This is a genomic window from Paenibacillus soyae (assembly GCF_024623455.1).
GTDB classification, from domain to species: Bacteria; Bacillota; Bacilli; order Paenibacillales; family Paenibacillaceae; genus Pristimantibacillus; species Pristimantibacillus soyae.
In genome coordinates this window covers 114,206-171,876 of record NZ_JANIPJ010000003.1, presented here as the reverse complement: position 1 = coordinate 171,876, position 57,671 = coordinate 114,206, and the positions used below count along the sequence as shown (strand labels likewise).

Here is a 57,671-nt window from a genome sequence, read left to right as displayed (position 1 = left end):
AGTGAAACGGAGGATCGAAGAGCACGCGATCAAGGACGGCGTCCTCTTCATGCGGTGGCTGCCTTGGCCGGATGTCGAGGTGAGAACCTGGCTTGCGGCGGGATTGCCTTGGCATGTCCGGGTACACCGGATCGAGTCGAAGCGCAGGCTGGACGCGGCGGACGGGGGATTCGCGGCGGGGATCGACCGCGCATGGCAGACGGAGCACCAGGATGGACGGGCGGCCGCGGTCACCGAGACGGGGATTAGCGGAGTCGTCTCGCTGCACGGATGGAGCGGAAGCAAGCTCGTTCTGCCTAACGCGAATACGAATCTGCTTCATCCGCGAACGATTCTGCCTACCTTGACGGCAAGCCTGGCGCCCGGCGTGACCTGGCTTGTCAGCGCGGTATACGGCGAGCCCGCCGCGCGAAGCTTGGCGGATGGCGGCTGGAGCTCGCCTCCCCGCGCGGAATGGCGGGACGGCGAGCTCATCGTGCGGGACGGCGGGGTTGTGCTGTTGCAGCTGCAAGCCGATAGCCGCTAGCTTAGCTCTATTGCATTGAAGCTGTCTCTGTCCGGCGAGCCGAAAGGGCGCTGTAACGGACAGCTTGAACAAAAGGAAGGTACAGCCCTCAAGATGATGGAGGAGGCTGTACCTCTTTTCGTTTATAGCGGATGAGTGGTTATCGTAACGGAACTGGATGACCCTATTTCGCGCAAACAAGCGTTTTTTTGTTCGTAAGGGAACTGAGCGCCGTTATTGGCCGGTTTTCGCGAAGAATCCATACCAAAAGCAAGGAATAAAGGCGCACAGTTCCGCTAGCCCTCCCAAAAGCCTCATTTTCCGATGAATAACGTCTCTCCGTTCCGTTAAGGCGCCAAGCACGATGTTCACTCTAGCGGAGCTCCTCCGTATCACTCTCTATTTTCCGACCGTTCGCGCTCCCCCCTCCAAGAAAGTCAAAATAACGGCATAGCCAATCAAAATAGCGTTAAAGAATCGGAGTGGTTGTTCCCTATAATACAGGTATGACAACGACAAGAGGTGAGGAAGAGATGCAAACAACGAAGACGGCGACGGGGGCCGTGCCGGCTGCAAGGCCGAAGCGCAGAGGCAGCCGCCTGCAGACGAAAGAGACGATCGCGGGCTTCCTGTTTATCGGTCCGATGCTGATCGGGGTTACCATATTAACGCTGATTCCGATTATCGCGACCTTCTTATTGTCGCTCGCCGAATGGAATTTCGTGGCGGGCATTCAAGATATTAAATTTATTGGCTTCGACAACTTCGAGGCGTTGTTCCAGGACGACAAGTTTCTGAAGTCGATGCGCAACAATGCGTTGTTCCTGCTGGCCGTCCCGATCTACTTGGCCATCTCTATGTTTCTTGCGATCGTGATCGACAAGCATGTCTATATGAAGAGCTTTTTCAAAGTCGCTTACTTCATGCCTTATATCTCCAGTATCGTCGCGGTGGCGATCGTATGGCAGGTGCTGTTCCACCCTTCGGCCGGCCCGGTGAACCAGGCGCTGATGTCGCTCGGCATCGATAATCCGCCGAAATGGATCGCCGATCCGAAGTTCGCGCTTCCGTCGCTCATGATGATCGCGGTCTGGACCGCCATCGGCTTCAATATGATCGTCTATATCGCCGGCTTGCAGTCGATTCCGAAGGACCTGTATGAAGCGGCGGAGATTGACGGCGCGGGTACTTGGGTCAAATTCAAAAGCATCACGTTCCCGCAGCTGTCGTCCACGACCTTCTTCCTGCTTGTTACCGGCATTATCTCGACCTTCAAGGTGTTCGACCTGATCGCCGTCCTGACCAAAGGCGGGCCGCTCAACTCCACGACGATGATCGTATGGAATTTGTACGAAACGGCTTTCGTGAACCTGAAGATTGGTCCAGCCTCCTCTATGGCGGTCGTCTTGTTCTTCTGCGTGCTCGCGATTACGCTGCTGCAGTGGGTCGGACAGAAAAAATGGGTGAACTACTAGAAAGGAGAGTCGAACGTGACCACGACTACACGAACCGCGAAAGTGCGCAAAGGCATTCTGACGGCCATCATGTTCGCCATAAGCGTCTTATTCCTTATGCCTTTCCTCTGGATGCTGTCGGCATCGTTCAAGATCGAAGCGGAGGTATTCGCTTATCCGATCAAGTGGATTCCGTCGCAATGGCATGTCATCGAGAACTACAAGGAAGTATGGGTGGGCAAGTTCCCGTTCTACAAATATTATTGGAACACCGTCAAGGTAACCGTGCTAACGACCGTCATCTCTTGCGCCGTATCCGCGCTGGCTGCCTACGGCTTCTCCAAAATCCAGTTCGCGGCGAGCAAATATTTGTTCCTGATTGTACTCGCCACGTACATGATTCCGCAGCAAGCGATTCTGGTGCCGCAGTTCATTCTGTACCGGCAGATTCAATTGTTCGACAGTCATCTCGGATTGATCCTGCTGGGCAGCTTCAGCGTACTCGGAACGTTCATGTTGCGACAGTTCTTCATGGGCATTCACAATGAGTTTATCGAATCCGCGAAAATCGACGGAGCAGGCCACTGGCGCATTTTCTGGAAAATCGCGTTCCCGCTCGTTCGGCCGGCCATTGCGACTTATGCGATTCTTCGCTTCATCTGGACTTGGAACGATTACCAGAACCCGCTCATCTTCCTGCGCACCGACGCGCTCTACACGATCCAGCTCGCGATGCAGAAGTTCACGACGATTAACGGCGAGTTCTACTCGCTAATGATGGCGGCGGCCGTATCCGCGATTCTGCCTCTGCTCATCGTGTTCATCATCGGCCAGAAGAGCGTTATCGAGGGGATCGCGCTTGGCGGGGTGAAGGGATAACGGGTGACAAGTGGTGATAGAACCGGATCGATGTAATTCGAGGATGGGCGACCTCCAGGTTTGCGGAGCAAACCAGCTTCGTAAGCAAAGGTAGGTATCGCCAATGGAATTAGTTATGTGGTGATAGAACCAGATCGAAGTAATTCGAAGAGGAGCGACCGCGCTTCAAAGGTAGGTTCTATCGCCAATGAAATTCCGAATATCTGATATTTGCAGATATTCAAGGAATTTCATGTGGTAAAAATAATCGCATTTGTGGTCAATATTGTGGTATAGAGTGGCTGTACGCGGTTGCTACAATGAGATCAAGAAAGCGGATACAACGGAAAAGAGCGATGGATCCGGGTTTCTATTGTATAGTAGAAATACAATCAGGGAGGGTTACAGATGTTTAAAGGGAAAAAAGCGTTTTTCGTACTCGCTTTGTCCGCGGTTATGGCGCTGACGGGCTGCGCAGGAAACAACGGGGGAAATAACGGAGGTACCAACAGCGGCAACGGCGGTTCGTCCGCCGCGCCGAGCGAGTCGCCAAAAGCGGGGGACGAGCAGGTTACGATCCAGCTTCACACGTTCGGCAACGAAGCCACGTACAACTGGACCAAAACAATCGCCGCTTTCGAAGAAGCCAATCCGAACATCAAGGTTAACGTCAACGTGCTCAGCGAGAAGGGCGATACGCAGGAAGCGCTGCAGAAGCTTGATCTGGCGGCATCCTCCAACGAAGCGATGGACGTGCTCATGTTCTCCGACCCGGCTTCCTATGCGCAGCGCGTAGGTCTCGGCATGGTAGCTCCGCTGGATGAATTCATTACGGCTGACGGCTATAAAGTAAGCGAAGACTACAAAGTCGACACCACATTGAACGGCAAAGTGTACGCGCTGCCGGGCAAATTCAACCCTTGGTACGTGCTGCTCAACAAAACGAAGCTCGCGGAAGCCGGTCTTGAAGTGCCGACGGACTGGACATGGGACGACTTCACGACCTATGCCAAAACGCTGACAACGGGCGAAGGCGCATCCAAAACGTACGGCACGTATTTCCACGGCCCGCAGAACGGCGGCTGGATGGAATTCATGAAGCTGGCGCTGGCGAACCAGGCGGACAACACGGAATTCCTGAAGGAAGACGGCACGATGAACTTCGACAACCCGTTGTTCCGCAAGACGCTCGAGCTGCGCGTTCAGATGGAGAAAACGGACCAGTCCGCGACTCCTTACACCGACATGCTGTCCCAGAAGCTGCATTACCGTAACCAGTTCTTCAACCAAGCAGTCGGCATGATCATGATAGGTAGCTGGATGAATACGGAGCTGGGCGGCACGGATCAATTCCCGCTGAACTTCGAAGTCGCGGTAGCGCCGATTCCGAAAAACAACGCATCCGACGAAGGCGGCTACACGATGGTGACAACGGATTACGTGGCCGTCGCCGAGAGCTCCAAGAACAAAGAAGCGGCTTACAAGTTCGTCCGCTGGTACACGACGGATGGCCAAATCGCGCAAGGCAAAAACATCCCGGCATGGAACGGCGTCGACCAATCGCAAATGGCAAGCATCATCGACATCATCCTAGGCGGCACCAAAAATCCGGAGAAGGTAGACAAAGCGTCGCTGATCAACACATTGTCGAACGCGAAATCGTCCAAAATCATTCCTCCGGTGACGTATCAATCGGAAGTATACAAAGTGATCAACGAAGAGTACGAGAAGCTGATCTACGACCAGCAAGATATCGATCAGACCATCGCAGCTCTGAACGACCGTGTCCAAAAAATTATTGATGCCAATAAATAATGGGCTATACTTGTAGTAACAAAAGAAGGGGTGCAGCGTAACATCTGCGCCTCTTTTTTTTCCAACTTCGTCCACGGAGGAATTTCGCATGCCCAACCCGCCAAAGCCATGGCTCTGGTCCAGATCGTTCCGCTTCCGCTTGATGGTGACGGCGGTCGTCTGCATTTTGGTGCCCGCGTTCATCACGCTGGCCCTCTATAACATGCTGACCAAAGACGCGGTCAAAGAAGAAGCGATCGAGCAGTCCCGCCAGAAGCTTCAGCTCGTGGACGGCTACGTGACGAACGTGTTCGATTATATGCTCTATATCGCGAACAGCTTGCAGAACGATTCTTCGATATCCGTCGTCCTGAAGGAAATCGCGGCCGGGAAGACGTACGAGGGTCCGAACGCGGATTACGAAAGATTCCTGGACTATACCAAAATCACGAGCAAAATCGACAATATGACGATTCACGGCGATAGAGCCTACGTAACGATCCTGCTGACGGACGGCACGAGATATACGAACTATCCGCTCTCCGAATTCGATCCGCTGGGCTTGCAGGAGGAGCCGTGGTTCCCCGAGATGAATTCGCTGAGAAACATGCAATCGCTCTGGATCGGCACGTCCCCTACCGTTTATCCGTTCGAGGCGTCGATCAGCCCTTATCAAATGACGATGGGACGCACGCTGCGGGCTGGCGTCAAACCGTACGGGTACGTGTTCGTCACTATCATGGAGAAGCAGGTAAGCGGCATATTCGAGCGGTTGTCCGGCGGTCAGGAGACGCTGCTGCTGGACAGCGGCGGCTTCATTATCTCGCACACGGACAAGGAGAAGATCGGCGATAGCTTCCCCTACCAAGCTTCATCATCAGGCGGGGCGACCCGATCGGAGATCGTCAACGTCGGAGACGAGAGCTTCATCCTGACGTCGCAGAGGCAGACGCTGACCGGCTGGGAGCTCGTGTCGCTGACGCCGTACAAGCAAGCGGTGTTCAAGCTGAACTCGATTTTTAACCGCGTCGCGGTGCTGCAGCTTGTGTCGTTCGTCGTGTTTTTCCTCCTGTTCTTATATTTGCTGGGCAACTTCACGAAGCCTCTTGTGAGGCTGGGCAAGATGGCGGAGACCGTGCAGCGGGGCAATCTCGAGGTCCGTTCGAACATACGGGGAAGCGACGAGATCGGTTATCTCGGCCAGTCGTTCGACCAGATGCTCGACCGGGTCAAGACGATGATCGCGGAAATTACGATTACGCAGTCGAGGAAGCGCAAGGCGGAGCTTGCGATGCTGCAAGCGCAGATCAATCCGCATTTTCTGTTCAATGTGCTCAACTCCATCCGCATGAAGGTGATGCGGGGCGGCGATCTGGACAGCTCGGAGATGATCGCGTCGCTCTCCAAGCTGCTTCGCATGACGATCACGCAGAGCAACGATACGATACCGCTGCACGAGGAGCTGTCGATCGTATCCGATTACGTGAAGCTGATGAACATGCGGCAGAGGGAGAAAGCGGAGCTTGTCCTGTCTCCGGAGCCGGACACGCTGATGGTGCTCGTTCCCCGGTTCTTCCTGCAGCCGATTATCGAGAACGCGCTTATTCACGGGCTCAGCCAGCGAGCGGGAACGATCACGATCGCGACGCTGGCCACAGCGCAGGAGATCCAGATTCGGATCGAAGACGACGGCAAAGGCATGGATAGCGAAAGCTTGTCCCGGCTGCGAGAGAAGCTGGATCAAGAGGGAGAGCGTCCGGTGGCGGGCCCGGATCACAGCGGCCGGTTGTCCGGCATCGGACTGGCGAACGTATGCGACCGGATGAGAATGACGTACGGCGATTCCTTCCATATCGAAGTCCTAAGCGAGAAGGATGCAGGCACGAGAATGACAATCAAGATTCCTAAGCTGAAAGCGGGTGAGCCGAATGTATAAAGTGATGCTCGTAGACGACGATTATCCCGTGCTGGAGCTGATCGATTACGCGATGGACTGGGAGCGTCTGGGCCTTCAGGTGATCGGCATGCACGAGAACGGGGCAAGGGCGCTGGAAGCGGCGGCTTCGGAGATGCCGGACATTCTCATAACCGATATCGGGATGCCGCAGATGGACGGGCTGGAATTGGTCGCGAAGTTAAAAGAGCTGAAGCCCAACCTGCGCGCGGCGATTCTGTCCTGCCACAGCGAATTCGAATACGCCAGGCAGGCGATGAAGCTGCAGGTGCAGGATTATTTGCTCAAGGATACGCTGGATCCGTCGCAGATCCGGACGCTGCTGACGCAGTTTATCGCGAGCCTCGAGGAAGAACGGGAGCAGCAGTCGAAGCAGCTGCGCATGGAGCGTCTGGTCGACAGGAATCGCTCTCTAATGAAGGAGAAGTTCATTCGGACGACGCTCCAGCAACCCCTTCTCGACAAGGAGAAGTGGAGGACGGAGCTCGAAGGGTTCGGACTGTCGCTTCGCGGCGGCGAGACGATCATTCCCGTCATCGGGCTGATCGACGATTTCCGCGCGGCGAAGCTTCGCTTCCAATCCGACGAGGTGCTGCGTTTCGCGGTGGACAACGTCATGGAGGAGACGCTTCAGCAGTCCGGGATGTCGGCGGTTCACTTCCAATACAGCGCCCAGGAGACCGTCATTCTAGCCGCATTCCAAGGCGGGCTTAAAGTGAACGGCTTTGACGAGACGCGGATTCTGCTTCGGAGCTTGCAGGAAGCCGTCCGGTCGCTGAAGCTGACGATGTCGTTCCTCATCGGGGATAGCTGCTCGGAGCCGGAGGAGATCAAGGCTTCCTTGCTCCACGTTCAGCAGGACAAGATCGCGAGGTTCTACCGAACGAACGGCGACGTGCGGCGCTCGACCGGCAAGCCGCCGGGCGCATACGATTTGTACCGCGATTTCCATAAATCAAGCGAGAAGCTCAGAGATTTGATCGTAGGCAAAAAAGTAGCGGAGCTAAGCGCCGCCGTAGACGGCTGGCTGGGCGACATCGAGAAGTGCCAGCCCGATCCGCCGGCGGTCAAGGATTGGGTGCTGCGCATGCTGCTCGATACGCGCCTCAAGCTGCAATCCGTGCTCGATTACCGGTCGGCCGGCAATGCGGACGTTCTCCCGAACGAAGCGCTCGAGCTGGATACGATGGCGGAGCTGAAGGAATGGATGATCGGCCATTGCCTTTCCATTATCGCGACGGATCTGTACGGCGGAGCGTCCAGCAAACGGTCGGAAATCGCCGAAGCCTGCCATTTCGTCACGCAGCATCTCGACCGGAAAATTACGCTGGAGGAAGTGGCGGAGCAGCTGTTCATGAATCCGAGTTATTTTAGCCGCCTCTTCAAGAAGGAAACAGGGGAGACGTTCATCGAATATGTTACGAGAATGAAGATGAACCGGGCGAAGGAGCTGCTCGAGAGCAGCGCGATGCCGGTGGGGAAAATCTGCGAGCTTCTCGGCTATGACAACCAGAGCTATTTCATCAAGCTGTTCAAGACGTTCGCGGGCGTCACGCCGGTCGAGTTCCGCGGTCAGCTTCGCAAAGGATAGGGGAGTGGAGATGAGAGGGGGAGAAGGAATGCTGGAGGGAACTTTGACGGCAATGCCGGACCGCGTTCGCGGCTTCGGTCTGCTCTTGGGTGAGCTTGGGGCGGATGATTGGGCGGCGCGACTGCTGGGGGATGCGTCCTTGTCGGGTTTGATTGGCGAGATCGAAGCGGAAGCCGAGAGGCTGCTGGACGAGCCGGAGCCCGAGCTCACCGACGACCTGTTCCGGTTGTTCGCCGAGACCGGGGATCGGCTGGCTTACGAGAATGTTTATTTTGCCAAAAGAAAAAGGTTGAACGCGTTTGCGATCATGGCCTGGCTGAAGCCGGAGAAGACGTCCTATCGGGAAGCGCTTCGCCTTACGGCATTGTCGATCTGCGACGAATATACGTGGTGCCTGCCGGCCCATTACGGCGAGAAACGAGGACCGTACGGCAATATCGACCTGTTCGCGGCAGAGACGGGGTTCACGCTTAGCGAAATGTCGGCCTTGCTGGGCGATAAGCTGGATGCGGAGCTGCGGGAGAGAATCGCGTTCGAGACGGAGCGCCGCTTGTTCGCGCCTTTCCTGGAACAGGGGCCGTACCCGTGGGAGAAGCTCGAGAACAACTGGTCCTCCGTATGCGCGGGCTCGGTCGGAGCCGCGGCTTTGTACGCGATCGAGGATACGGAGAGATTGGCCCGCGTGCTGGAGCGTACGCAAGCCGCCATGGACTGCTTCCTCGCGGGCTACGGCGATGACGGCGCGTGCGTGGAAGGCTACTCGTACTGGCAATATGGCTTCGGCTATTACGTCTATTACGCGGATCTTCTGAAGCGGGCGACGGGGGGAGCGATCGACGGCTTCGCGATTCCGAAGGTCAAGGAAATCGCTTTGTTCCAGCAGCGCTGCTTCTCGTGCGGCGACACGGTCATCAACTTCTCGGATTCCCCTCAGCGCTGCGGCATCTTCATGGGGCTGACGATGCGGCTGCGGGACGAGTATCCGGAGGTTGCGGTGCCGCATGCTTCTCTTCGGGAGCCGTACGCCGCTGATCACTGCGGCAGATGGGCGCCGGCGATCCGGAATTTGATCTGGGCGTCGGCTGAACGAGCTGCTGTTGCGAAAGGGGCAGGGGAGACTGGAGCTGCCGAAGCATCGGACAAGATTGAAGAGGCTGACGCGGCGGGCGAGTGGCCGACCGAAGCTCATTATATGGCGGACGCCGGATGGTTCATGTCCCGCTACGCGGCGGAGGACGGCTCGGTGTATGGCTTCGCGGCGAAGGGCGGCCATAACGGCGAATCGCATAACCATAACGATTGCGGGCATTTCCTGCTTCACGCGGACGGCGAGGTGTATTTGGCGGACATTGGGAGGGGGCTGTACACGAAGGAATATTTCGGACCGGACCGGTATTCGTTCTGGTGCAACGGCTCGCAAGGCCACTCGCTGCCGATCGTCGGAGGCGCGCTGCAGGCGGAGGGCGCGGAGCGTAAGGCCATCGTGACGGAGGCAAGCGTGTCGGATCGCGAGGACCGGTTCGCTCTCGAACTGAGCGGAGCCTATCCCGAGGCGGCGGGCTTGCTCGGCTTGGAACGGAGCTTCGCGTGGAGGAAGGAAGGAACGCCGGCTTTGACGCTGGTCGACAGCTTCGCTTTCGCAGTGAATGAGGCCGAGCCGGTTGGGGGTTCGGGGGAGCAGATCATAGAGAGGTTCATTACCTTCATGGAGCCGAAGCTCGTGAAGGAAGGAATCCTGTCGCTGACCGGAAGCCGCCGTGTGCACATTGAATATGACGCCGCGGCTTGGCGGCCCGTCGTTACCTCGCGAAGCGACCTGGATCATTTCGCGGAGGAAAGATATTGGTACACGCTTGATTTTCACCAGTTGGATGGGGGAGTCGAGGGAGGGCGCGCGACTGCGAGGTTTGCGTTTGTTTTCCAAGAAGAGGCTGCTAAACGATAGAATCCGCGGGAAGAGAAGGGGGAGGGCATGTTGGAAGCAAAAGCAACGGTAGAGACTGTAGGAATGATGGGGTTGTCGGCCAGGGCCTATTGGCTGAAGAAGCTGGAGCAGGTGGCGGAGCCCGTGCTGTCGGCGCTTGCGGAAGGCAGGCTGCGGGCGGATATGCCGGTTGAGTCGAAGCCGGGTATGGAGGCCGACCGGGCGAAGTTTACGCATCTGGAGGCGCTCGGCAGACTGCTGAGCGGGATCGCGCCTTGGCTGGAGCTGAGCGATGGCGCGGCGTCCGAAGAGGAACAGGAGCTTCGCGCGCGTTATGCGGAATGGTCTCGCGCGGCTATTGATGCCGGGACGAATCCGGCTTCGCCAGACTATATGAACTTCTCCGAGGGCGGGCAGCCGATCGTGGACGCGGCGTTCCTCGCGCATGCGCTGCTTCGCGCTCCTGTTGAGCTATGGGAGAAGCTGGAGGAGCGGGTGCAGCGGCAAGTCGTCGCCTGTCTCAAAGCGACCAGAACAAGGCGGCCGCATGTCTCGAACTGGCTGCTGTTCTCGGCGATGATCGAGGCGGCGCTGCATCAGGCGGGCGAAGCCGACTGGGACCGGATGCGCGTCGACTATGCCGTCAGGCAGCACGAGCAGTGGTACAAAGGCGACGGCGCTTATGGCGACGGACCGGAGTTCCACTGGGATTACTACAACAGCTTCGTCATCCAGCCGATGCTGGTCGACGTGCTGGAGGCGCTGCATGCCGAGGATCGCGAATGGGACGGTCTGCGCGATAACGTATTGAAGCGGGCCCGCCGATACGCGGGCGTACTGGAGCGGTTCGTCGCGCCGGACGGCAGCTTCCCGCCGATCGGGCGCTCGCTCGCTTACCGCTGCGGAGCGTTCCAAAGCCTTGCGCAAAGCGCGCTGCGCGACGAGCTGCCGGAAGGAGTTGCGCCGGAGCAAGTGCGCTGCGCCCTGACCGCCGTCATCCAGCGAACGCTTGACGCGCCGGGGACGTTCGACGCGCAAGGCTGGCTGACGATCGGCCTCGCCGGCCATCAGCCTGGCGCGGGCGAAGGCTATATCTCGACCGGCAGCTTGTATCTCTGCGCTGCCGCCTTCCTGCCGCTGGGCCTCCCGGCGTCGCACCGCTTCTGGAGCGGTCCGGATACGCCTTGGACGGCCGCCTCGGCATGGGGTGGGGCGCCTATGGAGCTGGACGGCGCTTTGAAGTAAGGGATGCTGCAATCGTACATCAATTTACGTCCGTATCGGCCCATTTGCTAGCAATTGATGCAAATGTGCATCAATTTTCTTCATAGAAGCCTATATGGCCGAAATTCCGCGAAAAATGATGTACTTTTGCAGCAATTGGGACAGCCGCTCATCCCGTTTGCGAAAATGATGCACATTTGCAGGACTTTATAGGGGAGCTTAAGCTTTAGCGTTGACGACGCGGCATGGCGTGGACTCGTTAAGCATGGCGCTGCGCTCGAGCGGGCTTTGGCCGTGCGGTTCAGTTCGTCAGGTGCCCATGTTCTGAGTTCGCGGCGAAAATAGCGGCGAAAGCACCTCTATTTTTCACCGGAAACCTAGGATTTCTATAAATAGCGGCATATGTACCTCTATTTCCTTTGCATTCGCTCGGATGGCGCGATTACGCGAGAAATAAGGGTACTATCGCCGCTATTTTTATTTGCAGGTTAGTAACAGCCGGATTAGAGGTACTATTGCCGCTATTTAGTGTCTTGGAGGATGGAGAGGCGGGCTTTACGCGCTGCGTTAATTACGGGGAATAGGAGGATGGAGCGTGCCGCTTCCCCTGGTCTCTCCGGCGAGATGTAAATTTGCTGCAAAAATAAGTTCAAGCACTTGAAATCCAAACGGAGATTGAGTATGATAAAAATGGTTGTTAGCACTAATCGCTTACGAGTGCTAACGAAATATCACAAGAAGCGACAAATTTAGAAGGAGGCTATTTTCAATGATCAAACCTTTGGGTGAACGCGTATTGATCGAACCAATCGCGAAGGAAGAAACAACTGCGAGCGGCATCGTGCTGCCGGATACGGCAAAGGAAAAGCCGCAAGAAGGCAAAGTAGTAGCTGTCGGCAGCGGTACGCTGAAGGACGGCGTTCGCGTAGCATTGGAAGTAAAAGAAGGCGACCGCGTTCTGTTCTCCAAATATGCGGGTACCGAAGTCAAATACGAAGGCAAAGAGTATTTGATTATGAAGGAAAGCGACATCCACGCGATTCTTGGCTAAGAATAGCGACCACATACTTACTTAATATTAAATTTTTGGGAGGTAATTACACATGGCGAAAGAGATTAAATTTAGCGAAGAAGCACGCCGTTCGATGCTTCGCGGCGTCGACGCTCTTGCAAACGCGGTAAAGGTAACGCTTGGACCAAAAGGACGCAACGTCGTTCTGGAGAAAAAATTCGGAAGCCCGCTCATCACGAACGATGGCGTTTCCATCGCCAAGGAAATCGAGCTGGAAGACGCGTTCGAGAACATGGGCGCTCAGCTGGTTAAAGAAGTAGCGACAAAAACGAACGACGTAGCGGGCGACGGTACAACTACCGCGACTGTTCTGGCTCAAGCGATGATTCGCGAAGGTCTGAAAAACGTTACGGCCGGCGCTAACCCTATGGTTATCCGCAAAGGCATCGAGAAAGCCGTTAAAGCTGCTGTTGAAGAGCTGAAAGCGATCTCCAAGCCAATCGAAGGCAAACAATCCATCGCGCAAGTCGCTTCCATCTCCTCCGCTGACGAGGAAGTAGGCGAGCTGATCGCGGAAGCTATGGAGAAAGTCGGCAACGACGGCGTTATTACAGTTGAAGAGTCCAAAGGCTTCAACACGGAGCTGGAAGTGGTTGAAGGCATGCAATTCGACCGTGGCTACATCTCCCCGTACATGATTACGGACACAGACAAGATGGAAGCGGTTCTCGACAACCCTTACATCCTGATCACCGATAAGAAGATCTCCAACATCCAAGAGATCCTGCCTGTCCTGGAGAAAGTGGTACAATCCGGCAAGCAGCTCCTAATCATCGCGGAAGACGTGGAAGGCGAAGCGCAAGCGACTCTGGTCGTGAACAAGCTGCGCGGCACGTTCACTTGCGTTGCGGTTAAGGCTCCTGGCTTCGGCGACCGCCGCAAAGCGATGCTGCAAGATATCGCTGCCCTGACCGGCGGCCAAGTGGTAACGGAAGAGCTCGGCCTTGAGCTGAAATCGACGACTGTGGACCAACTGGGCTCCGCTCGCCAAATCCGTATTACCAAAGAAAACACGATCATCGTCGACGGCGCTGGCAACAAAGCCGACATCGATGCTCGCGTGAACCAAATCCGCGCTCAGCTGGAAGAAACAACTTCCGACTTCGACCGCGAGAAGCTGCAAGAGCGTCTGGCTAAGCTGTCCGGCGGCGTTGCGGTTATCAAAGTCGGCGCAGCGACTGAGACTGAACTGAAAGAGCGCAAGCTCCGCATCGAGGACGCGCTGAACTCCACTCGCGCAGCAGTGGAAGAAGGCATCGTATCCGGCGGCGGTACGGCTCTGGTTAACGTATACAAAGCGGTTGCGGCCGTTAATGCTTCCGGCGACGAAGCGACTGGCGTGAACATCGTACTTCGCGCTCTGGAAGAGCCAATCCGCACGATCGCGGCTAACGCGGGCCAAGAGGGCTCCGTTATCGTCGAGCGTCTGAAAAACGAAAAAATCGGCGTAGGCTACAACGCGGCTTCCGGCGAGTGGGTGAACATGTTCGAAGCGGGTATCGTTGACCCTGCGAAAGTAACGCGTTCTGCTCTGCAGAACGCTGCATCCGTAGCGGCTATGTTCCTGACAACCGAAGCGGTTGTTGCCGACAAGCCTGAGCCGAAGGGCGCAGGCGCCGGCATGCCTGACATGGGCGGCATGGGCGGTATGGGCGGCATGATGTAATTCAATTCCTAATCGAAGCAATTCGAGGAGGAACGACCGCGCCTAAGCGGTAAATTGGATCGCCGATTGGGCAGAAACCGCCCAATGCGGTAATATCTAACGAACAAAAGAGGCTTCGCATCCGTTCAATGAACTTTTGCGAAGCCTCTTTTTTGCGTTTTGGGTAGTAAAGTTTAATGAAGCATCATCCGCCTCTTGCCTACATATATATTTTAGGCCGCTGGACACTTACTTGAGGAGAATGAGGTGGCTCATGAACGAGAGAGAAGTGAAGGACGGGACGGTTTATGTGGTGCTGGGCTGGATTTTTTTCGGCTTATCTTTCCTTTTTATCCCGATATTATTTGGTGCCGGAGCCTTTATCATGGGATTTCTGGTGTACAAAAAAAGGAGTCAAACCCATGGCGTCGTGCTGATGGTGATGTCTGTCGTAGGCGTGGTATTGGGCATGCTGATCGGCTTTATCGTAGGAGCGACAATGCTCGCATAGATGGTTACAGGGAAGCGGCTCTTTCGGGGGTCCGCTTTTTTTTATGAAAATCGTTTAATCAATGGGCTGACGTGGTTATATAGGAAGAGAAAGGAAATCCGCCGCAAAGTTAAAAATTCCTGCTTGAATATCGAACGGGTGTTTGGTGTATAATAAGAACATACATTCGTGTTCGAGGTGATGGTCATGGAGCATTGGATCGGGAAGGTCTTGCAGCTCATTTACATCGATCGGCATCGTCAGGTGACGATTCGCGATGTACGGGTCATGTCTGTTAGAGGAGCCCGGATGAAGGGATATTGCTACTCCTCGCAGGCCATTCGGATTTTTAAGCTGGAGAACATTATAGATGCGGAGGTGGTTCGGCGTGCTGTCTGATCGTTCGCGCAAAATATTAAGAGTACTGTGGAACCTGTACCGTCATGAAGCGGTTCGGCTGAATTATGGACGGCTGGGGCGCATGATCGGCTTGAACGAGAAGCAGATCAACGCCGCGCTGAGCGAGCTGGAGGAGAAGCGGTGCATTGCCAGGAAGGAAGGCCACTTGCAGGTGCTCCGGCCATGGGATGAGCGGGAGTCGCGACGCCCGGCCGTATCGTCTGCTTCCTGGTCCAAGGCGTTGTGAGCTGTGCAGGCCCCGCGCCGCTCCCTGTGGAGCGGAGGCGAGGCCTCTTTATCGTTCATGGCCGCAACCGTCTATGCATTCATGTAACTATCGCGGAATTTCATATAAATTAACGTTTGAATATATAAAATCATATAGTTGATACAAGGATTTATAGGACTATAGTTAGTAATTCGACAAATTAAGACAATCTAGTATGCGAATATATTTGCGCAGAAACGCGAAATGGCACATATTTCTTTACATTCTATCGAATAAAATTGTATAATATTTCATGTTCTGTGGAGATGGTGGGGGATTCTGCTAGAGTAATAGCCGGAAGGCAGCTAGAGATAGACTTCATAGCCCTGGATTCATAACTTTCGGGAGGGAAACTTATAATGAAAGTCATTAAGATGAGAAAGTCGGTTTTTATCGGCACGATCGTAAGCGCATGCTTGATATTCGGAGCGGTGGGAGCGGGCGCCGCTACCGGCTTGCAGAAGATTACCGCGAATCTGAACCACAATATTAAGTTCAAGATCGACGGGGACAGCTGGACGCCGAAGAACGATAAAGGCCAGAAAATGCCGCCGATTACATACCAAGGCTCTACCTACCTGCCGGCGAGAGCGGTCGCGGAAGCAACTGGTATGTACGTTGGTTGGGATGATGCGACAGATACCGTTATCATTAATACGGACGGCAGCGCTCCAGTCCAAGAGGAAGAAGAAGAAACGGAAGCACCGGTATCTTCGGCAGGCATCATGAAGCTGACAGGCACGGAGGCGCAGATGGAGGACAAGCTGCGCGCGGAAGCCCAGAAGATCATCAAGATCTATGCCGATGCCCTGCTGACAGAGGACACGTCCAAGTTCGATGCTTATATTGACAGCTATACGGCCGAGAAACGCGACAACTCTCCGATCAGCCTGGGACGCCAGTATTACAAGGACGACTTCTCGGAAATGCTGGCCGGCACCATCGAGGCGAACACGGCCGCGGATACCAAGGAATACGCGAACACGCTGAAGGGCGTAACGTTGTCCGAGATCGAAACGAGCTACATCTCGGATAAATCCGAGTTCGGCCAATATTTCGAATTCGTGTATTATCCGGAAGGCTGGGACGCGTTCAGCAGCGTCTACGTGAAATTCGAGTTTTCCGCGGAATACTATGACAGCTCCACTTATCTCCTGGAGGAAGTAAGCGTGAATTAATCTTTCACGCGCACTCCTCATCCGAGGTCTCGCAACCTTTCGTAATGGAAGGGAGCGAGGCCTCTTTTTTTGTGCAATAACATTACAAATAGTAATTCCTTATAAACCCAAATTAATAATAAATAATTTGTAAGTTATTAGGTACAAAAAGACTAGGAAATAGAGCCTACGGAATCATCCATCCCCCACTTTTAGGTGCGAAAGTCCTGCATTTCAATCATTTACTCCCCATTTCTGCAGTTACTTTCTTTATTTTCACTACTTTTTTTATAAAAGTTTACTGGTAAAATGAAGATTTTATGAACATTGAAATATGGAAATTGTTGAAGTACTATAATAATAGAATATGTATTATCATGTAAAAAGAATTCGTATTTGGTTGCAATGAGACTAAATCATTATTAAGGTGGGCATATGGGTACACTTCTTGTCTCTGGCAATCTCTTTGAGGTGATCGCGCGGTACGATACCAAGAGATCTGCCATTCATAACTCGTCGCCGCTAATGTTGACCGATCTGCTAGACTACATAGATTCATCGCCGCCGACCTTCGGCGCTCTGCTCATCATGGATGAAGCGTTGTCGAACGATCATTACGAGAACGTCAGCCAATTGGAGCGCGTGCTCCGAAAGCTGGAACAAATCTCGAACGGCTCCGGCTTCCCGATCCTCATCCTGACGAGAGACCCGCAGTGGAAGAGGGAGTTGTCCCGCCTTCTGGCGGCGCACAGCAGCTTGCAGCTTGAAATTCATCCTTACATCCGACCTCCGATGACACGCATCCTAGAACTTCTCCAGAAGCATAGCGGCGGCAGCCGATCAGCGGCCTTATCCTGGTTCCGATCATCCGGACGCCCTGAGACCGAGGTCCCCCCGGACGCGAAGAAGAATGAGCCTTCCCAGACATCCGAGAAAAAACCATCATTTTTCGACCGTCTAAAGCCGAAGCCGAAGCAGGAAGCCGGCAGAGCCGCATCCAGCACGCTGGACAAAGATTTCGAGCGAGTCAGCCGCGGCATGAGCCGGGTAATCGCGATAACCGGACATCGGGGCAGCGGCGTGACCAGCACGCTCGTGAACGTGGCAAGCGTGGCGAACAAGCGCGGCTTGTCGACCATCATCGTCGATCTCGACATCGACTTTCGGACGACGAACCTCTATTTCAACCGGTTCCACGAGCAGAGCCAGAGAGACGAAGCGATGAGCGCGTCGCTCATTCGCACGCTGGCGAGACCGCAGGACCATATGATGACGTGCTGTCATATCAAGGACGAATTGTGGCTGACGGCGCTCGGGCTGTCGTTCCATGACAGGCTGCTGTTCGAGCAATACGTGAACGCGGGCAAGCTCATCTCGCTGCTGTCGGTGCTGAGGAGCCGATTCAATCTCATTCTTCTGGACATGCCATTCGAAGTGCTGGGCAAATTCCAGGAGGCGCTCATTCATATCGATACGGTAGGGCTCTGCGTGAACAACAACATCTATTCCGTCATCACGACGCTGCGCAATATGGAAGCGGACCTGAGCAGGGAATCCATCGCTTACCTGAACGCCAAATCGAAGGCGATCGTCACCAAGTACAATGACCGCTCGCGGTTCCAGAACGAGCTGTTCACGCCGGAAGCCGTCAGCAAAGTCATGACCTCGGGCCTGCTGGACGCGTTCATGTACGAGGTGAAGACCGCGGGCTACGTGCCTTACGCGCAAGAGTTCGACGCGCAGATCGAATCCGACTTGCCAATCGTATTCTCCAGCCGGGATCATGAGCAAGCCTATGGAAGCATTCTTCTGAGATTAATGGAGGCGACGAAATAAATGGATTTAAGCACCTTGAAGAACACGAAGCCGAACCGCAATTTATTCAAAAAAATACTGGCGTTCGTTTTTGCGCTTCTCGTCATCGCCAGCTCCTATCTCTATCTGGACAACGCGAGCCGCAAAGCCGAAAACGTCATACAGGTTATCCGCGTGAAAGCGGATGACGGAATCCCCGCGTACGCGCCGCTGACGAAGAAAAACGTGGATACCTACAATCTGATCGAGAAGGAATTCGACGAGGGCATGGTGCGGGCCGAGGATCTGGACGATGTGCTGGATAAGCTCACGACCTACTATTTGCGCAAGGACAGCATCATCTACAAGGATCAGCTAACGGACGAGAAGCCGCTCAAGAACGAATGGCTGTACGAGGTCGCCGACGAGAACGAAGTGCTGACCCTGCCGTACAACTTCCTCGAGGTGGGCGGGGACATTCTCGTGCCGGGCGACCGAGTGCGGATCCGGGTGTCTTATGACAACGAGAAGAGCGTAGGCGCGTCCTCGGGCAACCCCAACATGTCGGGAGGCGGCACCGTTACCGTCCGGGAGACGGAGGTGCTCTTCGACAGCATCGTCGTGAAGGATATGCTCAACTCCAATAGCCGCTCCATCTACGAGGTATACAAGGAAGTACAGAAGCTGGACGATCAGAAGCGGCAGGAAGTGATGAAGAGCGAGGAGTTCATTAACAGCATCAAGCCGAAGGCGCTCATGCTCGAGGGAAGCAGCGAGCAGATCAACAACTTCGCGAAGTATCAAGGCTTCGAGAACCAATCGTTCCTCATCACCATTCTAAGCCGGAAGAACAGCTCGATCATTCTGGATCAGCTGCCGACGCTCGAGAAAGAGGTGGAATCGTGGATCGACAATCCGGAAGAGTAGTAGAAGGCATTTTATCCAAAATTTCATCCAAGGATCTCGTCGGCGCGGAGCTGCTCGAGAGCAAGCTGATCTATAACCTTATCGGCTTCATCTCCGCCTGCGACGGAACCGATAACGCGGTGCTCATCAGCAATCTCGGCTATCTGCTGTCCCAGAAGGGGCTGAACACGTGCATCGTGGACCTGAAGGTGTTCTACCCGAATCTCTACCATTACGTCGACTGCCATGCGCCGAAGAAAGCATCGGGGCTGATCAAGCTGCTGAAGAGCGACAAGGTCGACGTGCGGGAAGAAATACAAGCGACCAAATACGAGCGGTTGTACCTGCTGTCGCCGAGCCCGCAGGATTTGATGGAGGAATATTTCGACTTCGAATTCGAGCATCTGGAGAGAGTTCTCGCGACGCTGAAGCAGATGTTCGATATCGTGCTTATCGATATTCCGAACAATCCGCCGCTCGAATTCTGCCTGGGCGCCATGAAGGCTTGCCATATCGGCTTCTTCACGGCGACCGAGCGGACGGAAGCGGTCATCCATATGGTGAAGCTGCTCGATTTCGCGAATTCGGTCGGCATCAGCACCGCCAAGTTCACGAACGTCATCATGATGAATTTGCAGAATATCGATTTCGACTTCGACGTCTACAAGGAAATGGGCCTTAACATCATCACCGCGCTGCCTTACGTGAAGGACGGCGTGGCGCGGGCGAACAAAGGCAAGCTGTACGTCAAGGACAATCCGTTATTTAACCGCCAATTCATGAAGGAAATCCAGCGGCTCGCCGCGCAGCTGGCCGAGCAGTAGGAAGGAGCGAACGAGCGGTGCTTACAAGAGGCAAAATCAGCGACATGCAGCAGCGCGTCTATCTCCAGTCGCAAACGCCGGAGGGCGCGGCTGACGAGCAGGACCAGAAGAGCAAATATACGACGATCAACTTCGAAGAGGCGCTGGAGCTGTGCCAGAAATACATCACGAAGGTGACCACGCACGCGTTCCGGAGAGAGAACGACCCCGTACGCAAGCGGGAGATGACGAAAGCTTACATTAACGAGTTCGTCGACTCCCAGCAGCCGATCGTTGAGGGCTATCATGATCTCGCCCAGCTGAAGAGCGCCTTGACGGACGAGATTACCCATTACGGTCCGATCACGAGAGCGATGGAGGATCCGTCGATCGACGAGATCCGCGCGAACGGACCGGATCAGATCTTCGTCGAAAGCGGCGGCCGGTCAATCAAGTGGGAGCAGTCGTTCAGCGACCGCGAGCATATGGAGCGGATCATCTCGAAGCTGATCGGCGTCTCGAAGGTAAGGCTGACGCCCAAGATTCCGATGGTCAACGCGAGAACGATCGAGGGCTACCGGGTGAACGCGACCCATGCGGGCATCTCGCCTTACGACAATCCGGCCTTCGTTATCCGGAAGTTCCACAAGAAGAGCATTTCGCCGAAGGTGCTGATCGAGAACGAATCGTTCTCCGTCAATATGTACCGGCTGCTCTCGCTTATCCCGAAGTCCGACCTGTCTTGGATTACGGTCGGTCCGACGGGCAGCGGCAAGACGACCCTGAACGAAATTCTGGTCAAGGAGATCAATCCGCTGTCCCGGATCATCACGATCGAGAATCCGTCGGAGATGCGGCTGCAGCAGCGGGAGGGCGGAAGCGTCCACGGCAAAATATTGAACGACGTCCTCCAATACGAATCCGTCCCGGAGGACGACGATTCCAGTCCCGCCACGATGGAGAATTTGCTCATCAACGCGATGAGGCAGTCGCCGCACTGGATCGGACCGGGCGAGCTGCGGACGCCGGGCGAATTCGCGACGGCGCTTCGGGCGGCGCAGACGGGCCATTATTTCTTCTCGACGCTGCATGCCGAGGGAGACAAGGAAGCGATCTACCGGTTCCTGACCGCGTACCTTATGATTTCGAGCGAGCCGGCGGAGCTTGCGCTTCGCAACATTTGCAGCGCGGTTAAGTTCGTTATCTATCAAGAGAAGCTCGCGGACGGCACGCGGAAGGTGACGGCGATCTCCGAGGTTATGGGTTCGAAGGGGCTGGAGCCGATCATTAATCCCATCTATCGATTCGACTGCGAGGACGTGCTCGAGGAGACCGTGGACGGGAAGAAACGGATCCAGATCGTCGGGAAGCACCGCCGCGTCGGCAAGCTGTCCGACAACATTCAGCAGGCGATGCTGAAGGCCGGCATTAAGCGGAGCCGGTTCGCGTTCTTCGCGAGCGACCCGCAGGAGGATGAAACCGAGGTGTACGAAGCCGATGAATACGACTTTAGTTATTAGTCTGCTGCTTGGCGCCGCCGCCTTCATTGTTGTGAACGTCATGTTCAATATCCGTTTCTTCGGAGGCTCCGCCCGGTTCATCCTGGACATTGCCGACACGCTGGCCGAGCATCTCGGCCGGTACAATACGAAGCGGTACGTAGACCGGATCAAGCGCGAGCGGATCGTCATCCAGAAGGAGAACATCTACGCGAAGTACAATCGGCTGGTCGAAGGGCTCATCCTCGACTTCAACATGCCCTTCACGCTGGAGAGCTTCACTTCGCTGCTCTGCATCCTGTTTGCGGTCATAACGCTGATCATCGTCGTGCTGCTGAAGAGCGTCTCGCTGTCCGTCGTCATTACGATCTCGATCTTCGTCTTCATGCTCACCTTCTTCGTCATGCAGTCCCGGTCGATCAAGGCGGAGAAACTCGAGAGCATCATGGACGCGGAGGACATCATCTGTCCGCTCGCCCGCGAAGGCGTGCTCGTCGCGATCAAGAAGGTGATGGAGAGCGACGAATATATTAGTCCGAACATCCGGCCGTACTTCCAGCAGTTCATCGACAACTGCGAGAGCAACGGATATTCGTTCAAGCAAGCTATTATGCTGTTGAACCGCCAGCTCGGTCCGAAGTTCGACAACTTCGCGAAGAAGGCGATCGTGTTCGAATACAACGAACGCAAGGGGATGGCGGACATCTTCCTCGACATTGTCGACGAGAACGCGGTGCTTCGCGAGCTGAACAACAAGAAGGACCGGATCTTCCGCAAAATGAACCGGGATTTCCTGCTGAAGACGGCCATCATCCTCTTGTTTTTCCTGTATGCTCTGACGGTGGAGGACTTCCGGGCGTTCATGCTGCATACGAATGCAGGGAAGGTCATTAATACGTCGCTGATCAGCATCATCTGCTTAAGCTTCGCGAGGACGCAGGTGCTGCAGGGCAACCTCGGGACGGGAGGCGCGTCCAAATGATATTCCTATCGAAGCTGGTGGCGATGGCCGCTATCCTGTATATCGTGAAGGTGCTGCTGCTCCCTCTGATCAAGCCGGTAAGCCGGAATCAGAAGAAGCGGGCAAGGATGTTCCTGAAGGAGCGCAAGAAGGAAGCATCGCGGCAGAAGTATCGGGTGTGGAAGCAGGGAATGGCGACTAAATACGGCAAATACCTGCTTGGCACGGGAGAGCGGGCGAGGCTGAAGAAGATGCTCGACCGGCTGGATATGACGACGAAGCCGGAGGAGATCCGGGTAGAGCAGGTGCTGTACGCGGGCGCCGCGGTGCTGCTGACGCTGCTCATGCTGCAGGCGAACATTCTGCTGGGCTGCGCGACAGCCATCTTCATTATTTTGGGCTGGCTGTATCCGGTGGATGAGCTCGAGAAGCGGATCGACAAGAAGAACAAAAACATTGCCGTCGACTTCCCCGCTTTCTACAGCATGGTCTACTACCAATACTCCAAGTCGGTGAATATCCACTTGGCCGACGTGATCAAGGACTACCTGCCGAACGCCAACCCGGATATCGGGGAGGAGCTCGGCGTCATGCTCGACAATATCGACTTCGGCGAGGAATACGCGCTGAAGAAGCTGAAGAAGCGGGTGCCGCTGCATTATGTGATCAAGTTCTGCGACATTATGGAGACGAGGCTGAAGGGCTACGACAACGTGTCCCAGATGGCCTATCTGAAGAATGAGCTGGACAGCTTCCGCGTGAAGACGCTCGAGGACGAGCTAACGCAGCGGGAGCGGTCGAACGCGCGCATTCAGATGGTGCTGATCGTGGTGCTGGGCGTCTATATCGCGATCTATTATTTGTTTACGATTATGGGCTCGATGAAATTATTCCAATAGATTAATAGACGATGGAGGAATGAGAAGGATGAAGAAGCAGGTAGAAGCGTTCGTGAAGGACGAAAGAGGAGAATTCGGCATTAAGCAAATTGCGGCGACGGTGGCGGTCATTGTGGTTATCGGCTTGGTCATCGGCGTCGTGCGCGGAAATATCGGCGAATGGGTCGGCGATATTTGGGATAAGCTGATCGGTCTCATCGATTCGAACATCAGCAGCGGCACCTAGAGGTGATTAAACCTTGCAGGGTATAGCGAAAGCCGCGCTCATCACGATACTGTCATCCATCATCATCGTGCTGCTAACCAACATGGCGTTTTTCTTCCCCTGGTACCTGACGCTGGTGTCGGAGACGTATTACGTCTCGCAGGTCGCGGCTACCGACAACTACGTGTCTCGCGCGACGTACGAAGACATTAAGGATTCTCTGGAGGAGCGGCCGATTTTCAAGAAGCGCAAGGACGATATTAAGATCTGGGTACATAAGTCCACCAATTACAGCTTCTCCGGAGACAGCGCGATCCCGGTCATCGACGACAGCGACTACAGCGATTACGCCTATGACTCGGATAAGCCGTACAGGCAGCGGGGCGAGCCGATCCACGTGAAGATCGCGGCCGTCTATCCGCTGTCGGTCAAGCTGTGGGGCAAGGAATATTCGCGGGACATCCCGGTTTCCTTCGAGATCACGACGACCGGGCTGAAGCATTACAAGGATTTGCCTTATTACGAAAACTGACGGAATGGGATGAGCGGTCGTGAGAATGTACGCCATTGGAATACTAGCCGTCTTGCTTGCGTCTCTCATTCTGACCCCCTTGGTGGAGATGGCGATCGTCTACCGGGAGAAGATCGTCATGGACTCGTCGATTCGGAACGCAAGCCGGGTGGCCAAGGACCGGGCGCTCGAATTCGAAGGCATCCGCGATTTGAACGCGGATATCGACGAGGAGCGGTTTAAGGATTATTTTGCCGATGCTCTCGAGGATGTGATGAATCTCTCCCGGGGCTCGTCCGCGGGCAATACGGTGAGCTTCACGTCGAACGACGGCATCTACAACACGGTGCGGGTCGAATTCGCGTTCTACGAGGAAGACCGGCCGGAGGGGCGCGTGACGGAAGTGGAGGTGCGCGCCGAAGCGGATTACAAATTCAAGACGAAGCTGATGCGCACGGCGGAATCGCTGAACCCGGCGCTGGATTACGAGCTTGTAACGGAACGCGCTTACGTATTGACAGTGAAAAATTAAAGGAGGGCATCGGAATGGATTACGTCATGGTGTCGTTCCAATTCGGAAGCGGGGAGCCGGTCGACCTGAAGGTGCCTCTCTTCGTGACGACGGAGGAGCTGATCCGGCTCCTGCATGAGGCGCTGGGTTCGCCGGCGGGACGCGGCGTCATGCTTCAGGCCGAGCCGCTCGGCCGCATACTGAACTACGATCGGACGCTGGAAGAGGAAGGCGTCACGCAAGGCGCTTTGCTTACTCTCGTCTGAGGAGGGGCGCAAGATGACAGCGAATATTCAGAACGGCGGTCTCGTGCTGCGGGTAGAAGACCGTCTTCTTCTAATGGATAACAAGGAATTCTCCGGCACGAAGCTGCTGCGGGAGGATGCGGAGAGCGGCCGCTGGGCAGCGGAGACGTTCACCGATGATTTGCTCTGGGACATGAACGCGGACGGCGATTCCGTGTATTACAGCGATCAGCGGAATCGGCACGCCGTCTACCGGCTGGAGCTTCGCACGAACCGCAAGGAGCTGCTGATCGACAAGCCGTGCTGCCAGCTGCGGCTTCAAGGCGGGTGGCTGTATTATATCGAGGAGAGCAGCGAGCGTCTGTACCGCTCCCGATTGGACGGCAAGGGCGAGCAACCGGTGGCCGAGGATAAGGTGTGGAGCTACGTATGCTCGAATGACCGCATTTATTACGCGACGCCGAGAGGGATCCAGACCTGCGACATGTCCGGTTCCCGGCATGAGAAGGTGACGGATGCGACCGGATATATGCTGATTGAGGTCGGAGATCTGCTCGCATTCCCGAACCATCACCGGGACGGCACGCTGACTTTCGTCGCGAAGGACGGAAGCGACGCGGCCGAGATCGGCGCGATCCAGACGGCTAGCTTGAATACGGACGGGGAATACGTGTATTGCTCGAACGCGCTGAACAATCGAAGCATCTACCGGGTGGATCCGGTCAGCCTGAGGAGCATCCGGATCTCCGGAGACAGCGCGGACTATCTGCACTTGATCGGTCAGGCCTTGTATTACTGCAGCGGACGGGAATGGCACCGGCTGCCGCTCGGCGGCGGAGAGGCCTGCCGGATCGGCTAGAGAGGGGAGATAACCATTGCATACGAATTTCAGCAGACAGCCCAGGTTCCTTCCCGACTTTCCTTCGGGAACGGTGGAGGTGCCGGCTCCGCCGACGATTAGCGAGAAGCCGGAGATCAGCTGGTTCAGCATTATCGTCACGCCTGCGGTCATGCTTGTTCTTACGATTATTATCGCGCTCACGATGAAATCGATGTGGGTCGTCATTTCGATCGCCATGACGCTCTTGACGTTAATCGGCTCCTTGGCGAGCGCGGCGACGCAGATTCGGAAGTTCAAGCGGAAGAAGAAGGAGCGCGAGGAGAAATATACGCAGTTCATCGCGGATACGAGAAGCGAGCTTGCGATCGCGCGGGAGCAGCAGACCCATGCGATGAACGAGATGTATCCGAATCCCGCTGAATGCGTGCAGCGCATCGGGCGGACGGACAACAAGCTGTGGGAGAAGACGCCTTCCCACCGCGACTTCTTATCGCTCAGGCTCGGCCTCGGCAGCGCTCCGCTCGAGATGCGGATTCAATATACGAAGCAGGCGATCATACTCGAGACGGATCCTCTGCTCATGGAGCCTCAGAGGCTTGCGCTCGAATTCGAAAAAATTCCGCAGGTGCCCATTACGGTGAATTTGCCCGAAGCCGAAATTTGCGGCATTGCGGGCGAGAGCGAGAAGGCGTCGGAGCTGCTCGAGGTGCTGCTGCTTCAGATCGTCACCCATCACGGATACGACGACGTAAGAGTCGTTCTGCTCGCTTCGGAAGAGACGGTCGGCCGGTGGTCCTGGACGAGATTCCTGCCCCATCTATGGGATGACGGAGGCCACGCCAGATTCCTGCTATGCGGCAAGGCGATGGCCCATCAGACCTTGTCGGCGCTGTACGACATGTTCAGAGAGCGGGAGATGAGAGCGAAAGGCGGAGCCGCGCTGCCGCATTACGTCTTCGTCGTCGAGGATGCCACGCTGCTCGAGAACGAGCGAATCAGCCAATATTTGTACAAAGGCTCGGCAAGCCTCGGCCTCTCGACGATCTTCGTCTCGCCGCACAAGTCCTATCTTCCGATGAATTGCAACGTCGTCGTCGACCTGCAGAGCAAGAGCGGCGAGAAGGCGGATCGTCGTACCGGCGAGAAGACGCTGTTCACGCCGGATCAAGCGTCGGGCGGCCGTCTCGAGGAGACGGCCAGGAAGCTTGCGCCGCTCCGCATCAAGAGCGCGACGGCGAGCTTCAGCCTGCCGTCCTCGATTACGCTGCTTGATATGCTAGAGGCCAAGCGGGCGGACGAGGTGGATGTTGCGTCCCACTGGCGGCGCAACAAGACGTATATGGGCATGAGCGTCCCGATCGGCGCGAAGGCCGGCGGCGAGCCGTTCCATCTGGATATGCACGAGACCGGCTTCGGGCCGCACGGTTTGGTCGCCGGCACGACGGGCTCGGGCAAGAGCGAGCTGCTGCAGAGCATCATCGTGTCGCAGGCGATCCACTTCCACCCGCACGATGTCGTATTCGTCCTGATCGACTACAAGGGCGGCGGCATGGCGGACGTCTTCCGCGGCATGCCGCATCTGGTCGGCACGATCACGAATCTGGACGGGAACCAGACGACGCGGGCGCTTCTGTCCATTAAGAGCGAGCTGCTCAGACGCCAGCGGGTGTTCTCGCAATTCGGCGTGAACAATATCGATAAGTATCAGAAGCTTTATTACAGCGGACGCGAGAGCGGCATGCCGCCCATTCCGCATCTGATCATGATCGCCGACGAATTCGCCGAGCTCAAGCAGGATAAGCCGGATTTCATGAAAGAGCTGGTCAGTACGGCGCGCGTCGGGCGAAGCCTTGGCGTTCATCTAATCCTAGCAACGCAGAAGCCCGCGGGCGTCGTCGACGACCAGATCTGGAGCAACTCGAAATTCAAAATCTGTCTGAAGGTGCAGGACGAGGCGGACAGCAGGGACGTCATTAAGCGTCCTGACGCGGCGCTGATCAAGGAGCCGGGACGCGCATACATTCAAGTAGGGAACGACGAGGTGTTCGAGCTGTTCCAATCGACGTTCTCCGGCGCCGGCTACGACCCGGACGGCGAACAGCGGAGAAGCGCAAACAAGCCGAAGCGCATCTTCAAGCTGTCGCTGAACGGCGGACAGCAGCAGATCTACCCGCTCTTCGAAGAGAAGATAACGCAGGACGAGACCGTTACCCAATTGTCCGCGATGGTCCAGCACATCAAGAAGACGGCGGCCGAGTCCGGCATTCAGCCGCTTCCGGGACCTTGGCTTCCGCCGCTGCCGGAGAGCTTGTACATGGACGACGTGCTGCGGGACCGGATGGTGCTAGGCGAGCGGATGAAGCGGGAGGCTTTGTTCAGCGTGCCCGTCGGCTTGGTTGACGATCCGAGAGCGCAGACGCAGGACGTGCTCAGCATCGACTTCGCCGGCGAAGGCAATCTGTTCGTGTACGGCGCTTCCGGAACGGGCAAGACCGTCCTCATGCGGACGTTGTGCGTATCCGCTGCGCTTGCGTATTCGCCTCGCGATGTCCATATCTACATCCTGGACTTCGGGGGCGGCAGTCTGAAGCCGCTGCAGCAGCTTCCTCATGTGGGAGGCGTCGTGACCCTGGAGCAGGAGGAGAGGCTTGAGCAATTCCTTCTCTATGTCTTCCGCTTGATCGAGGAACGCAAAGCTTTGTTCGAGCAAGCGGGCAGCGAAGGCTGGAACGATTACAGAAGAGGCGGCAGAGAGCTTCCGGCGATTCTCATTCTGGTCGATAACTACTTCGCTCTATCGGAGACGTACGAGGATGCGGAAGCCCGGATGATATTGCTAGCCCGGGAAGGCAGCAAGTATGGAATTTTCCTTGTAGCCAACGCGACGAACGCGACGCTTGTCCGATATAAAATGTCCGTGAATTTCAAACAAGCCATTAGCTTCCAATTGACGGATGTATCGGAATATGTCGGGATAGTCGGTAGAACGGAAGGGCTGGTTCCTTCCAAATTCGCAGGCAGGGGACTCGTGAGAGGCAACCCGCCGCTAGAGTTCCAGACGGCGCTGCCGGAGCTTCGCGGAAGCGCGTGGGATGAGCTGGTCCAGCGTCTATCCGAGAGAGAATCGGACGTTGCGACGCCGATTCCGATGATGCCGGCCGAAGTGAAGCTGGATCAGATCCAGACGGAGAGCGAGAAGCTGGTCATCGGCCTGGCTCATACCGATCTCCAGCCGATTGTTCTGGATCCGAAGACGCTGTCGTCCGTGATGGTGGCGGGAGACGCGGGATCCGGCAAGAGCACGCTGCTCGTATCCTGGATCAACATGCTTCGCCTCAGGCATCCCGGTACCCGGGTGTACGCGCTCGATTCGTCCGGCATGGGCTTGTTCTCCATCATGCACGAGCCGTACGTGACGGATATCGCGCAGCTGGATGACGCTTACGGATTCGCGGCGGAGATCAAGGAGCTGCTAGCGGACCGGAGGGCGGAGCTGCTCGCCCGCCGTTCCTCGGGCGGAGACACGGCCGAGCTGCAGCAGTCTTGGGCTCCTATTATTTTCGCCTTCGATAGTCTCAGTGAATTCACGAACAACGACATGTACGCCGTACATGAGATCGTCGAGCGTATTGCGAAGCAGGAGCGGGGCCTGAACGTGCTTGTGCTCGCCGCGGACAATACGTCCGAGCTGAGCTCGAACTGGAGCATGCCCGGCAAGGCGATCCGGGAGGAGCAGACGGGCGTGCTGCTCGGCAGGCTGAAGGATCAGGGGCTCTACAATATTAATCTTCCGTATGGCACGCAGGAGAGAATCGCGGAAGCGGGAGACGGATACTGGGTTACGAAAAACAAGTATACCGGATTACGATACGGCATCATGAAGGAACAGGGAGTATTAATCGGATCGTAGGGTAGGAGGTTGGTTAGATGTCGGTCAGCCCTTATGAAATCCATCGGTCGGCTTCATCCGTCTACGACAGCAAGGCAGACGTGTCGGAGCTGAAACGCGATATTCACAGCCTCATCACGGGCTCTGATTCCTATTGGACGGGCAAAGCCAACAAGACCTTTCAGGAGAGCGGGGACATCATCGCGAGCAAGCTCAAAACGGTGGTGTCGCTTATGGATGATTTGGTCGGCGAGCTGAGAGCCCTGGGGAATGAAGTGGCCGAAGCGGAGGCCAGACGCGCCGAAGCCGCCCGGCTCGCCGAGCTGGAGAGGCAGAAAGAGCGGCAGAAGGCGAAATAACTTCTTCGAGCCGCGGCTTTGAAAGGAGGTGAAACAAATGGCAGCGAACATTCAATTTGATTCCGCTCAGGCGCTTGGCGTCGCTGAGTCGATCAAGCGCAAAGCGGAGAGCGCGCAAGGCGTCATTACGCAGCTCACGAACGAGATCCATGCGATCAACTCGTGGTGGCACGGCGAATCCCAGAAGGCATTCGTCGACCAATACGACAGCTTGAAGCCTAGCTTCGACAAAATGATCGAGTGCGTGCAGACGATCAGCGCGAACATGAAGCAGATCGTGAGCATCAAAGAAGAGGCCGAGCAGCAAATGGCGGCTAAGCTTCGTTCGAAATAGCAATCATGCGGACAAGGTAGAATTACTCTGCCTTGTCTTCTTTCGAATAGAAGAAAGATTAGGTTTTTCAAGATGGAGGACAAATCCTATGTCATTAACCGACCAACAATACTGGCAATTGGCCAGAGGCGATCAAGTCGAGGAAGTCGAATCGGTGCTGCAGCTGGCTCGGGTCGAGAAGCTGGTCTCGGAAGGACTGGAGGCCGTCTCTTACCTTGATGCAGACGGCGGGCATGTGCTGGTCGTTACTTTTACGCTGGAAGATGTACATTTGGGACTAAACATGCTGTACGACACGGATTCGGAGCTTCATGCGAGGCTTCATGCTTTCGTACGCAAATATGCGGAGCAATCTCCTTGCCGAATTACCGGAAGGGAAATCGGCGGCGCATTCGGCTTGTATCATGCAGCGGTCATCGGGGGCCTGACAGGGGTCGTATTCGATGCGCCGGGCATCGGCAAGCTGCTAACAACGAAAGATCTCGATAGCATATCGATTCGAAATATAGCTTCGGAAAGCAGCGTCTTGCCTGCAATCGGCGTCCATCCTTACCCCGCTGAGTTCGCCCGGCCGGGCACGGGGGAAGAAGAGCCGTATTCGTTCGATCAGGCGGGAGCCATTCAGCCGGGAGAGCCGAATGAGCTGTACCGCCAGATGGCGCGGATCAACAGTATGGACGAGGCCGCGCATGAACGGTTCCGTACGCGGATTCGGGAGCTGGCGGCCGCAGCCGGCATAGATCCGACGAAGGCGGAGGAAGAAGACGTCGCTCTTACGCTCCACGGCCTGGAGCTTAGCTCTATTATTCTAGCGATACCGAAGCTGGTAGAACGATGCGACCTGGTATTCCAGGAGCAACTCCGTATATGGAAATCCGATGTCGAGCCTCTCTTGCACCACGATGCCAGACGCCAGGGGGATTCCGTCGTCGAGCGGACCACGGAGGCAGCGCGCCAGATGGCCGAATACGCGAGAGCGTTCCATGAGGACATGGAAGCCATCCTGTCGGTTGCGGCGCTCCGGTCGCTGGACCGCAAGGAGGGACTCGAGCAGCTGGAGGCCATCGCGGCCAGACTGGCCGCCGAGCTGGGCGACAGGCTGACGGCGGCTACGAACAAGCTGACGGATCAGCTGGAAGTTTTCATCATGGCCAGATTTGGATAAAGGGAGGGGCGAAACTGGCATGGCAGAACGGTCGGACCCGAATCGCATCGAGCATTTGTCCGAGCAGCTCCGGCGGAAACGAAACCGCCTCGAAAGCGCAGCTTACACGCCGCTCACTCAGGCCGAACGATTAGTGGAACGTGTCTACTCCGCTTATCCCGAGGTTCGTTCCAGAGCCGGCCGGGTAGAGGAGCGGATTACGGACATCGAGAAACGGATAATGGATATTCTCGGGCAGCTGGACCAACAATCGAAGGCGCTGCTCGAGGTGTCTCGGGACTACCGACGGATGGACGAGGAGATGGCGAACAAGGCGAAGCTGTCGATGCAGCTTCTTCGCTTCCTTCCTTCCGTTATTAAGAGAGGCCTCTTCCCGACTCTTGCGCTGGCCGCCGTTGGTGCTTGGCAGGCGCGGAAGCCTAATGAGGCGGGGGAGACTCCCCGCGACAAATGGCGGATATTGGATACCGTCGAGTTCTTAAGACAAGCAGCCGATAAGCTTCTCGCGTCCCGGGTATCGTTCGTCCAAGACGATCCGCGCGCGGCGGAGCTGCTGGGCAAGCTGGAGAACGGCACGTCTGACGAGAAGGCAGAGGCCAGGCAGCTGCTGGCGGAGACGGCGGACGCGCTTCAGGTCATAGCGAAGAGCCAGCATGCTTACGATGTCTATACGAAATTCGGCAACGTCACTTATGCGGAAGAACAGCTGCATGCAGCCGCGGAAGCCCGGGAGAAGCTTCGCCAAATCGGCATTTCGTCCTCGTATTACGATAGGAACGCCGATTTGCGCAAGCTGTTCGGCCAAGATCCGCTGGCGGCATGCGATTACAATCCGCTCATGAATGACCGCTCGTCGATGCCGGAGCATGAAGAGCTGTTGGGGCTGCTGAGAGGCGGATTAGAGAACGGGCTGTCAGGGCCTGCCGAGATTGACAGCTTGAGAGTGTCTTATGACCGTGCAGCCCAGCAGATTGAGCTGGAAAGACAGCAGACGATCATTGACGAATATCTGAAAACCAAGCTGCCGCCAACGCATCTTCCGGACGGTACGCCGATAACGGAAGACAATAAGGTGAACGAAACGACGTATGCGTACTTCGAGGAGCATGTCCTTAACAAGCACGAGGATTATATGCACGTTAACGTGCCGTATACGGCCTACGATGCTTGGGTTAAGGAGACGTACGGAAGAACGGGCTGGGAGCAGGCTGTCCATGTGAGCGACGTCTTTATTCGAAGCCTGGGCGAAGAGATTATTACGGGAGTGATCGATCTCGGCGGCATGGTCGTGGAGCTTGTGATCGACCCGGTGCAAGCGCTGAAGGACACGGGAGAAAGCTTGCAGCAGACGGCGGCGGCGGTTGAATTTTTTGCGGAGAATCCGGATAAGCTCATTGAAGTCGCCGAGAAGGTTTATGCCGATTTTGATAGCATGAGTCCAGAGGAAAAGGCGGATGCGCTTGGCGCGCTGGCGTCTACCTTTATCCCAGGCGCGAACATCACTAAAGTAGGCAAGATAGACAATATGATGGACGGCCTGAACAACCTTCAGAAGAAGGTCGATGATAATTCCGGGGGCAGCGGAGACAGCGGTGGATCGAACGGATCGCCCGGCGGCGACGATGATAATATTCGCGAGACGGTCTTCGGCAACATCTACATCAGCCAACAAATCAGAGAGATGTCCCGATTTGATGAATATTTGACAGCTGAGAAGGAATTGTATGACGGGTTGAAGAGGCCGAATGCGGCTGAGGGGAAGAATGATTTTGATTACAAGGAATGGGCAGATATGCCCGTAAGTGGCCAGGTCAAACTCGCACCTAACGGTCAAAGATTAATAAGCATTCGCGAATTAAAACGATTCACAAAAAATATGAGTGAAAAAAATATCAAGGTGGTTATTGATGAAAAGGGAAAAATCTTACCTTCATTCGCTGCAGGAGGATTCGACCCTAAAACGGGTCAAATTGTACTGAAAAAAGAGCCTACATATCTAAGTACAATGCACGAGTCCTATCATGCAAAACAATGGCTCGAAATTGGGAAAGAGGAATATCTGAAACTATCAACATTGGAAAGGGAAGAATATGTATATAATCAAATCATGAAAAATAAAGATTTATACACTTCTGAAGAGATTTTATTTTCACAAAGGTATATATATAAATTAAAGAATGGTGAATGGCCTCCACCTGTGTGGAGAGGGTTTGAATGATGAGAGGGGAGGGGAATACAATGGATTCCAATTTATCTTTGGATATAGCTTTGAGCATTGCCCAAGAATATAAAAATAAATATGAGTTGTCAGGTGATATTTCAGATAATTTGGAGCGTGCTATAAAATTCTATAGTGATTTCGATAGTATTAATGGTTCAGTTTGGTTGGTCATAGTAAGTATAGAACAAAATGATTTTTTTGCAGAAAATGAATATACAATTGTTATTTCTGATAAAGAAGCAACCGTCAAATACATTATCGACCCTAATGGTCATGTATATTGTCCACATTTAGAAACAAATGACTGAGTAATTATTTGGTGGGAAGAAGCGCCAAATCATAATGGTATACCTCATCGAGTCGGGGGACAGGACGCTCATGATAAACCCCAAAAAATGGGAGATGGCATTTAAAAGATACCATAACAATTTTATGGACGGCATTCGAATGGAAGACGTTAGGGAAGAGTATGAGGAATGCAAGAGCGAGGTCATGGAGATTGCGGAAGCAGGCGATAGAGAAAAGGATCATATTTTATTGATTAATTTATCCTCGATCTTCGCTTACTCCTTGTCAAAGTGGAAACAAGATGTATTGATCAGCGGGGGGAGCAATCTCGAGGGTCTAAAGAATATGCATAAGGTCGTGTTCTACCAAAGTATGGGGCAGCCACTGTATACGGCGCGTTATCCTCATATGGCCTTGGAATATACCTTTAGGGAAGTCGTCATCGCTTTGGTTCATTTCGCTATGTATGGATGGGAGAAGGAAGAGCAAATATTATTTGATTTCATAGCCCAACACTTCGGCGAATGCTTACTGGATGCCAACGAAGAGAACAGGCATACTTGGTTTTTGCTGGAGCTGTACCTGCAATATAGGAATAAGACGATCATGGGAATCAATAAAAAATTGCATCTGGCCGTCAAAAGCAGGCTGAAGGAAGAGGGACGGCGGTTTGCCTCGATTCCTGACGACCTGAACATTTATCATGTGGCGCTTGAACGATGGTCCACTGGCGATCTGCCGGAACTCGAGCAATTGATCGCGAGCATGTCCCGGCATCACTCGGAATTAGCTTCCGAAATGGGGCAGTTAGGCGAATTTGGCGATTTCAGATACGGGTTTTATCCTTTTGAAATCTTGTTCTTGATACACGTCAGGAAGAAGCTGGGGTTACCGATATCGGTCCAACACGACGATTTGCTGATGAACACCCCGGAGGCGACCATGGCGCTGGGAGATCCTGAGCCGTATCCCGAATGGGACCCTATGCTTCGGACGATCGATCGATTTTATCGCAATAACTACCCGGAATATATCCCGAATAAGCATGGAGAGCTTTTCGAATAAAGGGGGAATTCAGTATGCGTGAACAAGAAATAGCCCGGCTCTTATTCCCTGACGGCAACGATTTCGAAGAAGATTTATTAACGTATGGCTTGAAGACGAAGCAGTTTCTATACGTGGATTATAAAGGCGAGCAATACCAGGAAATCGAGGTGGATTAACTGGAAGAAATAAACATCAATGATTTAAATATTCTGACAGCCTCGGAAGTCATTCATGCTGGAATTGAGTTTGCGGAAGATGTCTGCTACTCGGGCAAATATGGGGAACAAGTTTTTAACAAGCCAATGGAAGAGGGGGGGACAGCCGTTATAGGATTATTATACGAGAAATATCCAAACGGCACATTGGCCTATTACAGTTATTACGAGAATGGTATTCCACATGGGGTGACAGTGGAATTTTATCGTGATGGCAAGGTGAAAGAACATAAATACATGGAAAATGGAACAATCGCAGGAAAAAGCATCTCATGGCATGAGAACGGAAATATAAAAGCCATCGCAGAAAACAAATACGGGTTTAAAGTTCATTACCGAGAATGGGATGAAAACGGAAGCTTAATCAAAGAAAAACAAGAGCCGACTGCCTTTGAACAGGAAATGATTACGAAATATGACTCGAAAGCTTGAAAAGAAGCTTCGTCAAAAAAAATAGAGTATGAAGAGGATGAGCCCGGATGAAAAAATACTATAGAAAGGCAGTGTTGATACTGATGCTTCTGCCATTAATCACGATAATCGGCTGCGGAACGAAGAAGGGCGATCAATACGAGAAGGCGTCGGCCCGGATCCTGGAGGCGCTGGAGGAGAAGTACGGCGAGGAATTCGAGCTCGACAAGATCGGAGCGGGCTCCGGCACCATGAACGACAACACGATCAAAGCGACGGTTCGTCCGAAAAGCGATACGAGAATCCTGTTCGAAGTGGAGATAACGAAGGATTTGAAGAAGGTATACGACAAGTATTTGAACGTTCTCGTGGCGCAGAACAATCTGGAACCCATTACGCAGTTAGCTCAGCAAGTTTGGAGCGACAGCAGGGTTGAAATTTTTAATGATACGGTTTTGACTTATCCTACGGACACGGACCGTGATATGAGCTACCAAACGTTTCTGGAACGGTATCCGTCCAATTGGCAGGTCATCACGATATTCGTGAATGCTTCGGATTATATAGATGACTCCGGGGCGATGGATGAGCAAGGGGAACTAGATAAATATAAGGCGTTTGCCGAACAATTAGCTGCTCATCGTTATTTTAAAAGCTCGGTCTATTTGGTTTATTTGTCGGAAGAAGCTTTCGGCAGGTATGACGAGCTCTCCAATGAGGCGTTGCTTGTAGATCATGTATATACGAGCGAAGAAAGCGACGGTTCGAAGCAAAACAGCATAACGCGCAATGGCTTCGACATTCTAGAGAATGGCCAGATCAAGGAATCGGATGATGATATCCTGCGCACCTTCTCGGTTTGGGAAGGCAAGCGGAAAACCTATGCTGCGGGAGTTGAGAGATAGATGAAGTCTATTGATGAAGTCCAGCTTCAGAAACTTTCCCAGCTCGTCTATTTAGATGTGATAAGAACGGATGGAATAAACAGTAAGCTTGCCAAAGATTATTTGAAAAATGGCAATTCCATTACCATAGGAGACCTCGTCGACTACTACAACTCCGATACTACCGGAATCCAGCAGCTTGAAGAGCGCTTCACCAAAGAGCTGAACGGCAAGCCGGAGATTGATTACTGGAAGAACCTCATCAACGAAGTGTCGCAGGATTCAGAGATGAGGCAATGGAAGATTAGCGACGTCAAGCCGAATTCGGAGTCCGGCTTTGCGGCGATGACGATCGAGCCGGTCGATTCGACGGCTTCAGGAACGCAGAGCGGAACGACCAAAATCGTGGTTTTCCGGGGCAGCGAGCCGATGGAGGATTTGAAGTACTGGAACGACTGGTCCAATAACCTGCGAACGATGTATATGATGGAGTCTCCTCAACAGAAGGAAGCAAGGGAATACATGGAGGAGCTGGTTCGGAAATATCCGGAGCTGGAATCGCTCTATACCACAGGGCACTCGCTCGGCGGCAATCTAGCGCTGTATTCCGGATTTACGCTTCCGGATCATGTTCTCCCGAAGCTGGTGACGACAACAACCTTTAACGCCCCGGGCTTTAACTCGGCTCTGCTCGAGAAGCATCGGCAATCTATCGATTGGTTGAATCAGCACGGGAAGCTAACGGAATACCGGAACAATGGCGATATCGTGCCGGCACTGTTCCATAACCCTTCATCCGGTATTTACTTAGCGACCGACTTCGCCCAAACGGATTATATGGGCAGTCACTCGCTCTTTGCGACCTCGATGTCGGGAACGGGCTTCGTGTTAAACCACGCTCAACGATTCGATCTTATTCCTTATTCGGTCAAGCTTCTGACGACGGAGATCGAATCCTTGCCCTATGAGGTGAAGGAAACGCTAGTAGAAGAAATTGACCTGCTGATGACGGACGGCTTTGAGTGGGAGAGAACGATGTCGGCCGCCTTCAAAACATTGCCCGCTGTATTCATGGCGATAAAGGACGAGCTGAAAACCGCGATTGGTTATTTCCTAATTGACCAAATTCGCTATAAAGTTGTGCCCGCCATCAAAAATGTGCTTCATGCCGCAAAGGAAGGGCTTGTGAGCGGGTTGAAAGCGGTGGGGGTCTTGTCGCTTAATCTGATGGAGGACTGGATCAAAACCCAGATCGATCAGTCTGTCTTGTTGCGAAAATGGAAGAATGAGCTGCAGTCCGCGATCTCCAGCTTCTTCGACGCAATGGAGAACAATTTCAGAAACCTGGTCGACCGCGCCGTGAAATGGGCGGAGGATGAAGCGGCTTATTGGGTGGAACAAAGCAAGCGCGCGGTCGTAGGGATCGCAACCTTCATAAGCGATACGAAGGAAGCTATTCAGGATAAGGCCAAGGAGCTGGCAACGAGCATCAAGAACTTCCGGGATCAGAAGGTCGACGAAGTGAAGGCGGCTGCTTACAAGGCGGTTACTTTGTACAACATTGGAGCGGGGCAAGTGAAGAAGGGCGCGAAGATTCTTGTGAGGATGCGTGAAATGGAGTCGCTTGAGAAGGCGCTCAAAAAGAAGGAACGAGCGCTAAACGAGATCCTGGCTTCGGCGCTGAAGAAAGCGGCTAACGCTGCGGAGCAAGCCGACAGAAGTTATAGAGAGGGCAACGTCCAAGCCAAGGTTAGAAGCGTCAGGTACCTATGCGACCGAATAAGCGGAGAAAGACAAGTCCTTATGGAGCAAATTCGTAAGCAGGCGGACGGCGTGAGGGAAGCGAATGCCGCCTATAACACGCTCGAGTCGACGATTAAGCAATCGTTAATGCGGGCTGTGAGGTTTAGATTTTAATATTGATTTTAGAAAAGGAGATTTATTTCATGAACATGACGATGAAACATTTTCGGGTAAGTATTTTGCTAGTTGCAGCAGCAGCAATCTTAATTAGTAGCTTTAGTTTTCATGTATCCGCAGCATTTCCGCTTCGAGTTGTCGTGAACAACGAGAAAATCGCTTTCCCGGACGCGCAGCCGTATCTGGATGAAAACGACCGCACAATGGTTCCTGTCCGATTCGTTAGTGAAGCATTAGGCGCGGATGTGAAGTGGGACGGCAAGACGGAGAAAGTCACGATTACGAAAGGCAGCATCAAAGCCATTCTTCAAATTGGCAAGAAATCAATCGAAGTAAACGGCAAAGCGCAAAACATGGACACCGTAGCCGTCAAGAAAGAAGGAAGAACGATTGTGCCGGTTCGTTTTGTCAGCCAAGCGCTGGGAGCGGAGGTGGAGTGGGATGAAGCGGTGTCGACTGTGTACATTACGACAGGCGGTACGAGCGATCCGAAGCCTGGTGGAACGGAAAATGTCGGAGGATTTACTGTACCGCTAGATACCGACCTGTTGGTCGTTGAAGATAATTATGGCGGAGACCGCGTGGTTTCGTTTGAAGTGAATCTATTACGTGCAGATGTAGAGAGACAAATCGAGCATTTAGCCGATATTTTATCGCAAAAGTGCGATCAAGCAACCGTCGATACAGTAGTCGCACATATTAAAAAGAAAAAAGAACGGTTCGATCTCTTGGAAGAGTTCTATATGTTAGACAAAAAAAGCGATCGATATATTTATATTTTTGAATCTAAGTTTGAAGACATTTCTATCATGTACTACATTGATGAGATTAAATAGGACTTGCTCAAGCAGGAGGATCGTATATTGAAAAGGATAGCGGTTTATTTCTTCATTATGTTGCTTGTACTTCAAGGGATACCCTATCAGAAGGCTGATGCGGAAGAGCCTACGGCTGGAATAGATTCTGCCCAGGAATCGATAGATTTGGCAAATCAATATATGAAAGACCATATGAATTACGAGGGTGACTATTATGGCATAAAATCGGCTACGGGCAGATCGATTATCGATGAGTTGGCCGTGAAAGGAAACGCCGCCTTCAATAATCTCCCTATATTTGTATATGGAAGTCCAATGGAAGGAGCTCAGGCGGCTACAAAATACGGTAATGATACAAGGGTAGAGGACGATGGTCAGCTTAGAGCGTTAGGCTTCTCCTACACGGACGAGCCTTACGCTAATCCTTTATTTCATATCGATGACATCACTTACGTCCGCAGGTGGATCAAAGATCCTTGGGAGCTTCCTTCACCCGTAAAAAGAGACATCAGAAAGGAACTGCTGCCGGACAATCCAAAAGATAAGCATACGTATCAATGGTTAAGTTACGAGCCGGACAAGTTCGCATCCGCATACAGCGTAATGAATCAATGGATAAATTCAAACAAATGGTTGCCGAACAGAGTAGAAAAAATGACCGGAGACCGCAAGTTCTTCAACAGATCCATAGAAGGTGTACCGGAGGTTCTAGCTGACAATCCCGAAGACTACATCTACATGATCCAGCCTCCAACGTATCATTCCTGGGGTGTTGGCATCGCCTTCTACTATTACGGCGGCAACGGGCCGGACAATATGGAGAAGCCGAACTACTACTTGTACTACCAATACTTCCGTTATAAGCCTTTTGCGATGCTCGAAAATGACTTGTCCGCTCACTTCGAGCTGCTTCCGAGTAACGCTAATGCGGGGGACCCGGTTGAGGTAGCGATCAACCTGAAATCCACCTTCGGCAAGGAAGTGACCACGGACTATGCCTGGGATATCCGGACGGCGAGCGGCGACCCGATATCGGCCACGTACTCCGGACACGCGACGAAGAAGTCGGGGGATATCACATTCAAAGAGAAGGGGGAGAGGCTGCTTCGTGCGCGCTTTGTTATGCCGGAGAGCAATGTCTCCATCCAATTCGCGATGAATAAGGACAAGGATTCGCCGCAGGAACGGAATTATGACAATAACAGCTTATCCTCGAGCCCGACGGCCGTGAAGGTTGTTGTGCCTACGCCTCCATTCAGGAGCAATGAAGAGCTGGGGTACAACATTTTGTCCAAAAAGCTGAGGTTCGATCTAAACGGCGGATCGCCGCTCTCCGCTTCATTATCCTTGCCAGCGAACTCGTCTTGGAACGGCAACGCTACCGGCAGCCTGAATGTGTCGAACGGACAACCGGATTTGTTCCGCCAGTTCGCCGTATCGAATAATCCGCCCGTGGATGAAGCCTCCGCCCACATCTCGAGAGAGCCGGTCGTCAGCACGCAAATTTTGCGGACGGACTTCGGTGACAATCCGGTAGGAGGGGGCTGGCTGAACTGGACGACGCCGGGAACGCCGAAATACCGTACGGGCGATATCCTTGCAAGCGGCACGGTTTCCAGACCGTTCCTAACCGAAAGAATCGATTGCGATTGGGTGACGAACAGCGAAGGAGAGCAAGAGCAGGACTGCGATACGACCTACCTTCCCGGCAGTTCAACCGGCGTCTTCCCGGATCACACCGATAGGCTGACCGTCGGCGCTTACATCTACAATGGAAGGCAGAGCCTGCCTGCCATCTCGTATCTGAACAAGATCGACGGCAACACGACAAGTTCCTTGCAGAAGATACTCTATTGGAAGAATGAGCCCTACCGTTATGACGTCGTACGCTGGATGGCACATGAGGACGAGAACGGCGGCTTATATGGCTGGACGCCAGTGCCGGGGCAGTATGATCGATCCTTCACCCATCAGGCGAACGGCGAACTGAAGTGGACGGTTGGCAAATCGCAGGAAGCAGCGTACAAGCAAAGCAGAGAAGCGGCGAAGAAGAAGCAGAATGTCCAAAGCGCCTACGACATCGCCGTATTCGCCACGGACAAGGAGCTGCAGAAGTACGACTATCCGATCAAGTCCGGCTATTATTTCAACCCTGCAGGACAGTATACGTTCACGATTGAGACGGAGATGTACAAGCCATCTCAAGCGAACACCAAGGATCACGCGGACCTGGTTGACCAGATCATTGATTCCTTCAGCTACGAAAGCGATCTTATCTACATTAACAACAACAAAGAAGCCGTTAACGTCGAGGGTCAGAAGCTGAGCATGAACCGCAACGTGCCCGTCGCGAAGAAGGGCGTGTTGACACGCGACAACCCGAACGGCGTCAATGGCTGGAAGCTGCTTGACGTAGACGAGAACTACACAAAGAGAACCGAAGCCCTCCCGCATACGCAGGAGCGAGATGGCACGATGCACGCGTATTGGAGGGCTGTGCTGGAAGGCTACAACGAATCGAGCACCATCGGCAGCTATAACAACTACGAATACCGGGAGTTCGTGAAGAACGGCCAAAAAACGATGTACAAAGTAACGGAGAAAACAACCGTTACGATCACCATCGCTCCCGAAGCCGATAAAAAGCTGTACACCCACGCCCATATGCCGGACGGCACGTACAAGATGGAAGCGAAGATCGGCGGTATAGCACTGACCGGATTGCCACATGCCTACAAGACCTTGCCCACACTCCAAGGCATTGACCTTGGAAATTCAAACCGCCTAACCATCACGGTTAGAGGCTCTATGTACGATGATTTGAACGGGTAGGAAAGGAGCTAGAAGGCATGGCAGAACGATCGGATCCGGATCGTATCGAGTACTTGTCCGGGCAACTGAGGCGAGTGCGAAACCGGCTCGAGAGCGTAACTTACACGCCTCTGAGTCAGGCCGAACGATTGGTGGAACGTGTCTACTCCGCCTATCCCGAGGTGCGTTCCAGAGCCGGCTGGGTAGAGGGACGGATTAAAGACATCGAGAAACGAATGAAGGACCTAATCGGGCAGCTGGACGATCAATCGATGGCTGTGCTGGAAGTGTCCGGGGATTACCGGCGGATGGACCAAGAGATGGCGGAGAAGGCGAAGCTGGCGTTAAAGCCGCTTCGCTTTCTTCCATCCGTGATTAAGAGAGGGCTTATCCCGACTCTCGCGCTGGCGGCGACAGGAGCCTGGAAGACAGCGAAGCCGAGCGAAGCAGCAGCGGAGGCCTCTCGCTCCAAATGGCGGATCTCGGATGCGGTAACGTTCCTCGGCCAAGCAGCCGATATGCTTCTAGCCGCCCGCGTATCGTTCGTCCAAGACGACCCTCGCGCGGCGGAGCTGCTGGACAAGCTGAAGAGTGGCGCGCCTGAAGAGAAGGCGGAGGCCAGGCAGCTGCTAATGGAGACGGCAGCCGCGCTTCAGAGCCTGGTTAAGAGTGAGCAAGCGTACGACGTCTATGCGAAGCTCGGCAACGTCACCTACGCGGAAGAACAGCTGCAGGCAGCGGAGGGGGCTCGCGAGAAGCTTCGTGAACTTGGCATTTCGCCCTCTTACTACGATGAACACGCGGATTTGCGCAAGCTCTTCGACAGCGATCCGCTGGCGGCCTGCGAATACAACCCGCTCATGAGCGATCGATCGCCGATGCCCGAGAACGGAGAGTTACGAGAACTGCTCAGTCGGTCGATGATGACGGGTGCCGTAGGGGATCAGGCAAGGGCTCGGATGCAGGAAATTAAAGCGCTGCAGGAGAATATGGAGATTGGCATGGCAAACGTCTTTGCGCGGCTGCGCGAGGGTGACTATACGCAAGTGCTCATAGAAGTCGCCAATGTCATGGAAAACTACGCGAGGCTTGATCGCTATCAGGTGCTGCCGGTACAAATGGAAGATATCCTATTTACCCTGCCAAGCGGCGACGTCGTGAAAGTCGGGATGCCATCGAAGATGGTGAACGACATCATGGGCGACTACGAGACAGATTTTGGGGTCCGCTATATACGGGCAGATGGCAGTAAGCTCGACGTGGATATGACGAAGATGAAGGAACTCATCGAGTTATATAAGCAGCAATCTGGAGAATGGATGGACGAAGTCTATGCCATGTGGGGGCATGACGAAGAAGTAATCGGATTCCTGCAATACGTGATCGATCAGGGTTATGACCCTCGGACATTTGTACCGACGGATAACCAAGAGTTGGGTGAATATTATCTCGATATTCGCCAAGCGAAGATTGAAGTTTATGAAGCAAAGACGAAAGGCTCATGGCTGCCGAATATAAGCCTAGCCATGGACTTTGTGCCCATTGTAGGGACGGGCAAGGGAATCTATGAGGTGTGGGAAGGAGAAGATCCATTAACAGGAGGGAAGTTGACGACTACAGAAAGGGTGGTCGCGGGAGTAGGGACCGTCGCCTCTTTGCTTCCAGGCGGGAAGCTGGTCGTAAAAGCAGGATGGAAGTGGGGCAAGAAGCTGTTTAGCGGATCCGATGAAACGGTCCAAACAACAGATAAAGTCATATCGGCGACAAGCGATAAAGCGGCAACGATCACAAGAGTGAGCCGAAGCGGAGTAAGCGGGGGGCTGGAATGGTTCTCGAACCTGCGGCCGTCCACTGTTAACGGCATCGACTTTAGAAATATTGATTTCGGCGACGTGAACAAGATCGAGGCACCGAAAATAAACACTCCTCAAAGGCAACAGCAGATTCAAGACCTCGAAGGCGGGTTGTATTCGGGCGGGAAGCTGGACGATGGGATTGAGGGGACGGGACAAGGTACTAAGTCTGCAAAGACCTCAATAGAGACACTTACAAGGGACGAGGCTAGACAAGCAGCACAAAATCTGCTTCAAAATGGAGAGATTAGCTTATCCAATTTAGAGTCAATGATTCCACCAGGAGTCCCAAACACCTTTGTTAAAACAAATTCCATTACAGATGGAGCGAAGTATGAATTTTCACTCGCCGATGGTCAAAAGGTAATTATTCGATGGCACTCGCCAGACCCAGTAGCTGCAAGTAAGTATCCTGGAGCTGTTTCAGGAAATCGTTGGACTGCACAAATAAAGATCGGAAATAAACAATTAAAAACAGATGGAACTTGGACCAAAAATCAGTCCTTAAATGAAGTTCATGTTCCAATAGAGGGGAAATGAAAATGAATCTTGAAGAAATTGAGAAATTACCAGATATAATGCCAACAGAGGCGTTAGCATTAATGTTTCAAAAGGCATTAGTTGGGTTTGCATCAAAAGAGATTGATAAACAAGGGTTTTTATTGATTCTTAGCCAATTAACAGATAGACAAGTCATGACCTATGAATTGCTGGAGAATGAAACTAGAAAACAAGTGGACGAGACTCTTTGTGGCTTATGGAATACTGACTCCTATGAGGATGTTGATATTATTCTTTCACTTGTTGTAAATCTTGGTTTAGAGAATTGTTTTGCGGAAATTAAGCAGTCAGTAACTCAAAATGAGATAATAGATGAAATGATACTGAATGAAATATTAGAAACTATTGAAGAAGTGGGTGAAAACATTTCTAACCCCTATCATGACTTGGAAAAATATAAATAATCAAATCCTGGTCACATCATATTAGCAAGATCGTACGATACAACCAATAGTGCCACAATGCGAGTTAACTGCCCGTGTTGTGGTCTTTTTTATCCTCTGATATGAACGGCGGGTAGATAAATAAATCCCACCCAGTGCCGAATGAACTATCATTCAACCAATTACACATATAACCGATTTAATAGCTGAGTAATCCGCCCGCCGCACATCACGCACCGTCCATCAAGCGGGCGGGAGATAATGAAGCCAAGCAAATTCAGCTTCCATGCCTGCTTGAAGATTAAACGAATCGGTAAATCATCCAAATAGTGCGGGGAGATGCGGCAATCTAATCTAATACATTCGGGAGTTAACGTTATTCCCTAAGCATTCTTGTTATTTGCGGATTATTTCGATGTGACAAATTCAAGATTCAATGATGCCCTATGCTTCTGTATGTCTGGTGTGATGCCTGCCTGTAGAGTGTCTAACCTATAAGGGAAGACAACTTGAAAGGAGAAATCAATCATGATTCATCCCGTAAAAGAATGCATTCAGAAGCTAGGGCTAACACATCGAGCGTTTGTTGTCCTGTATGACATCTCATGGGAAAGGTTTCGTAGTTGCTTGTATGGCTACACCGATTCCATCCCCCGCGCCATACTGAATGTCATGGTACAGCATGGCTATGATGAACAGGAAGCACAGCGGCAATATCTCTTATGGAGAAAGTGGAGCGTTCAGCAAGAGCTAATTGCCCCCGCCGCCGCAGAAGGGAGGGTGCATCCATGAAACGACTACCGTTAGATACAGCCCTAGCTCTAATGCGGCGGGAGAATGTGCTAGGATATGGCTTTGATCTTGATGAACTGATTGTCATCTTCATCAAGTATGTCAAAGACCCGATGTCACAGGAGCAAGTCGAGCTAAGCCTCGCACATTACCTTGCTAAGTCTAAGCACAATGATGTTGTTCATCGGAATCAAGTCTTAGCCAAAGTTGCTCAGTTCCTTAATCAGTATGATTGGCGGCTATCCGACGATCATATTGACTACTATCGTAAATACTTGCCGTTGTTTGGCTAACCTATCCCCCGCCGTTGTGCGGGGTTTCTTTTTGCTGTTTTCGTTGGGATATAAAAATAGGGGGCGGGGGGAGTTCGAGGCTTTACGATCTCAAATCATCTATATATCTATTCATGATTCAAATGATTCCTGATTCGTGCTATCCGATTCCTGTTGTCTATTCTTGATGATATAGTGCTATCCTCTGAGCTTCTTCTGTATCTGTTAGTCCATCCTCTATCTTTATCTTACTCATGTTGTTCTTATTCCTATCTATTCTCATTACCAGTATCAACGTCCATTTCAGTCTCACCCCCCGCCCGCTCCGCAGGCGGGGAGTTCACCTGTGTGAAGGGAGGACAACAGAGCGTTCCCCCTCTTGCGAGGGAGAACGACTAGGCTGTGTGAAGTTGAGGTATCCCGAGCCTACGAGACATCTGGCGCACCCAGGTGTAGCTTTACTGCGCGGATAGCTTGGAAACTATCACTCTGTCAAGGTTCCCTGTCCTTTCGGGCACTACGACGGAAAATCTGGGGAAGTGAAATAAGGCATCACGCTTACTTTGCCAAAGGCGAATCTTCCGCTTCTAACGCGACTTCGTTCATGTAATCGAAAGATTTACATGACCATATTCGGCTGATGAACGCCGAGGCATTTTTTAACGTGTTCTTCTGCGACCACGGATAGAGCTTCAATATTCAATTCAATGCTCTTAATAAACCTGTTACTTTCTCTATACGACATGGCTAGGAAAGAGTTAAGGGAAGCGCATCAAATTTCTCATGAAAATTTCCCGTAGGATTCACGCCGCCCCTGCGCCCGTGAGGGCGGTTCTTGCTTTTCCTAGACACTGGGGGGGGTTCTTCGATTGACCTGTCTTGATTGCCCGAAATGATTAAAAGTATATATTCATTCTGCGCTTAACTCCCTTTACATGCCTTCCTTGATATGGTTCTGTATTCCTCACAGCAAGTTGAATTCGCCCTTTGTCAACCGCATACAGAAGCCTGTCAACTGCCTCGCCGCCCGCCCGAATGACGTATATGGGATGCGCGGCGGGAGTTAAGGATTCCGAGGGCGTTACGAAAACTGGAATTATTGAAACGAGGTGATGATTGCATGAAAGATCGTGTAGTCGGTTATGTTCGCGTCTCTACGCAAGGACAGGTGAAGGATGGCTATTCGCTTGCCTATCAATCCGAGGAGATCGAGCGTTACTGTGCCCGCCACAACCTTGAATTGCTAGACATCTACAAGGATGAAGGCATTTCGGGGGCAAAGGTGGACGAGGACGAGCTAACCATAGAACGGGATGGGCTTCAAGAAATGTTGTCTGACCTGAAATGGCGGGACGTGAAGCATATTGTCGTGCTGAACACTTCCCGCCTATGGCGGGCAGATATGGAGGATAGTGGTGTTGAGGTGGTTTATCGAGAAGGTGCAATGGGTTATGGACCTTTGAGAAAAGGCGAACCAGGTCAGATTCTAATAGATCCTGAAGCATCCATGAGTGCTTTGAGACATGAATATAGTCACTATACAGAGGCTAAATCAAATGGATTCCCATCTGCTGCCGAATCATATCAGGATTGGGAAGGGAGAATTGCAGATGAACTTAAAGCATATACAATTGAAATCGAAGAAGCTAAAAGATTAGGATTAGATAATATATCAGAACAACTGCAAAAGAACTTTGAGGCAGAGAAGCAGTACATTTTGGATAGATACGGACCAATAACCGAATGAGTTTTTATTATTAAAGGGGGGAGATTTACTATGGCTTCAATAGCTGAATTAGTAGAAGAAATCAAAACTGATAAGATTAAAAACGGAGATTTAATAGTATGTTTAGAAGCTAAGAATTTAAGAGTTGTTGCGATGGCAATGTTCAAATTAATTGAGAGAAATTACTGTGATTATAGAATTATTGACAGATTAGCTGAACTTGGGGAACTTTTAACTGACAATAAATTTATTGGACCATGGCAATTCGGTCATCTTGCAATCGCTACATTATCCCTTTTGGATAATGAGGATGCAAAGGTTAAGTTTAACGAGCTTTTTGAGGGCCTAAGCGATAATGATAAATTTTTAGTAGAGAATTTTATTGAGTCCGAATCATACAAAGCTTAGAGGAACCCTGTTATTCTGCACCATCCTAAGCGCACCATGCACCATCCTTTGAACTGGCGGGTGGTAACGAAGCTAAGCAAATTCAACTTAATAGTAGTATCATTGCAGAAATCAAAAATATGAGTAGCCCATTGCATCTACATATAAATGCCGCAAACTATAACTGGGACAGTGGCTTTGAAGTGCCAAAAGCTATATTGGGCAATGAAAATTGTGATTTTGGGACTGGTCTGCTAATGTTCTACCGTGCAGACGGTTATCGTCTCCTCGAACCAAAGGATGTTTGTTTTGTCTGAATCTACCCAACGAGAATGGAAGGAATTTATAAGTAATTTATATCAAAGATTACTTGAAGATGGATTTTCTAACAAGGAAATTTCTTTTACTCCGCCATTAACAAAAGTACAAGTCTTCAAGCTAAAGAAGTCAAACCCTAGTGTACCTAGTATTCTGTTGGATAAGTCGCCAGGTGATGAGGTGGAAATTCCAGTCCTCTAATAACATGATAAGTGGCGGCTACCTTGTGCGGAATGAACCCATCATTCAACCAACAACATAAAATTGTTCCGAGATTTACTGCCATTTCAGAAGAAAGTCTGACCGATGATTTTAATACCGTAGTTTTACTATATAATTTCAAGTATTCTGGAGAAATATTTGGAGTAAACATTCCATACAATTATTTCCGATTCTTAGGTGCGGTGGAATATCAATAGACGCCAGTGCGAGTCGTGGCGAACCATTGACCCAACTATTGACATCCACCCCGCCGTTCCCTATACTGTTCTGTAATCGTATATGCGAATGCGTTGAAGGAACTTCAGTAGCGGGTTGTCACTGTTCTTAGAAAGCTGGGGGTTGATGCAACCCAGCACAAACAATCCCGCGAATTACACTCCGGAGTGCTTGGGTAATGCCAAGCGGCTAGCGACCGATAAAGCGCTTAAAGCGGTATCCGAGGCACGATCGGCCTTGGGTGCAATCTGGGTGGTACCACGGTTATCCAATCGTCCCTATGTCTACAATAGACAAGGGGCGATTTTTGTTTTTTCTGGATATTTTTCAAATTGGGTAAGGGGCTGACATTCATGAATATTATCGACGAATTGGAATGGCGCGACGCCATTAATCAGCAGACGGATGCGGAAGGTCTGCGAGCGCTTGTTAACGAGAAAAAAGTGTCGCTGTACTGCGGCGTCGATCCGACGGGCGACAGCATGCATATCGGGCATCTGATTCCGTTCATGATGCTGAAACGGTTCCAGCTTGCGGGCCATCGTCCCGTTATCCTGATTGGCGGGGCGACCGGCACGATCGGCGATCCGAGCGGCCGCACGTCGGAGCGCTCGCTGCAGACGCTGGAGCAAATCCAGGCGAACGTCGACGCGCTGACCGCGCAGCTGAAAAAGCTGTTCGACCGCCAGGAAGAAGGCGGCGGCGATCTGCGCATGGTGAACAACTACGATTGGACGCATAAGATCAACGTCATCGAGTTCCTGCGCGACTACGGCAAAAACTTCAGCATCAATAACATGCTGGCGAAGGACGTCGTCTCGAGCCGCCTCGAGAGCGGCATCTCGTTCACCGAGTTCTCGTACCAAATCCTGCAGTCGCTGGACTTCCTGCACCTGTACCGGAAAGAGGACGTGCAGCTGCAGATCGGCGGCTCCGACCAGTGGGGCAACATTACGGCCGGCCTCGATCTGATCCGCAAGAAGGAAGGCGCGGAGGCCAAGGCGTTCGGCCTGACGATCCCGCTCATGCTGAAGGCGGACGGCACGAAGTTCGGCAAGACGGCGGGCGGCGCGGTATGGCTCGATCCGAGCAAGACGACGCCATACGAGTTCTACCAGTTCTGGGCGAACACGGATGACCGCGACGTCGTCAAGTACCTCAAGTTCTTCACCTTCCTGAGCAAGGAGCAGATCGAAGCGCTGGAGGATAAGGTGAAGACGGAGCCTCACAAACGCGAAGCGCAGAAGGCGCTGGCCGAGGAAATGACCCGTTTCGTTCACGGCGAGGATATGCTGGAGCAAGCGAAAAAGATCACGGCCGCGCTGTTCAGCGGCGACATCAAATCGCTGACGGCCGACGAGATCGAGCAGGGCTTCAAGGAAATGCCGACGTTCGAAGCGACTAGAGAAACGAAGAACATCGTCGACTGGCTGGTCGACGTGGGCATCGAGCCTTCCAAGCGCCAGGCGCGCGAGGACATTACGAACGGCGCGATCTCGATGAACGGCGACCGCGTCAGCGACGTCGCGTTCGAGGTGACGGCGGACCAGGCGTTCGACGGCCGCTTCATCATTATCCGCAAGGGCAAAAAAAATTACAGCTTGGTGCGCTTTGTATAAGGCAAGCCGCACCGGCAAAAAAGGTCTTCCGGCGAATCCGTTCATTAACGGATTTGCGGAAGACCTTTTTTTTTTGCTTTGCGGTCTACGGCCGTATCGTCACTCTCGTGCCGACGCCGACTAGCCTCGACAAAGCGAGCACATCCTCATTGTACATGCGGATGCAGCCGAGCGAAACCAGATGGCCGATGGACGCGGGATCGTTGGTGCCGTGAATACCGTAACTGGGCTTCGACAGCCCCATCCAGAATGCGCCGAACGGACCGCCGGGATTGGCTTGTTTGTTAATGATATGGAATTCGCCCGTAGGCGTCTGCGTCACCATCCGGCCGATGCCGACCGGGTATTGATTCGTGACGATGTTGCCGTCCAGCAGGTACAGATTGCGATCGGAGAGATCGACGATAATCCGGTAATTAGGCATGAGCATCCACCTCCTGCTGCCATTGTACGGCGGCGCCTTACGATTGGTCCCGGTCTCACCGTCAATAGACGAACTTCCTCTGTGCCCAAAAGCTGAACAGGAACAGCGAAGCTTCAGTCACCAGCTTGGACGCGAGCAGCGGCAGGCCGATGCCTTCGTGCGTGAACGCCATGAGCCCGTAATTGAGGAGCAGAATGAGCAGCACCAGGGCAAAATATTTCGGCATCGACCGCGCGATCGCCGCTCCGTTCTTCTTGCGGAACACGAATCGCCGGTTCATCGCGTAGTTGAAGATCGAGCTGCACAGCCGAGCACCTGCGACGGCGACAAGCAAATGATCGGTCCACCAGGCGAGCAGGAACAAAAGCGCGAAGTCGATTGCCGCCGAGAGGATGGAGGAAGCGCTGAACTTCAAGAAAGGCAAATAAATTTTGAACGAATCCGCCAAGGGGCGGAAGTGCGAGGACTGGTTATTCTCCAGATAGACCGTGTCGATCGGCAGCTCCAGCAGCGGCCAGCCTTCCTCCGAGGCGGCGAGCAGCATGTTCATCTCGTATTCGAAGCGCTCGCCGGGAATGCGGCAGAGGCAATCCAGCATGGAGAACGAGAAGCCGCGAAGGCCGGTCTGCGTATCGTACACGTTTAGACCGGTCGCCGCACCGTACACCTTGCGGGTCAGGGTGTTGCCGAACCGGCTGCGCATAGGAACGTCGCCAGTGAACCGCCGCCCGCCGAGGACGATATGGTCGGGATGGAGAACGGCCGCTTCGGCAATCCGTTTAATGTCCGCGGGAAGATGCTGCCCGTCGCTGTCGGCGCACACGACGGCGCCTTGCGGATCCGGGAGATCCAATATATAGGAGAAACCTGTTTTGAGAGCGCGTCCTTTGCCTTTATTCGTGAGGTGGGTCAAGACGATGCAGCCTTCCCTGCGCGCTTGCTCGAACAGGTGTCGGTAGAGCGGTCCGCTGCCATCGTCGACGATGACGATTGTAGCGTTGATCTGAGCTTTCAGCTCATGGATGAGCTGGGTCAGCCGGTTATCCGGCTCGTAGGAGGGAATTAAGCAAATCATGGCGCGCGGCCTCCTTCATGGATGAATGGGATTATGCTCCGATATAGATGATGTCGCTGACGCCGCGCTCCTCGCCCTTGCCTTGCGGGCTGTTCACGACTCTGCCGTTAAAATACATCGTGGACGAGCCGCCGCCGTCCAGGTTGTACGCTTCGGTCGCGCCGAGCTCCTGGAACAGCGCCGCGAATTCGTTCAGCGTCATGCCTCGGCTGTAGCCTCTGCTGCGGCCGTCGACCACCACGAAGACGTAATGGTTCGGCGCGATCATGCCGATGCCGGTGCGCGGGTTCGCGTCCTCGATCGAGCGGTTGCCGAAGTTCGTGTCGATCGTAACTTGATCGAGATTCGTCGCGACCTGCCCGTCCGACACCAGGATGGGACCGAACGAGAAGGTGTTGGTTACGCCGTTCTGGAGAAGCTCCTCGGATGACATTTCCTCTTCGTTGTAGGTTTGAAGCGAGCCGTCGGCGAACAGCGCGAGCGCGTCGCGCGCCGGCTCGTCCCGGAACAGCGTGCCGTTCCGGATAATGACGCCGTTGTCGCGGAAGCCGTAATAGTCGCCGTTGATGGCGAAGATCGCGTTTTTGCCGGAGGCGATGGTCGACGTATTCTCGATGATGTTGCGGCCGAACGAGTCCTTGGCGAACGCGGTGCGCAGACTCGAGCTGTCCTCCAGCACGACGTCGGCCACGAAATAGGTAATCGTATCGCTGCCCGAGCCGGTCTGGACTTGCTCAATGGAGAGCGAGACGTTCTCGTCCTTGTAGCTCCAATCGTCGGAGACGGCGGGCTGCTCGGCCTGGGTGCTAGGCACTTCCTCCAATTCCGTCTCGGCGGCGTCCGGAGAAAGCTCCGAGGAGGAGGCGGTCGAAGTGTCGGCGGAGGTTTCCGTACCGGATGAAGCCTCGGCCGCCGGCGCCTCGTCCGTCACGACGACCTCGACATGTTCGATCAGATAGCGGTCGGCGAGCAGATATAGGATGGAACCGATGACGAGGAGCGTCGAAGCGGTCGCGGTAAGCCATATTTTCTTTTTGTTTCTACTCATGGGCGTTTCTCCTTTGCAGCGGTGTATAGCAAGCATTGTAGGCTGCGAAACTGAAAGCCGCCTTAGACGAAGCTGATGGCTGGCTGAGCGGGGGCTGAATGTTTGCTGAATGACGCGCAGCGCCGAAATTGGTAACTTTTGACCGGATGACAGCGCAGGGTTCCCCTTATCTGTTCGGCGTATCGCAGCCTAATCTCAGCGAGATGACTGAACAGCAAGCGGAGGAGGGCAGTACGTACCAGGTCGTCGACTGAAGGGAACGGCGAACTCGGCGCCGGTCGTCGGCAGGGAGAGGGGGTTTAAGGAAGTGCTGAAGTTGGGTTGTAGGTTAGAAATGCTGAAATCGTTGAACGGCGACTTCTCGAGGCAGAGCGGTAAGGAGAAAATGTTGGAGGCGCTGGGGCGTCACGGGGGGCGGATCGGCGTGGTGTACGCGCATAACGACGAGATGGCGCTCGGCGCGATCGAGGAGGCGGTCAAGGATTTGGCGGGAGGGAGGGAGGGAGGGAGGGAGCTCCCGATGAAGATCATTACGGCCGGAGGCTTCTTCTCGCGGGAGACGGCCAAGAAGGCGCTGACAACGAGGGATTATTGAGTCGGTGGGAGAACGGAGGGCTTGTCCGGAGAGACGCGGAAGGGAAGGCCCGCCTGGGGCGGGCCCTCCGCTAGTAATATGAGTGTTGAACAAGTCTGCATGCATGGAGGATACATGTCAGACGTTCATTACCATTTGCCGAAGCCGCCGAAACCGCACAAGCTGCAAGCGATAATCACCAACAGGATGAAGAGAACCAGGATCGCTCCTACGTTATTGTGACCGTAAGCACCACCAACGCAACCGGACATTTGCATGCACCTCCTTACGTCTTGAGTACTCTGTATGTTATGTGCCTCTGGTTCAATGTGACTGGGTTAATGCCCCTATGGACATTAAACTTCGGCTAATGCCTAGAAAAAGGGATGACGGCCCTTCAGGGCATGGCCATGCGCCGTTACTGGGCTCGGAAGGTTCGGGCGAAATGGGAAAATAAGCAAACGCACAATTTTCCGATTCGCCTATACACTCTGGGGAAATAGACATAGGATACTGTACATTAACAAAAAGGAGATGAAACAATGAACTACGCGGCAAACGTTTCTGGCGGTGCTAACAACCACTACCCAGTAGCAGGTGTTGGAGTTGGATGCGGCGGTTACAACAGCGTTGGAGCTATCCTGGTCCTCTTCATTCTCTTGGTTATCATCACTCGCACTCTTCTGTACTAATCCCTCTTCCTCCAGACGCGGCAGCGAATGAAGACCGATAAGCATGTCCACTAGTTGACTATAGCATGCCAACAAAAATCCCCAAGCGGCTTCCGCTTGGGGATTCTTGTGCTTGAAGTTTCGGATTCGCGTGCGTGCTAGTCGCGAATCTCGGCGATCAGCTCGATCTCGACCGGCGTATGGAACGGCAGGTCGCTGGTGCCGATGGCGGAGCGGGCATGGCGGCCTTCCTCGCCGAAGACGTCAATCAGCAGCTGGGAAGCGGCGTTCAATACATATGGCTGATCACCGAAGCCGGGAGCGCTGTTGACGAAGCCGAGAATTTTGACGATCTTCACGACGCGGTCCAGATCGCCGAGATAGGCTTTCATCGCGGCAAGCAGGTTGATGACGACTTGACGGGCGGCTTCCTGGCCTTGCTCGATCGTGAGATCCGAGCCGACTTTGCCCTCATACATAAGGACGCCGTCGATGCGGCAGTCGAAGCCGGACGTGTAGATTAGGTTGCCCGTCTGGTTCACCGTTTTATATAGAAACTTCGGTTCAGGCAGGATAGGTAAAGTGATGCCGAGCTCGGCCAGACGTTTTTCGATTTGGGACATGATTCATTTCTCCTTTTGTTTTAATGAGAGCAGCAATGATGGGCTCTGAGCATGGAGCCGTCGCGCCTGTTCGTATGGACGCCGTGCTCCAGCGCGAGGTGGCCGCCGACGACGACGTGCGAGAAGCCGGCCGGATACTGGCGCGGATCGGCGAAGGTAGCGTTGTCCTGGATCGTATCCAGGTCGAACACGGTAAGATCTCCCGCGTAGCCCGGGACGAGCAAGCCGCGTTTGCCCAGCTTGAAGCGCTGAACCGGGAAGGATGTCAGCTTGCGGACCGCCTGCTCGAGCGACAGCGTCTTGTCCTGCCGCACGTATTTGGCGAAGACGCGCGGGAACGTGCCGTACGTGCGCGGATGCGGCTTGCCGATCTCGCAGTTCAAGCTGTCGGAAGCGATCAGCGACTTCTCGTAAGCGATCACCTGCTTCACGTCGTCGTCGGACATGTGGAAGTAGACGATAGCGATCTGACCGTTCTCCTCCAGCAGCAAGTCCATCATGCAGTCGACGGGATGCTGGCCGCGAAGCTCCGCGATTTCGGCGATGTGCTTCCCTTCCAGCGGCTTGTTCTTCTCGGTCTGGACGGCAGAGACAATGACGCTGTTCCAGCCCGTGGAGCAGACTAGGTTATCCCATTCGGTCTGCTCCTCTCCAAGCTCTTCCTTAATGCGAGCCCGAAGGCTCGGATTGCGGAAAGCTTCAAGCGTCGCTTGAATGCCGCCTTCGAGCACCCATGGCGGGAGCACGGTCGTCAGCGTCGTCGACCCCGCGTTGTACGGATAGACGTCGACCGTCACGTCCATGCCTCGGGCCCTCGCCGCTTCGACGAGCTCCAGCGCGTCGAGCACCTTGCCCCAGTTCGCCTTGCCGGCCGCCTTCAGATGGCTGATATGAAGCGAGATGCCGGCGCGTTCGGCGATCCAGATAACCTCCGCGACCGACGGCAGCAGGTTGTTCCCTTCGCCTCGAATATGGGTCGAGAGCAGGCCGTTATATTTCGGCAGGACGCTGCACAGCTCCGCCAATTCCTCGCGCGATGTATAGCTGCCCGGCGCGTAGAGCAGGCCGATGGAGAGGCCGATCGCTCCAGCGCGCAAGCCTTCCTCGAGCAGCTCCTTCATGCGGGCGATTTCCGCGGGCGTGGCCGGGCGGTTCTCGAAGCCCATGACCGCGATCCGCAGAGCGCCGTGCGCGACGTAGGTGGCGATATGCTCGGAGATCAGCGTCTGCGCGACATGATCCATATAGTCGCCGACCGTCTCCCAAGGCCACTCCCAAGCCGTGCTGCCGATGACGGGCTGCACGTACGTTTGGAGCAGATCGCCTCTGCTGCGGACGTAAGGAGCGGGAGCGAGACCGCAGTTGCCGACGACCTCGGTCGTAACGCCTTGCTGAAGCTTGATGTCGCTGCCGGGATGGTCCAGAATCATGAGATCGGAGTGGCAGTGCCCGTCGATGAAGCCGGGCGAGATGATCTTGCCCGAAACGTCGATGATGCGATGCGCTTCCTGATCGATATGGCCGACGGACACGATAATGCCGTCCTTCAGCCCGACGTCCCCCTTGAACCAGGGGTTGCCTGTGCCATCGACGATTTTTCCGTTTTTGAATACGAGATCCAGCATGGTGGGGGTCTCCTCTCGGTTATTCCAGCAAGCCGCGGGCGGCCACGGTTGTTTTCACCAGTTCGCCGTTCGCATGCCGGAGGTACACATGGCTGTGAAGATTGACCGTGCTGCAAATATGGTTGGGTACAATGGCTATTACGTCTCCAACCCGGTAGCCGCTGCTTGGGTCGACCGCGATAACGCCGTGCTCCTCGTTCATCCGTTCGAAGACGGCGTTCGGATCGGAGACGACGCGGCCGAATCCTCTCAGATGCAGAGGAGCTTTGTCCGGCTGGACGTCCGTCGCGAACGTCTTGCTGCCGCCGTCGATGACGATGCGGTCCGGAGCGGGACGGCTGACGACCGTTGCCAGCACCGTGCCGGCGCATTCTTCGAGGGAACAGAGGCCGAATGCGGCCTGCATGGCATCTTGGTAAATGTAAGTGCCGGGCCGCACCTCCGTAATTCCGTCGATCTCGGCGGCGTAGAGGGCGGTCGGGGAGGAGCCGACGCTCACGTCTGAGATGGAGACGCCGGCCGCGCGGATCGCCTCGGCCGCGCGTACCATCAGCTCGCCTTCCTCATGGCCCGCGGCGCGCAGATCGGTTGTTCCGGAGCCGCCAAGCATTGCGCCGCGATAGGTGAAGATGCCGGTTAGCCGGATGCCGGGCAGAGCGGCAATGTCCCGCGCAAGGGCGGCGGCGTCCAAAGGCTCCACGCCGGTCCGCTTTAAGCCGGATTCGATCTCGAGACGGACCTCGAGATCGACGCCGTGACGTACAGCGGCTTCGGATATGCGCCTCGCGCCTTCCAGGCTGTCGGCCCCGATGACGAGCCGGACGCCGTCCTTCGCCAGCTTGGCGGCGCGCGCCAGCTTGGACTCGGCCACTATGGGATAAGCGACGAAGATGTCGCGGATGCCGCCGGCGGCCATCGCTTCGGCCTCGGCGATTTTGGCGACGGTAATGCCGGCCGCGCCTGCCATGAGCTGGCGCTGCGCCATCTCGGGCAGCTTATGCGTCTTCGCGTGAGGACGAAGCGCCACGCCCGTCTTCTGAATGGCGGCTGCCATACGGATAATGTTGGCGTTAACGGCTTCCAGATCGATGACGACACACGGCGTCTCCGGCGCCGAAGCGCCCGTAACGGAGTTATTCATGATCGAAGCTCTCCTTCCCATCCCCGGACTTGGATTCTTCCAAATAGTTATAAAGGGTGAACTTCGAGATGCCCAAGTGGCTGCAAATCCGTTCTCCCGACTTCTTGATCAGGAACGCGCCCTTCTGGTCGAGCAGCTGAATCAGCCTGATCTTGTCCTCCTTGTTCATCTGCGCCGGCGGCTTGCCGATCGCCTCCTGAGCTTCGATCAGCAGGCTGTCGAGCAGCTCGTTCACGCTGCTGACGAACGATTCTCTGACCATGGCTCCG

Annotated in this window: 55 protein-coding genes and 1 other annotated feature (2 of these 56 running past the window's edge); of the genes, 47 read left to right on the top strand and 8 right to left on the bottom strand. The window is 53.9% G+C overall.

From position 1 onward, the window contains the following. From NQZ67_RS05955 to tyrS, 46 genes are all read left to right on the top strand, one after another. Positions 1 to 526 carry the end of a DUF2264 domain-containing protein gene (locus tag NQZ67_RS05955; protein ID WP_257443680.1) on the top strand. 1,313 nt of this gene lie to the left of the window's left edge, so the window shows 526 of its 1,839 coding nt (coding positions 1,314-1,839); its start codon lies beyond the left edge, outside the window; the stop codon is at positions 524 to 526. Positions 527 to 1,038: 512 nt separating this feature from the next. Beyond that, positions 1,039 to 1,980, top strand: a complete 942-nt coding sequence (locus tag NQZ67_RS05950; RefSeq protein ID WP_257443678.1) for a carbohydrate ABC transporter permease — start codon at positions 1,039 to 1,041, stop codon at positions 1,978 to 1,980. A 69-nt stretch (positions 1,981 to 2,049) separates the two neighbouring features. Beyond that, positions 2,050 to 2,838, top strand: a complete 789-nt coding sequence (locus tag NQZ67_RS05945) for a carbohydrate ABC transporter permease (protein ID WP_257444064.1) — start codon at positions 2,050 to 2,052, stop codon at positions 2,836 to 2,838. 435 nt (positions 2,839 to 3,273) lie between these two features. Beyond that, complete coding sequence (locus tag NQZ67_RS05940) at positions 3,274 to 4,632, top strand: ABC transporter substrate-binding protein (RefSeq protein WP_371825275.1); 1,359 nt, start codon at positions 3,274 to 3,276, stop codon at positions 4,630 to 4,632. Positions 4,633 to 4,720: 88 nt separating this feature from the next. Next, positions 4,721 to 6,547 (top strand): cache domain-containing sensor histidine kinase, encoded by a 1,827-nt coding sequence (locus NQZ67_RS05935; protein WP_257443676.1) that lies wholly within the window; start codon positions 4,721 to 4,723, stop codon positions 6,545 to 6,547. Beyond that, the gene (locus tag NQZ67_RS05930; RefSeq protein WP_257443675.1) at positions 6,540 to 8,156 is read left to right on the top strand and encodes a response regulator transcription factor; all 1,617 of its coding nucleotides are present in this window, start codon (positions 6,540 to 6,542) and stop codon (positions 8,154 to 8,156) included. The genes NQZ67_RS05935 and NQZ67_RS05930 overlap by 8 nt, the downstream gene beginning before the upstream one ends. Before the next feature lie 28 nt (positions 8,157 to 8,184). Then, on the top strand, positions 8,185 to 10,101 hold the full coding sequence (locus NQZ67_RS05925) for a heparinase II/III domain-containing protein (RefSeq protein WP_257443674.1): 1,917 nt from the start codon (positions 8,185 to 8,187) through the stop codon (positions 10,099 to 10,101). A gap of 27 nt (positions 10,102 to 10,128) precedes the next feature. Then, positions 10,129 to 11,325 (top strand): DUF2264 domain-containing protein, encoded by a 1,197-nt coding sequence (locus tag NQZ67_RS05920; RefSeq protein WP_257443673.1) that lies wholly within the window; start codon positions 10,129 to 10,131, stop codon positions 11,323 to 11,325. A gap of 748 nt (positions 11,326 to 12,073) precedes the next feature. Continuing rightward, positions 12,074 to 12,355 (top strand): co-chaperone GroES, encoded by a 282-nt coding sequence (gene groES / locus NQZ67_RS05915; RefSeq protein WP_257443671.1) that lies wholly within the window; start codon positions 12,074 to 12,076, stop codon positions 12,353 to 12,355. 52 nt (positions 12,356 to 12,407) lie between these two features. Beyond that, positions 12,408 to 14,042 carry a chaperonin GroEL gene (groL, locus tag NQZ67_RS05910; RefSeq protein ID WP_257443669.1) on the top strand — a complete coding sequence of 545 codons (1,635 nt, stop codon included), beginning with the start codon at positions 12,408 to 12,410 and terminating at the stop codon, positions 14,040 to 14,042. A 253-nt stretch (positions 14,043 to 14,295) separates the two neighbouring features. Continuing rightward, positions 14,296 to 14,532 carry a hypothetical protein gene (locus NQZ67_RS05905; protein ID WP_257443667.1) on the top strand — a complete coding sequence of 79 codons (237 nt, stop codon included), beginning with the start codon at positions 14,296 to 14,298 and terminating at the stop codon, positions 14,530 to 14,532. Between the two features lie 186 nt (positions 14,533 to 14,718). Continuing rightward, positions 14,719 to 14,910, top strand: coding sequence for a hypothetical protein (locus NQZ67_RS05900; protein WP_257443666.1), 192 nt, complete (start codon positions 14,719 to 14,721; stop codon positions 14,908 to 14,910). Continuing rightward, a complete protein-coding gene (locus tag NQZ67_RS05895) occupies positions 14,882 to 15,157 on the top strand; it encodes a hypothetical protein (RefSeq protein ID WP_257443664.1) in 276 nt (91 codons plus the stop codon). The genes NQZ67_RS05900 and NQZ67_RS05895 overlap by 29 nt, the downstream gene beginning before the upstream one ends. Positions 15,158 to 15,537: 380 nt before the next feature. Continuing rightward, positions 15,538 to 16,356, top strand: coding sequence for a stalk domain-containing protein (locus NQZ67_RS05890; protein ID WP_257443662.1), 819 nt, complete (start codon positions 15,538 to 15,540; stop codon positions 16,354 to 16,356). A gap of 414 nt (positions 16,357 to 16,770) precedes the next feature. Continuing rightward, positions 16,771 to 18,171, top strand: a complete 1,401-nt coding sequence (locus tag NQZ67_RS05885) for a CpaE/TadZ family protein (protein WP_257443661.1) — start codon at positions 16,771 to 16,773, stop codon at positions 18,169 to 18,171. Beyond that, positions 18,172 to 19,056 carry a CpaB family protein gene (locus tag NQZ67_RS05880; RefSeq protein ID WP_257443660.1) on the top strand — a complete coding sequence of 295 codons (885 nt, stop codon included), beginning with the start codon at positions 18,172 to 18,174 and terminating at the stop codon, positions 19,054 to 19,056. It abuts the gene before it with no gap. Then, the gene (locus tag NQZ67_RS05875) at positions 19,032 to 19,859 is read left to right on the top strand and encodes a CpaE/TadZ family protein (RefSeq protein ID WP_257443659.1); all 828 of its coding nucleotides are present in this window, start codon (positions 19,032 to 19,034) and stop codon (positions 19,857 to 19,859) included. The genes NQZ67_RS05880 and NQZ67_RS05875 overlap by 25 nt, the downstream gene beginning before the upstream one ends. A gap of 17 nt (positions 19,860 to 19,876) precedes the next feature. Beyond that, positions 19,877 to 21,358: a TadA family conjugal transfer-associated ATPase gene (locus NQZ67_RS05870; RefSeq protein ID WP_371825272.1), complete on the top strand. Its 1,482-nt coding sequence runs from the start codon at positions 19,877 to 19,879 to the stop codon at positions 21,356 to 21,358. Continuing rightward, the gene (locus tag NQZ67_RS05865) at positions 21,336 to 22,319 is read left to right on the top strand and encodes a hypothetical protein (protein ID WP_257443658.1); all 984 of its coding nucleotides are present in this window, start codon (positions 21,336 to 21,338) and stop codon (positions 22,317 to 22,319) included. The genes NQZ67_RS05870 and NQZ67_RS05865 overlap by 23 nt, the downstream gene beginning before the upstream one ends. Next, on the top strand, positions 22,316 to 23,197 hold the full coding sequence (locus tag NQZ67_RS05860) for a hypothetical protein (RefSeq protein WP_257443657.1): 882 nt from the start codon (positions 22,316 to 22,318) through the stop codon (positions 23,195 to 23,197). Before NQZ67_RS05865 ends, NQZ67_RS05860 begins: the two co-directional genes overlap by 4 nt. A 28-nt stretch (positions 23,198 to 23,225) precedes the next feature. Then, a complete protein-coding gene (locus tag NQZ67_RS05855; RefSeq protein WP_257443656.1) occupies positions 23,226 to 23,423 on the top strand; it encodes a hypothetical protein in 198 nt (65 codons plus the stop codon). Positions 23,424 to 23,436: 13 nt separating this feature from the next. After that, positions 23,437 to 23,934, top strand: a complete 498-nt coding sequence (locus tag NQZ67_RS05850) for a hypothetical protein (protein WP_257443655.1) — start codon at positions 23,437 to 23,439, stop codon at positions 23,932 to 23,934. Positions 23,935 to 23,953: 19 nt separating this feature from the next. Next, positions 23,954 to 24,445 carry a hypothetical protein gene (locus NQZ67_RS05845; protein ID WP_257443653.1) on the top strand — a complete coding sequence of 164 codons (492 nt, stop codon included), beginning with the start codon at positions 23,954 to 23,956 and terminating at the stop codon, positions 24,443 to 24,445. 14 nt (positions 24,446 to 24,459) lie between these two features. Then, a complete protein-coding gene (locus tag NQZ67_RS05840) occupies positions 24,460 to 24,690 on the top strand; it encodes an EsaB/YukD family protein (RefSeq protein ID WP_257443652.1) in 231 nt (76 codons plus the stop codon). A gap of 13 nt (positions 24,691 to 24,703) precedes the next feature. Beyond that, on the top strand, positions 24,704 to 25,528 hold the full coding sequence (locus NQZ67_RS05835) for a DUF5050 domain-containing protein (RefSeq protein WP_257443651.1): 825 nt from the start codon (positions 24,704 to 24,706) through the stop codon (positions 25,526 to 25,528). Between the two features lie 16 nt (positions 25,529 to 25,544). Then, positions 25,545 to 29,420 carry a type VII secretion protein EssC gene (gene essC, locus NQZ67_RS05830; protein ID WP_257443648.1) on the top strand — a complete coding sequence of 1,292 codons (3,876 nt, stop codon included), beginning with the start codon at positions 25,545 to 25,547 and terminating at the stop codon, positions 29,418 to 29,420. 17 nt (positions 29,421 to 29,437) lie between these two features. Beyond that, positions 29,438 to 29,758 (top strand): WXG100 family type VII secretion target, encoded by a 321-nt coding sequence (locus NQZ67_RS05825; RefSeq protein ID WP_257443646.1) that lies wholly within the window; start codon positions 29,438 to 29,440, stop codon positions 29,756 to 29,758. Positions 29,759 to 29,795: 37 nt separating this feature from the next. Next, positions 29,796 to 30,092, top strand: a complete 297-nt coding sequence (locus NQZ67_RS05820) for a WXG100 family type VII secretion target (protein WP_257443644.1) — start codon at positions 29,796 to 29,798, stop codon at positions 30,090 to 30,092. Positions 30,093 to 30,180: 88 nt separating this feature from the next. Beyond that, a complete protein-coding gene (locus tag NQZ67_RS05815) occupies positions 30,181 to 31,257 on the top strand; it encodes a hypothetical protein (protein ID WP_257443641.1) in 1,077 nt (358 codons plus the stop codon). Between the two features lie 19 nt (positions 31,258 to 31,276). Then, complete coding sequence (locus tag NQZ67_RS05810) at positions 31,277 to 33,475, top strand: zincin-like metallopeptidase toxin domain-containing protein (protein ID WP_257443640.1); 2,199 nt, start codon at positions 31,277 to 31,279, stop codon at positions 33,473 to 33,475. 20 nt (positions 33,476 to 33,495) lie between these two features. Further along, on the top strand, positions 33,496 to 33,786 hold the full coding sequence (locus tag NQZ67_RS05805) for a hypothetical protein (protein ID WP_257443638.1): 291 nt from the start codon (positions 33,496 to 33,498) through the stop codon (positions 33,784 to 33,786). 70 nt (positions 33,787 to 33,856) lie between these two features. Next, positions 33,857 to 34,831, top strand: a complete 975-nt coding sequence (locus tag NQZ67_RS05800) for a hypothetical protein (protein WP_257443636.1) — start codon at positions 33,857 to 33,859, stop codon at positions 34,829 to 34,831. A 14-nt stretch (positions 34,832 to 34,845) separates the two neighbouring features. Continuing rightward, positions 34,846 to 34,989: a hypothetical protein gene (locus tag NQZ67_RS05795; protein ID WP_257443634.1), complete on the top strand. Its 144-nt coding sequence runs from the start codon at positions 34,846 to 34,848 to the stop codon at positions 34,987 to 34,989. 126 nt (positions 34,990 to 35,115) lie between these two features. Continuing rightward, entirely contained in the window at positions 35,116 to 35,460 is a 345-nt protein-coding gene (locus NQZ67_RS05790) for a toxin-antitoxin system YwqK family antitoxin (RefSeq protein ID WP_257443632.1), read from the top strand. A 47-nt stretch (positions 35,461 to 35,507) separates the two neighbouring features. Next, positions 35,508 to 36,344, top strand: a complete 837-nt coding sequence (locus NQZ67_RS05785; protein ID WP_257443630.1) for a hypothetical protein — start codon at positions 35,508 to 35,510, stop codon at positions 36,342 to 36,344. Continuing rightward, positions 36,345 to 38,240, top strand: coding sequence for an Mbeg1-like protein (locus tag NQZ67_RS05780; protein ID WP_257443628.1), 1,896 nt, complete (start codon positions 36,345 to 36,347; stop codon positions 38,238 to 38,240). A 29-nt stretch (positions 38,241 to 38,269) separates the two neighbouring features. Continuing rightward, complete coding sequence (locus NQZ67_RS05775; RefSeq protein ID WP_257443624.1) at positions 38,270 to 39,079, top strand: stalk domain-containing protein; 810 nt, start codon at positions 38,270 to 38,272, stop codon at positions 39,077 to 39,079. 27 nt (positions 39,080 to 39,106) lie between these two features. After that, entirely contained in the window at positions 39,107 to 41,893 is a 2,787-nt protein-coding gene (locus NQZ67_RS05770; protein ID WP_257443623.1) for a hypothetical protein, read from the top strand. A gap of 17 nt (positions 41,894 to 41,910) precedes the next feature. After that, positions 41,911 to 44,265 carry a pre-toxin TG domain-containing protein gene (locus NQZ67_RS05765; protein ID WP_257443621.1) on the top strand — a complete coding sequence of 785 codons (2,355 nt, stop codon included), beginning with the start codon at positions 41,911 to 41,913 and terminating at the stop codon, positions 44,263 to 44,265. A gap of 2 nt (positions 44,266 to 44,267) precedes the next feature. After that, entirely contained in the window at positions 44,268 to 44,690 is a 423-nt protein-coding gene (locus NQZ67_RS05760; RefSeq protein WP_257443620.1) for a hypothetical protein, read from the top strand. A 507-nt stretch (positions 44,691 to 45,197) separates the two neighbouring features. Further along, complete coding sequence (locus NQZ67_RS05755; RefSeq protein WP_257443619.1) at positions 45,198 to 45,461, top strand: preprotein translocase subunit TatA; 264 nt, start codon at positions 45,198 to 45,200, stop codon at positions 45,459 to 45,461. Beyond that, on the top strand, positions 45,458 to 45,754 hold the full coding sequence (locus NQZ67_RS05750) for a hypothetical protein (RefSeq protein ID WP_257443616.1): 297 nt from the start codon (positions 45,458 to 45,460) through the stop codon (positions 45,752 to 45,754). Before NQZ67_RS05755 ends, NQZ67_RS05750 begins: the two co-directional genes overlap by 4 nt. Before the next feature lie 1,099 nt (positions 45,755 to 46,853). After that, the gene (locus NQZ67_RS05745; protein ID WP_257443612.1) at positions 46,854 to 47,480 is read left to right on the top strand and encodes a recombinase family protein; all 627 of its coding nucleotides are present in this window, start codon (positions 46,854 to 46,856) and stop codon (positions 47,478 to 47,480) included. 30 nt (positions 47,481 to 47,510) lie between these two features. Next, entirely contained in the window at positions 47,511 to 47,867 is a 357-nt protein-coding gene (locus tag NQZ67_RS05740) for a hypothetical protein (protein ID WP_257443611.1), read from the top strand. A gap of 119 nt (positions 47,868 to 47,986) precedes the next feature. Further along, the gene (locus NQZ67_RS05735; RefSeq protein ID WP_257443608.1) at positions 47,987 to 48,163 is read left to right on the top strand and encodes a DUF4274 domain-containing protein; all 177 of its coding nucleotides are present in this window, start codon (positions 47,987 to 47,989) and stop codon (positions 48,161 to 48,163) included. Between the two features lie 504 nt (positions 48,164 to 48,667). Then, positions 48,668 to 48,885 (top strand) — a binding site (T-box leader). Between the two features lie 70 nt (positions 48,886 to 48,955). Further along, entirely contained in the window at positions 48,956 to 50,221 is a 1,266-nt protein-coding gene (gene tyrS, locus NQZ67_RS05730) for a tyrosine--tRNA ligase (protein WP_257443606.1), read from the top strand. Between the two features lie 85 nt (positions 50,222 to 50,306). Here the strand turns inward: tyrS and NQZ67_RS05725 are convergent, their stop codons facing one another. From NQZ67_RS05725 to NQZ67_RS05715, 3 genes are all read right to left on the bottom strand, one after another. Then, a complete protein-coding gene (locus tag NQZ67_RS05725) occupies positions 50,307 to 50,645 on the bottom strand; it encodes a L,D-transpeptidase (protein WP_257443604.1) in 339 nt (112 codons plus the stop codon). Positions 50,646 to 50,706: 61 nt separating this feature from the next. Further along, positions 50,707 to 51,720 (bottom strand): bifunctional glycosyltransferase family 2/GtrA family protein, encoded by a 1,014-nt coding sequence (locus NQZ67_RS05720; protein ID WP_257443602.1) that lies wholly within the window; start codon positions 51,718 to 51,720, stop codon positions 50,707 to 50,709. Between the two features lie 31 nt (positions 51,721 to 51,751). Then, a complete protein-coding gene (locus NQZ67_RS05715; RefSeq protein WP_257443601.1) occupies positions 51,752 to 52,768 on the bottom strand; it encodes a phosphodiester glycosidase family protein in 1,017 nt (338 codons plus the stop codon). A gap of 334 nt (positions 52,769 to 53,102) precedes the next feature. Here NQZ67_RS05715 and NQZ67_RS05710 point away from each other — a divergent pair, with 334 nt between their 5' ends. Next, positions 53,103 to 53,363 (top strand): hypothetical protein, encoded by a 261-nt coding sequence (locus NQZ67_RS05710; RefSeq protein WP_257443600.1) that lies wholly within the window; start codon positions 53,103 to 53,105, stop codon positions 53,361 to 53,363. A gap of 128 nt (positions 53,364 to 53,491) precedes the next feature. Here the strand turns inward: NQZ67_RS05710 and NQZ67_RS05705 are convergent, their stop codons facing one another. The 5 genes from NQZ67_RS05705 to NQZ67_RS05685 form a co-directional block, all read right to left on the bottom strand. Continuing rightward, on the bottom strand, positions 53,492 to 53,614 hold the full coding sequence (locus tag NQZ67_RS05705) for a sporulation protein YjcZ (RefSeq protein ID WP_257443598.1): 123 nt from the start codon (positions 53,612 to 53,614) through the stop codon (positions 53,492 to 53,494). A 557-nt stretch (positions 53,615 to 54,171) separates the two neighbouring features. After that, positions 54,172 to 54,636 carry a RidA family protein gene (locus tag NQZ67_RS05700; protein ID WP_257443596.1) on the bottom strand — a complete coding sequence of 155 codons (465 nt, stop codon included), beginning with the start codon at positions 54,634 to 54,636 and terminating at the stop codon, positions 54,172 to 54,174. 20 nt (positions 54,637 to 54,656) lie between these two features. Then, positions 54,657 to 56,261, bottom strand: a complete 1,605-nt coding sequence (locus NQZ67_RS05695; protein WP_257443594.1) for an N-acyl-D-amino-acid deacylase family protein — start codon at positions 56,259 to 56,261, stop codon at positions 54,657 to 54,659. Between the two features lie 19 nt (positions 56,262 to 56,280). Then, a complete protein-coding gene (locus tag NQZ67_RS05690) occupies positions 56,281 to 57,402 on the bottom strand; it encodes an alanine racemase (RefSeq protein WP_257443593.1) in 1,122 nt (373 codons plus the stop codon). Next, positions 57,395 to 57,671, bottom strand: partial view of a helix-turn-helix transcriptional regulator gene (locus NQZ67_RS05685; protein ID WP_257443591.1) — the end only. Its footprint extends 386 nt past the window's final position; 277 of the gene's 663 nt are visible here — the last part of the coding sequence; its start codon lies off the right edge, out of view — the gene reads right to left on this strand; it ends in the stop codon at positions 57,395 to 57,397. Before NQZ67_RS05685 ends, NQZ67_RS05690 begins: the two co-directional genes overlap by 8 nt.

Coding starts and splice junctions, on each gene's coding strand:
- NQZ67_RS05950 (WP_257443678.1), top strand. CDS start 1,039: ATGCAAACAACGAAGACGGCGACGGGGGCCGTGCCGGCTGCAAGGCCG.
- NQZ67_RS05945 (WP_257444064.1), top strand. CDS start 2,050: ATGTTCGCCATAAGCGTCTTATTCCTTATGCCTTTCCTCTGGATGCTG.
- NQZ67_RS05940 (WP_371825275.1), top strand. CDS start 3,274: ATGGCGCTGACGGGCTGCGCAGGAAACAACGGGGGAAATAACGGAGGT.
- NQZ67_RS05935 (WP_257443676.1), top strand. CDS start 4,721: ATGCCCAACCCGCCAAAGCCATGGCTCTGGTCCAGATCGTTCCGCTTC.
- NQZ67_RS05930 (WP_257443675.1), top strand. CDS start 6,540: ATGTATAAAGTGATGCTCGTAGACGACGATTATCCCGTGCTGGAGCTG.
- NQZ67_RS05925 (WP_257443674.1), top strand. CDS start 8,185: ATGCTGGAGGGAACTTTGACGGCAATGCCGGACCGCGTTCGCGGCTTC.
- NQZ67_RS05920 (WP_257443673.1), top strand. CDS start 10,129: ATGTTGGAAGCAAAAGCAACGGTAGAGACTGTAGGAATGATGGGGTTG.
- groES (WP_257443671.1), top strand. CDS start 12,074: ATGATCAAACCTTTGGGTGAACGCGTATTGATCGAACCAATCGCGAAG.
- groL (WP_257443669.1), top strand. CDS start 12,408: ATGGCGAAAGAGATTAAATTTAGCGAAGAAGCACGCCGTTCGATGCTT.
- NQZ67_RS05905 (WP_257443667.1), top strand. CDS start 14,296: ATGAACGAGAGAGAAGTGAAGGACGGGACGGTTTATGTGGTGCTGGGC.
- NQZ67_RS05900 (WP_257443666.1), top strand. CDS start 14,719: ATGGAGCATTGGATCGGGAAGGTCTTGCAGCTCATTTACATCGATCGG.
- NQZ67_RS05895 (WP_257443664.1), top strand. CDS start 14,882: ATGCGGAGGTGGTTCGGCGTGCTGTCTGATCGTTCGCGCAAAATATTA.
- NQZ67_RS05890 (WP_257443662.1), top strand. CDS start 15,538: ATGAAAGTCATTAAGATGAGAAAGTCGGTTTTTATCGGCACGATCGTA.
- NQZ67_RS05885 (WP_257443661.1), top strand. CDS start 16,771: ATGGGTACACTTCTTGTCTCTGGCAATCTCTTTGAGGTGATCGCGCGG.
- NQZ67_RS05880 (WP_257443660.1), top strand. CDS start 18,172: ATGGATTTAAGCACCTTGAAGAACACGAAGCCGAACCGCAATTTATTC.
- NQZ67_RS05865 (WP_257443658.1), top strand. CDS start 21,336: ATGAATACGACTTTAGTTATTAGTCTGCTGCTTGGCGCCGCCGCCTTC.
- NQZ67_RS05860 (WP_257443657.1), top strand. CDS start 22,316: ATGATATTCCTATCGAAGCTGGTGGCGATGGCCGCTATCCTGTATATC.
- NQZ67_RS05855 (WP_257443656.1), top strand. CDS start 23,226: ATGAAGAAGCAGGTAGAAGCGTTCGTGAAGGACGAAAGAGGAGAATTC.
- NQZ67_RS05840 (WP_257443652.1), top strand. CDS start 24,460: ATGGATTACGTCATGGTGTCGTTCCAATTCGGAAGCGGGGAGCCGGTC.
- NQZ67_RS05835 (WP_257443651.1), top strand. CDS start 24,704: ATGACAGCGAATATTCAGAACGGCGGTCTCGTGCTGCGGGTAGAAGAC.
- NQZ67_RS05825 (WP_257443646.1), top strand. CDS start 29,438: ATGTCGGTCAGCCCTTATGAAATCCATCGGTCGGCTTCATCCGTCTAC.
- NQZ67_RS05820 (WP_257443644.1), top strand. CDS start 29,796: ATGGCAGCGAACATTCAATTTGATTCCGCTCAGGCGCTTGGCGTCGCT.
- NQZ67_RS05815 (WP_257443641.1), top strand. CDS start 30,181: ATGTCATTAACCGACCAACAATACTGGCAATTGGCCAGAGGCGATCAA.
- NQZ67_RS05810 (WP_257443640.1), top strand. CDS start 31,277: ATGGCAGAACGGTCGGACCCGAATCGCATCGAGCATTTGTCCGAGCAG.
- NQZ67_RS05805 (WP_257443638.1), top strand. CDS start 33,496: ATGGATTCCAATTTATCTTTGGATATAGCTTTGAGCATTGCCCAAGAA.
- NQZ67_RS05800 (WP_257443636.1), top strand. CDS start 33,857: ATGATAAACCCCAAAAAATGGGAGATGGCATTTAAAAGATACCATAAC.
- NQZ67_RS05795 (WP_257443634.1), top strand. CDS start 34,846: ATGCGTGAACAAGAAATAGCCCGGCTCTTATTCCCTGACGGCAACGAT.
- NQZ67_RS05790 (WP_257443632.1), top strand. CDS start 35,116: ATGGAAGAGGGGGGGACAGCCGTTATAGGATTATTATACGAGAAATAT.
- NQZ67_RS05785 (WP_257443630.1), top strand. CDS start 35,508: ATGAAAAAATACTATAGAAAGGCAGTGTTGATACTGATGCTTCTGCCA.
- NQZ67_RS05780 (WP_257443628.1), top strand. CDS start 36,345: ATGAAGTCTATTGATGAAGTCCAGCTTCAGAAACTTTCCCAGCTCGTC.
- NQZ67_RS05775 (WP_257443624.1), top strand. CDS start 38,270: ATGAACATGACGATGAAACATTTTCGGGTAAGTATTTTGCTAGTTGCA.
- NQZ67_RS05765 (WP_257443621.1), top strand. CDS start 41,911: ATGGCAGAACGATCGGATCCGGATCGTATCGAGTACTTGTCCGGGCAA.
- NQZ67_RS05760 (WP_257443620.1), top strand. CDS start 44,268: ATGAATCTTGAAGAAATTGAGAAATTACCAGATATAATGCCAACAGAG.
- NQZ67_RS05755 (WP_257443619.1), top strand. CDS start 45,198: ATGATTCATCCCGTAAAAGAATGCATTCAGAAGCTAGGGCTAACACAT.
- NQZ67_RS05750 (WP_257443616.1), top strand. CDS start 45,458: ATGAAACGACTACCGTTAGATACAGCCCTAGCTCTAATGCGGCGGGAG.
- NQZ67_RS05745 (WP_257443612.1), top strand. CDS start 46,854: ATGAAAGATCGTGTAGTCGGTTATGTTCGCGTCTCTACGCAAGGACAG.
- NQZ67_RS05740 (WP_257443611.1), top strand. CDS start 47,511: ATGGCTTCAATAGCTGAATTAGTAGAAGAAATCAAAACTGATAAGATT.
- NQZ67_RS05735 (WP_257443608.1), top strand. CDS start 47,987: ATGAGTAGCCCATTGCATCTACATATAAATGCCGCAAACTATAACTGG.
- tyrS (WP_257443606.1), top strand. CDS start 48,956: ATGAATATTATCGACGAATTGGAATGGCGCGACGCCATTAATCAGCAG.
- NQZ67_RS05725 (WP_257443604.1), bottom strand. CDS start 50,645: ATGCCTAATTACCGGATTATCGTCGATCTCTCCGATCGCAATCTGTAC.
- NQZ67_RS05720 (WP_257443602.1), bottom strand. CDS start 51,720: ATGATTTGCTTAATTCCCTCCTACGAGCCGGATAACCGGCTGACCCAG.
- NQZ67_RS05715 (WP_257443601.1), bottom strand. CDS start 52,768: ATGAGTAGAAACAAAAAGAAAATATGGCTTACCGCGACCGCTTCGACG.
- NQZ67_RS05710 (WP_257443600.1), top strand. CDS start 53,103: ATGCTGAAATCGTTGAACGGCGACTTCTCGAGGCAGAGCGGTAAGGAG.
- NQZ67_RS05705 (WP_257443598.1), bottom strand. CDS start 53,614: ATGTCCGGTTGCGTTGGTGGTGCTTACGGTCACAATAACGTAGGAGCG.
- NQZ67_RS05700 (WP_257443596.1), bottom strand. CDS start 54,636: ATGTCCCAAATCGAAAAACGTCTGGCCGAGCTCGGCATCACTTTACCT.
- NQZ67_RS05695 (WP_257443594.1), bottom strand. CDS start 56,261: ATGCTGGATCTCGTATTCAAAAACGGAAAAATCGTCGATGGCACAGGC.
- NQZ67_RS05690 (WP_257443593.1), bottom strand. CDS start 57,402: ATGAATAACTCCGTTACGGGCGCTTCGGCGCCGGAGACGCCGTGTGTC.